Annotated in this window: 52 protein-coding genes; 23 read left to right on the top strand and 29 right to left on the bottom strand. The window is 66.2% G+C overall.

Going from position 1 to position 51707, the window contains the following annotated elements:
• From JWN03_RS45180 to JWN03_RS45145, 8 genes are all read left to right on the top strand, one after another.
• Nucleotides 1–2564, top strand: a 2564-nt coding sequence (locus tag JWN03_RS45180; protein ID WP_297628989.1) for a KR domain-containing protein, incomplete at its 5' end; no start/stop codon positions are given.
• On the top strand, nt 2561–4690 hold the full coding sequence (locus JWN03_RS45175) for a beta-ketoacyl synthase (protein ID WP_297628988.1): 2130 nt from the start codon (nt 2561–2563) through the stop codon (nt 4688–4690). The genes JWN03_RS45180 and JWN03_RS45175, both read left to right, overlap by 4 nt.
• Entirely contained in the window at nt 4687–6258 is a 1572-nt protein-coding gene (locus tag JWN03_RS45170; RefSeq protein WP_297628987.1) for a PfaD family polyunsaturated fatty acid/polyketide biosynthesis protein, read from the top strand. Before JWN03_RS45175 ends, JWN03_RS45170 begins: the two co-directional genes overlap by 4 nt.
• Nucleotides 6258–7940 (top strand): acetyl-CoA carboxylase, carboxyltransferase subunit beta, encoded by a 1683-nt coding sequence (gene accD / locus JWN03_RS45165; protein ID WP_297628986.1) that lies wholly within the window; start codon nt 6258–6260, stop codon nt 7938–7940. The genes JWN03_RS45170 and accD overlap by 1 nt, the downstream gene beginning before the upstream one ends.
• Nucleotides 7937–8515 (top strand): acetyl-CoA carboxylase biotin carboxyl carrier protein, encoded by a 579-nt coding sequence (locus tag JWN03_RS45160; protein WP_297628985.1) that lies wholly within the window; start codon nt 7937–7939, stop codon nt 8513–8515. Before accD ends, JWN03_RS45160 begins: the two co-directional genes overlap by 4 nt.
• Nucleotides 8512–9882, top strand: coding sequence for an acetyl-CoA carboxylase biotin carboxylase subunit (locus JWN03_RS45155; RefSeq protein ID WP_297628984.1), 1371 nt, complete (start codon nt 8512–8514; stop codon nt 9880–9882). The genes JWN03_RS45160 and JWN03_RS45155 overlap by 4 nt, the downstream gene beginning before the upstream one ends.
• Nucleotides 9883–10007: 125 nt before the next feature.
• The gene (locus JWN03_RS45150; RefSeq protein ID WP_297628983.1) at nt 10008–10862 is read left to right on the top strand and encodes an MBL fold metallo-hydrolase; all 855 of its coding nucleotides are present in this window, start codon (nt 10008–10010) and stop codon (nt 10860–10862) included.
• Between the two features lie 231 nt (nt 10863–11093).
• On the top strand, nt 11094–12314 hold the full coding sequence (locus JWN03_RS45145) for an FAD-dependent monooxygenase (protein WP_297628982.1): 1221 nt from the start codon (nt 11094–11096) through the stop codon (nt 12312–12314).
• Between the two features lie 33 nt (nt 12315–12347).
• Here the strand turns inward: JWN03_RS45145 and JWN03_RS45730 are convergent, their stop codons facing one another.
• From JWN03_RS45730 to JWN03_RS45125, 5 genes are all read right to left on the bottom strand, one after another.
• The gene (locus JWN03_RS45730; protein ID WP_366914572.1) at nt 12348–12686 is read right to left on the bottom strand and encodes a GNAT family N-acetyltransferase; all 339 of its coding nucleotides are present in this window, start codon (nt 12684–12686) and stop codon (nt 12348–12350) included.
• Between the two features lie 166 nt (nt 12687–12852).
• Entirely contained in the window at nt 12853–13335 is a 483-nt protein-coding gene (locus tag JWN03_RS45140) for a hypothetical protein (RefSeq protein ID WP_297628981.1), read from the bottom strand.
• Nucleotides 13336–13580: 245 nt separating this feature from the next.
• On the bottom strand, nt 13581–14021 hold the full coding sequence (locus JWN03_RS45135; protein WP_297628980.1) for a hypothetical protein: 441 nt from the start codon (nt 14019–14021) through the stop codon (nt 13581–13583).
• Nucleotides 14022–14489: 468 nt separating this feature from the next.
• Entirely contained in the window at nt 14490–14726 is a 237-nt protein-coding gene (locus JWN03_RS45130) for a hypothetical protein (RefSeq protein ID WP_297628979.1), read from the bottom strand.
• Between the two features lie 596 nt (nt 14727–15322).
• Nucleotides 15323–15883, bottom strand: coding sequence for a TetR/AcrR family transcriptional regulator (locus tag JWN03_RS45125; protein ID WP_297628978.1), 561 nt, complete (start codon nt 15881–15883; stop codon nt 15323–15325).
• 38 nt (nt 15884–15921) lie between these two features.
• On the opposite strand from JWN03_RS45125, the gene JWN03_RS45120 reads away from it, so the two are divergent.
• Entirely contained in the window at nt 15922–16962 is a 1041-nt protein-coding gene (locus JWN03_RS45120; RefSeq protein ID WP_297628977.1) for an epoxide hydrolase family protein, read from the top strand.
• Between the two features lie 236 nt (nt 16963–17198).
• Here JWN03_RS45120 and JWN03_RS45115 read toward each other — a convergent pair whose 3' ends face one another.
• Nucleotides 17199–17678 (bottom strand): iron chaperone, encoded by a 480-nt coding sequence (locus JWN03_RS45115; RefSeq protein ID WP_297628976.1) that lies wholly within the window; start codon nt 17676–17678, stop codon nt 17199–17201.
• A 129-nt stretch (nt 17679–17807) separates the two neighbouring features.
• Here JWN03_RS45115 and JWN03_RS45110 point away from each other — a divergent pair, with 129 nt between their 5' ends.
• Nucleotides 17808–18620 (top strand): amidohydrolase family protein, encoded by an 813-nt coding sequence (locus tag JWN03_RS45110; protein ID WP_297628975.1) that lies wholly within the window; start codon nt 17808–17810, stop codon nt 18618–18620.
• Nucleotides 18621–18623: 3 nt separating this feature from the next.
• Here JWN03_RS45110 and JWN03_RS45105 read toward each other — a convergent pair whose 3' ends face one another.
• From JWN03_RS45105 to JWN03_RS45070, 8 genes are read right to left on the bottom strand one after another with little or no spacing between them, the layout of a single operon-like run.
• On the bottom strand, nt 18624–19472 hold the full coding sequence (locus tag JWN03_RS45105) for a carbohydrate ABC transporter permease (protein WP_297628974.1): 849 nt from the start codon (nt 19470–19472) through the stop codon (nt 18624–18626).
• Nucleotides 19465–20418: a carbohydrate ABC transporter permease gene (locus tag JWN03_RS45100; protein ID WP_297628973.1), complete on the bottom strand. Its 954-nt coding sequence runs from the start codon at nt 20416–20418 to the stop codon at nt 19465–19467. Before JWN03_RS45100 ends, JWN03_RS45105 begins: the two co-directional genes overlap by 8 nt.
• Nucleotides 20419–20422: 4 nt before the next feature.
• Nucleotides 20423–21280, bottom strand: coding sequence for a metallophosphoesterase (locus tag JWN03_RS45095; protein ID WP_297628972.1), 858 nt, complete (start codon nt 21278–21280; stop codon nt 20423–20425).
• Complete coding sequence (locus JWN03_RS45090; RefSeq protein ID WP_297628971.1) at nt 21277–22647, bottom strand: ABC transporter substrate-binding protein; 1371 nt, start codon at nt 22645–22647, stop codon at nt 21277–21279. The genes JWN03_RS45095 and JWN03_RS45090 overlap by 4 nt, the downstream gene beginning before the upstream one ends.
• Nucleotides 22648–22696: 49 nt before the next feature.
• The gene (locus JWN03_RS45085; protein WP_297628970.1) at nt 22697–23830 is read right to left on the bottom strand and encodes an ABC transporter ATP-binding protein; all 1134 of its coding nucleotides are present in this window, start codon (nt 23828–23830) and stop codon (nt 22697–22699) included.
• Between the two features lie 9 nt (nt 23831–23839).
• Nucleotides 23840–24733, bottom strand: a complete 894-nt coding sequence (locus tag JWN03_RS45080; RefSeq protein WP_297628969.1) for an alpha/beta hydrolase family protein — start codon at nt 24731–24733, stop codon at nt 23840–23842.
• A complete protein-coding gene (locus JWN03_RS45075; RefSeq protein ID WP_297628968.1) occupies nt 24730–25257 on the bottom strand; it encodes a YiiD C-terminal domain-containing protein in 528 nt (175 codons plus the stop codon). The genes JWN03_RS45080 and JWN03_RS45075 overlap by 4 nt, the downstream gene beginning before the upstream one ends.
• Before the next feature lie 11 nt (nt 25258–25268).
• On the bottom strand, nt 25269–26429 hold the full coding sequence (locus JWN03_RS45070) for an acyl-CoA dehydrogenase family protein (RefSeq protein ID WP_297628967.1): 1161 nt from the start codon (nt 26427–26429) through the stop codon (nt 25269–25271).
• Between the two features lie 143 nt (nt 26430–26572).
• On the opposite strand from JWN03_RS45070, the gene JWN03_RS45065 reads away from it, so the two are divergent.
• Both JWN03_RS45065 and JWN03_RS45060 read left to right on the top strand, forming a co-directional pair.
• On the top strand, nt 26573–27499 hold the full coding sequence (locus tag JWN03_RS45065) for a PDR/VanB family oxidoreductase (protein ID WP_297628966.1): 927 nt from the start codon (nt 26573–26575) through the stop codon (nt 27497–27499).
• 106 nt (nt 27500–27605) lie between these two features.
• Nucleotides 27606–28298 (top strand): hypothetical protein, encoded by a 693-nt coding sequence (locus JWN03_RS45060; protein ID WP_297628965.1) that lies wholly within the window; start codon nt 27606–27608, stop codon nt 28296–28298.
• Nucleotides 28299–28385: 87 nt separating this feature from the next.
• On the opposite strand, the gene JWN03_RS45055 is transcribed toward JWN03_RS45060, so the two are convergent.
• Genes JWN03_RS45055 through JWN03_RS45045 form a run of 3 tightly spaced genes read right to left on the bottom strand, consistent with a single transcriptional unit; the run spans nt 28386 to nt 29987 of the window.
• Complete coding sequence (locus tag JWN03_RS45055) at nt 28386–29219, bottom strand: helix-turn-helix domain-containing protein (protein ID WP_297628964.1); 834 nt, start codon at nt 29217–29219, stop codon at nt 28386–28388.
• Complete coding sequence (locus JWN03_RS45050; RefSeq protein WP_366914571.1) at nt 29216–29761, bottom strand: DUF6879 family protein; 546 nt, start codon at nt 29759–29761, stop codon at nt 29216–29218. Before JWN03_RS45050 ends, JWN03_RS45055 begins: the two co-directional genes overlap by 4 nt.
• Complete coding sequence (locus JWN03_RS45045; RefSeq protein ID WP_297628962.1) at nt 29742–29987, bottom strand: hypothetical protein; 246 nt, start codon at nt 29985–29987, stop codon at nt 29742–29744. Before JWN03_RS45045 ends, JWN03_RS45050 begins: the two co-directional genes overlap by 20 nt.
• A 234-nt stretch (nt 29988–30221) precedes the next feature.
• On the opposite strand from JWN03_RS45045, the gene JWN03_RS45040 reads away from it, so the two are divergent.
• Together JWN03_RS45040 and JWN03_RS45035 are read left to right on the top strand one after the other, a co-directional pair.
• Complete coding sequence (locus JWN03_RS45040) at nt 30222–30581, top strand: hypothetical protein (protein ID WP_297628961.1); 360 nt, start codon at nt 30222–30224, stop codon at nt 30579–30581.
• Nucleotides 30578–30808 (top strand): hypothetical protein, encoded by a 231-nt coding sequence (locus JWN03_RS45035; protein WP_297628960.1) that lies wholly within the window; start codon nt 30578–30580, stop codon nt 30806–30808. Before JWN03_RS45040 ends, JWN03_RS45035 begins: the two co-directional genes overlap by 4 nt.
• 231 nt (nt 30809–31039) lie before the next feature.
• Here the strand turns inward: JWN03_RS45035 and JWN03_RS45030 are convergent, their stop codons facing one another.
• Entirely contained in the window at nt 31040–31588 is a 549-nt protein-coding gene (locus tag JWN03_RS45030; protein ID WP_297628959.1) for a TetR/AcrR family transcriptional regulator, read from the bottom strand.
• Nucleotides 31589–31718: 130 nt separating this feature from the next.
• On the opposite strand from JWN03_RS45030, the gene JWN03_RS45025 reads away from it, so the two are divergent.
• A complete protein-coding gene (locus JWN03_RS45025; RefSeq protein WP_297628958.1) occupies nt 31719–33005 on the top strand; it encodes a phthiocerol/phthiodiolone dimycocerosyl transferase family protein in 1287 nt (428 codons plus the stop codon).
• A 108-nt stretch (nt 33006–33113) separates the two neighbouring features.
• On the opposite strand, the gene JWN03_RS45020 is transcribed toward JWN03_RS45025, so the two are convergent.
• Nucleotides 33114–33767, bottom strand: a complete 654-nt coding sequence (locus JWN03_RS45020; protein WP_297628957.1) for a class I SAM-dependent methyltransferase — start codon at nt 33765–33767, stop codon at nt 33114–33116.
• 26 nt (nt 33768–33793) lie between these two features.
• Complete coding sequence (locus JWN03_RS45015) at nt 33794–34174, bottom strand: pyridoxamine 5'-phosphate oxidase family protein (RefSeq protein WP_441343183.1); 381 nt, start codon at nt 34172–34174, stop codon at nt 33794–33796.
• Nucleotides 34175–34264: 90 nt separating this feature from the next.
• Here JWN03_RS45015 and JWN03_RS45010 point away from each other — a divergent pair, with 90 nt between their 5' ends.
• Complete coding sequence (locus JWN03_RS45010) at nt 34265–34732, top strand: winged helix-turn-helix transcriptional regulator (RefSeq protein WP_297628956.1); 468 nt, start codon at nt 34265–34267, stop codon at nt 34730–34732.
• Nucleotides 34733–34825: 93 nt separating this feature from the next.
• Entirely contained in the window at nt 34826–35800 is a 975-nt protein-coding gene (locus JWN03_RS45005) for a hypothetical protein (RefSeq protein ID WP_297628955.1), read from the top strand.
• A gap of 222 nt (nt 35801–36022) precedes the next feature.
• On the opposite strand, the gene JWN03_RS45000 is transcribed toward JWN03_RS45005, so the two are convergent.
• The gene (locus JWN03_RS45000) at nt 36023–37243 is read right to left on the bottom strand and encodes a cytochrome P450 family protein (protein WP_297628954.1); all 1221 of its coding nucleotides are present in this window, start codon (nt 37241–37243) and stop codon (nt 36023–36025) included.
• A gap of 153 nt (nt 37244–37396) precedes the next feature.
• Here JWN03_RS45000 and JWN03_RS44995 point away from each other — a divergent pair, with 153 nt between their 5' ends.
• Nucleotides 37397–37861, top strand: a complete 465-nt coding sequence (locus JWN03_RS44995; RefSeq protein WP_297628953.1) for a PaaI family thioesterase — start codon at nt 37397–37399, stop codon at nt 37859–37861.
• An 89-nt stretch (nt 37862–37950) separates the two neighbouring features.
• Here the strand turns inward: JWN03_RS44995 and JWN03_RS44990 are convergent, their stop codons facing one another.
• Genes JWN03_RS44990 through JWN03_RS44965 form a run of 6 tightly spaced genes read right to left on the bottom strand, consistent with a single transcriptional unit; the run spans nt 37951 to nt 42942 of the window.
• A complete protein-coding gene (locus tag JWN03_RS44990) occupies nt 37951–38793 on the bottom strand; it encodes an acyl-ACP desaturase (RefSeq protein WP_297628952.1) in 843 nt (280 codons plus the stop codon).
• 15 nt (nt 38794–38808) lie between these two features.
• Entirely contained in the window at nt 38809–39657 is an 849-nt protein-coding gene (locus JWN03_RS44985) for an SAM-dependent methyltransferase (protein ID WP_297628951.1), read from the bottom strand.
• Complete coding sequence (locus JWN03_RS44980) at nt 39657–39908, bottom strand: acyl carrier protein (RefSeq protein WP_297628950.1); 252 nt, start codon at nt 39906–39908, stop codon at nt 39657–39659. Before JWN03_RS44980 ends, JWN03_RS44985 begins: the two co-directional genes overlap by 1 nt.
• On the bottom strand, nt 39905–40456 hold the full coding sequence (locus JWN03_RS44975) for a PaaI family thioesterase (RefSeq protein WP_297628949.1): 552 nt from the start codon (nt 40454–40456) through the stop codon (nt 39905–39907). The genes JWN03_RS44980 and JWN03_RS44975 overlap by 4 nt, the downstream gene beginning before the upstream one ends.
• 2 nt (nt 40457–40458) lie before the next feature.
• Nucleotides 40459–41247, bottom strand: a complete 789-nt coding sequence (locus JWN03_RS44970) for a ferritin-like domain-containing protein (protein ID WP_297628948.1) — start codon at nt 41245–41247, stop codon at nt 40459–40461.
• Nucleotides 41248–41286: 39 nt separating this feature from the next.
• Nucleotides 41287–42942: an AMP-binding protein gene (locus tag JWN03_RS44965; protein WP_297628947.1), complete on the bottom strand. Its 1656-nt coding sequence runs from the start codon at nt 42940–42942 to the stop codon at nt 41287–41289.
• Nucleotides 42943–43168: 226 nt separating this feature from the next.
• Between JWN03_RS44965 and JWN03_RS44960 the strand changes: the two genes are divergently transcribed.
• From JWN03_RS44960 to JWN03_RS44940, 5 genes are all read left to right on the top strand, one after another.
• Nucleotides 43169–44422, top strand: coding sequence for a cytochrome P450 (locus JWN03_RS44960; protein WP_297628946.1), 1254 nt, complete (start codon nt 43169–43171; stop codon nt 44420–44422).
• Nucleotides 44419–45633 (top strand): cytochrome P450, encoded by a 1215-nt coding sequence (locus tag JWN03_RS44955; RefSeq protein ID WP_297628945.1) that lies wholly within the window; start codon nt 44419–44421, stop codon nt 45631–45633. The genes JWN03_RS44960 and JWN03_RS44955 overlap by 4 nt, the downstream gene beginning before the upstream one ends.
• Entirely contained in the window at nt 45630–46958 is a 1329-nt protein-coding gene (locus JWN03_RS44950; protein WP_297628944.1) for an FAD-dependent oxidoreductase, read from the top strand. The genes JWN03_RS44955 and JWN03_RS44950 overlap by 4 nt, the downstream gene beginning before the upstream one ends.
• A gap of 72 nt (nt 46959–47030) precedes the next feature.
• Complete coding sequence (locus JWN03_RS44945) at nt 47031–48299, top strand: cytochrome P450 (RefSeq protein WP_297628943.1); 1269 nt, start codon at nt 47031–47033, stop codon at nt 48297–48299.
• Between the two features lie 318 nt (nt 48300–48617).
• Nucleotides 48618–48749 (top strand): hypothetical protein, encoded by a 132-nt coding sequence (locus JWN03_RS44940; RefSeq protein WP_297628942.1) that lies wholly within the window; start codon nt 48618–48620, stop codon nt 48747–48749.
• A gap of 239 nt (nt 48750–48988) precedes the next feature.
• On the opposite strand, the gene JWN03_RS44935 is transcribed toward JWN03_RS44940, so the two are convergent.
• The gene (locus tag JWN03_RS44935) at nt 48989–49585 is read right to left on the bottom strand and encodes a hypothetical protein (RefSeq protein ID WP_297628941.1); all 597 of its coding nucleotides are present in this window, start codon (nt 49583–49585) and stop codon (nt 48989–48991) included.
• A gap of 128 nt (nt 49586–49713) precedes the next feature.
• Nucleotides 49714–51707 (bottom strand): malate synthase G (locus tag JWN03_RS44930; RefSeq protein ID WP_297628940.1); only part of this gene is annotated, 1994 nt, incomplete at its 5' end.

Here is a 51707-nt window from a genome sequence, read left to right as displayed (position 1 = left end):
TGCGTGAGGTGGTCGCGGACAAGACCGGTTATCCGGTGGAGATGGTCGATCCGACCATGGATCTGGAGGCGGATCTGGGTGTGGATTCGATCAAGCGGGTTCAGGTGATCGGCGCACTGCAGGAACGCTTTCCGCACCTGCCGGTGCTGGGGCCGGAGAAACTCGGCACGCTACGCACACTCGATCAAATCGTGGGCGAGCTGGCCGGGGGTGATGTCCACCCAAAAGCTGAGGCCGCGGCCGAAACGCCGCGGCATGTAGTCGAACTCGTCGAGCTGCCCGCGGTGGATCTCGCCGTGGATCCCTATCGCCCGGCCGGCACCGCACTGCTGGTCTGCCTGGATGATTCCGCGGAAACCGATTGCGAGGCAATCGAAGAGGAGCTCCGGGCGCGCAGCTGGACCGTTATCCGGGCCCAAGGGCTCGGCGCGGTGGCCGGGACCGGAACGGTCGACGCCTGCGTGGTGGTGGCTGGTGTGGCCGCCGAATGGGAACAGGCGCAACGCATTCTGTCCGATGCCATTCTGGTGGCCGGACAGGTTCTGCCCCGCCTGCGGGGCGCGACCGGGCGAGCCGGTTTCACGACCGTCACCCGGCTGGACGGTCACCTCGGTCTGCGCGGTGACGCGGAGCCGGTGGCCGCGCTGCTCGGCGGGCTCGGGGGTGTGATCAAGAGCCTTGCGGCAGAACAGCCTGCGCTGTTCTGCCGGGCGCTGGACATCGATCCGGCGGTACTGCCGCAGCGGCTCGCCGAGCATGTGCTCGAAGAGCTGTGTGATGCGGCGTGGGACACCCCGGAGATCGGCATCGACAACACTGGTGTGCGACGTACACCGGTACCCGGTCGGCACGCTCCGGCTCGGATCACCGAGATCGTGCGTGCAGGAACCGAATTCGGCCCGGTCCTGCTGACCGAATCCGATGTACTGCTGGTCACCGGCGGCGCACGTGGCGTCACCGCCACCTGTGTGCTGGAGCTGGCACGAGTGGCCGACTGCCGCTTCCTGCTGCTGGGCCGGACCGTCCTGGTTCCGGAGCCGGAGTGGGCGCAGGGGACCGCCGATGCCGGGCTGAAGCCGGCGGCGGTTCGTGCGCTGGCCGGAACCGGTGTCACCCCGAGGGATATCGACCGGGCTTGCGCGGAGGTGCGCGCGGTGCGCGAAATCCGCGCGACGCTGGCCGAACTGGGTGATCGGGCGCAGTACCTCGCCGTGGACGCCACCGATGCGGCGGCGCTCACCGAGGCGCTGGCGCCGTGGCGCGACACCATTACCGGTGTTGTGCACGGCGCGGGCGTGCTGGCTGATTCGCTCATCCCGGACAAGACCGCCGCCTCCATCGAACGGGTACTGCGGCCCAAGCTCGCCGGGCTCGGCGCGGTACTGGCTGCGGCGGGAGAACCGCACCACCTGGTGCTGTTCACCTCGGTTGCCGGATTGTTCGGCAATGCCGGACAGGCCGACTACGCGGCGGCCAATGAGGCGCTGTGCCGCTTCGCGGTGAGCTGGGGCCACCGCAACCCCGACCGCTACGTCACCGCCCTGGACTGGGGTGCGTGGGACGGCGGCATGGTGACTCCCGCACTGCGCGAGCACTTCAGCGCTCGTGGCATCCCGCTGCTGGCACCGGCCGCCGGTGCAGCCGCCTTCACCGCGCAGTTCACGAAATCGCGCCGGGAAGAGCCGGTACTGCTGGTCGGCGCGGCGACCGCACTGTCGACGGGTGCGGCGGTGACCGCACCGCTGCGGGCTCGCCGCGGCATTCTCGGGCTCACCGACGAGCCCGTGATCGCGGCACACCGCGTCGGGGAGCACATCGTGCTGCCCGCCACCTTCGGACTGGGCACCATGATCCACCTCGCCGAGCGCACCCAGCCCGGGCGAATCGTGGTGGGTGCGCGGGATTTCCAGGTGCTGCGCGGGGTGGTCTTCGACCATCCGGTGGCGACTCTGGATATTGAGCTGACTCCGGTCGAGTCGGTGGATGGCCGGACGGCTGTCCGCGTGACGGTCTTCGGTGATGGTGCGGCCCGCTTCCGGACGACGCTGCTCCTGGCCGACGGACCGGATTCCGCTCCGCGTCAACAAGTTCCGGCAGGCCCCGGCGTCAGTGCCGAACGGATCTACCACGAGGCGATCCAATTCCACGGTCCCGCACTGCAGGGGCTGCGGTCGGTGCGCGCCGAGAGCGACGACGCTCTGGTGCTGGAATGCGCACTGCCCGCGGACCCGGTGGCGAACGGCGCGTACGCGGGCCGTCTGCACAATCCGGTGCTCGCCGACCTGATCTTGCAGGTTCCCCCGGTGCTGGGGCATCGGCTGCTGGGCACGGCGTGCTTGCCGCTCGGTGTGGGGAAGATCGACTTTTTCGCCCCGCTGCCCGCAGGTGATCCCTTCCTGGTGGTAGTGGACAACCCCCGCGCGGCACGCATGGAAGCGGTCATCGATGCGACGGCGCTGTCGCTCGACGGCACAGTGCTGCAACGGTTCTCGGATGTCACCGTGCTCACGACACCCGATCTGACGGACAAGTTCCGAATCTCTGTGAAGGGGTGGCAGGCATGACAGTGCTCGAATTCGACGGCATTCCCTTCGACCCCATGGGCGCACCGCAGGCCCGGCAACCAGTGGATCCCGCTGCCACGGCGGCGAGTTCACCTCATGCGGACCCCGCTCCGGTGTCGGGCACCGCCCCGACGGCGGCCCCGGTCTCACCGGTGGGTATCGATCCGATCCCGCAGTCGTCCTCGGCCGCGGGTGTTGCGCCTGCGTCCGATCCGGCTTCAGTGGGCGGCGCGGACCCGGCCGTTGCCATTCCGGTGGACCGCGCTCCTGTGGCGGCTGACTCGGTCCTGGAGGTGATCGCAGTCCATCGAATCGATCCAATCGCGGAGATTCGGGCGGGTGTGGTTGCGGCGCATCGTTCCGCGCTGTCCGCGCAGATCGCATTGCAGCGGGGGATTTGGCGGCAGGCTCTGCTGCGGCAGGGCGCGGGTGATCCCGTGGTGTCGGACGCCGCCTCGGTGGCGCTGGTCCCTGCGGCCGGTGTCGCGCCGGAGGGCGCGTTCAAGGCGCTGGCTCGGACCGATCGGGTGTGGCTGGATAGGGCGGCGCTCGAGCAGTTGGTCCATGGTGAGATCGCCGCCGTGTTCGGTGCCGGGCATCACCGGGCAGGCGTCGAGGCGGCGGCTCGGCTCGCGGCCACCACCGCTCTGGTGCTGACCGAGGTGAGCCGGATCGATTTGTACGGCGGCAGTGGAAACGGTTTTGTCGCAGCGCGGTTCGAGGGTGACCCGCGTTCGGCCGCTCTCCAGGCGGCAGAGGTCTTCGCGCTCTACACCGGGATGCCGCTGTGCCTCTCGGGTAGCGCTCTCACCGGCGGTGTTTCGGAATCTGTCGCCGGAAGTACCACCGGCACGGTCGAACTCGTGATCGAGAGCCTCGACCTGGTGCCGCGGCCGCACCTGGTGGCGACGGCGTCGTTCGGGCAGGGGACCGATCCGGTCGGTGTGACGGTCACGGTCGTCGAACCGCAGGGCATCGACGTCGGCCCCGGCGGTGCGGCGGGTGCCCTGCTGCTCAACGAGTTCCATATGGCGCACCTGGCGCGTGGCGATCAGGCCATTGCCATGGGTCAGGAGTTCGCCGAGTACACCGGCATTCGGGCGACCCGGCTCCCCACCGGTGGGCTCCTGCTGGTGGACCGGGTACGCGACTTCGACGGCGCGCGCGGCAATCTCGACAGTGCCACGTATGTCACCGAATACGACTCACCTGCCGACTCCTGGTACTACGCCGATACGGCGAACGACTCGATGCCGCACTTCGTCTACATGGAGACCTCGCTGCAGGCCGCGCTGCTCATGGGCTACTACGTCGGGCCGACGCGCACGCAGCCCGGTGTGACCCTGAGCCTGCGGAATCTGGGCGGTACCGCGACGGTGCTGCGCCAGGTGGATCTGCGTAATGCCACCATCGAGCAGACCTCTCGATTGCTGTCCACGACGATCCTGCCCGGATCGTCGCTGCAGACCTTCGATTACACGCTGAGCGTGGACGGTGAGCCGTTCTACCGGGGCGAAACCATGTTCGGCTACTTCAGCGACGAGGCCCTGGGCAATCAGACCGGCCTCGACGCCGGGCGTTTCGTGCCGACCTGGCTGGCCGGTCAGCCGGGTGTGCAGCCACGAGTCATCGATGTGGCTGCGCGCCGGGCGGATTCGGCGGCGATGGCGTGCTCGCACGACAAGCTGGCCCTGATCGACCGGGTCGAGGTGGTGGACGGCGGCGGCAATTACGGTGCGGGCTACCTGCGTTCGCTGCGCGCGATCGACGACTCCGACTGGTTCTTCACACGGCACTTCTATCTGGACCCGGTGATTCCGGGCTCCCTCGGCGTCGAGTCGGTCATTCACGCCGTACAGGAGTGGATGCTGGACGCCGGATTCGCCGACGGCATGGTCGATCCGGTGTTCCGGATTCCGCCGGACCTCGCGTTCAGCTGGCGCTATCGCGGTCAGTTCCTGCCCTCCGACGGCAGCGTGGAACTCGAGGCGCACATCAAATCGGTGCGGCGCGGACCGCACGGGGTGACCGTCGTTGTGGACGGCTCGCTGTGGAAGCCCGGACTGCGCATCTACGAACTCGTGGATCTGGCAGTCGAACTCGCCGATCGAAAGGCGCGCCCATGACCACCTTCGGCAGTCCGGCCCTCGCCGAGACGCCCGCGGATATCACCGCACGGCTGCTCGAGCTGGACCGCCCGTGCTGGATTGTCCGGACCGACAGCGGCCGGGTCGCCGCCACCACCGACGACTGGGCCGCCGGCGCGCGCGGGCAGGTGCTCGCGGCGGTGCCGCCGCTGCCCGCACAGCGACTGGGGGACAGTGCGTTCCGGGCCGCACACGGTGTGCGTGCGGCCTATGCGGCGGGTGCGATGGCCAATGGCATCGCCTCGCCCGCACTGGTGATCGCCATGGCCGAGGCCGGGTACCTGGCCAGTTATGGTGCGGCGGGCGTGGCCCCGCAGGCGGTCGACGCCGCGCTGGCCGAGATCGCCGGGCGTCTGGGTGATAAGCCCTTCGCCTGCAACCTGATTCACAGCCCGTCCGAGCCCGCGCTGGAGCGGGCGATCGTAGATGCCTGCCTGCGATACGGCGTGCGCTGCCTGGAGGCCTCGGCCTTCATGGATCTCACGGCGGAGGTGGTGCGCTACCGGGCCTCCGGGCTGGTGGCGGATCGGCAGGGCGGCATCGAATGCCGGAATCGGCTGATCGCCAAGGTTTCCCGGGTCGAGGTTGCCGAACTGTTCCTGCGCCCGGCACCGGCTCGATTGCTGCGTCAGCTCGTCGAGAGCGGGCAGATCACCGCTGAGCAGGCCGAGCTGGCCGAGCGGGTGCCGATGGCCGATGACATTACGGCGGAGTCGGATTCGGGCGGCCACACCGATCGCAGGCCCCTGCTGGTGCTGCTGCCCGAGCTGGTAGCGGCGCGGGACCGGATCGCGCTTACCGTGCCCGGAGCGGCTGCGGTTCGCATCGGCGCGGCAGGCGGCATCGGTACCCCCGATGCGGCGGCGTCCGCCTTCGCCCTGGGCGCGGCCTATATCGTCACCGGTTCGGTCAATCAGGCTGCCCGCGAGGCGAATCAGTCCGTGGCCACCAAGAAGTTGCTCGCCACCGCGCAGTTCGCGGACTGCACCATGGCACCGTCTTCGGACATGTTCGAACTCGGCGTGCAGGTCCAGGTACTGCGGCGCGGCACCATGTTCGCCGCCCGCGCGCACCGGCTCTACGACCTGTACCGAGCCTACGACGGTATGGAAGCGCTGCCGGAGCAGGTGCGAAAGGAACTGGAGGAGAAGCTCTTCCGGCGTCCGCTCGCGGAAATCTGGCAGGAGTGCATCAGCTACTTCACCGAACGTGATCCGGCTCAGCTGACCGCCGCCGAGGGTGATCCCAAGGCCCGCATGGCGCTGGTGTTCCGCTGGTACCTGGGCCTGTCCTCGGGCTGGAGCATTCGCGGCGAAGCCGATCGCCTCGCCGACTACCAGATCTGGTGCGGACCGGCCATGGGCGGCTTCAACAGCTGGGCGGCGGGCACCTACCTCACCGCGCCGGAGAACCGGTCCGTGGCCGATATCGCGGACCAGCTGATGACGGGCGCGGCCTACCTCACCCGGGTCGCGCAATTGCGTGCCGCCGGTGTGCGGCTGCCGGCCGAGTGCGCCCGGTACGCGCCCCGTCCGACGGAGGAATGATGACCATTCTCGAAACTGCCACGGCCGCAGGCACATCCTGGATGCTGTGCCCGGGGTGTGCGGCGATGATCTACGTCAAACGCTATGAACGCGCCGACCGGGTTTGCCCGGAGTGCGACAACCACGGCATGCTGACCGCCGATCAGCGCATCGAACTGCTGCTGGATGCGTGCTCCGCGGAGCCGGTCGAGTATGCCGAAACCCTCTCGGATCCACTGGGGTTCACCGATTCCCGCCCCTATCCGGAACGGCTCGAACAGGCGCGCGACCGGACCGGGATGCCCGATGCTGTGCGCTGCGTGCGCGGCACTCTGGGTGAGACGCCGGTGGTACTGGCAGTCATGGACTTCCGCTTCCTGGGCGGCAGTCTGGGCAGCGCTGTCGGTGAGGCCATTGCGGCGGCCGCCGAAGCCGCACTGGCAGAACGCCGTCCGCTCATTCTGGTGACGGCGTCCGGTGGGGCGCGCATGCAGGAGGGCATTATCGCGCTCATGCAGATGGCCAAGACCAGTCGCGCGCTACAGCGTCTGGACGAGGCCGGGGTACTCACGATCTCGGTGATCTCCGACCCCACCTATGGCGGCGTGGCGGCCTCGTTCGCCACCTCCACCGATGTGATCGTCGCGGAACCCGGTGCGCGCCTGGGCTTCGCGGGTCCGCGTGTGATCCGGCAGACCATCGGGCAGACACTGCCGCCCGGCTTCCAGACCGCTGAATTCCTGCTCGAGCACGGCATCGTCGATATGATCTGCCATCGGTCCGCATTGCGCGACAGGCTGATTCGACTGGTGGCCATGACGGTGCGCTCCGCCCGGCCCTATACGAACGATGCCGACGCGGTCATCACCGATTCGGCCGCGGTGCCCGTGGTCGATTCCTGGGAGCGGGTCCGCGCGGCTCGGCGACTGGGCCGCCCCACCACCCTGGACCACTTGGCCGGTGCCTTCGAGGAATTCGTCGAGCTGCACGGTGATCGTATGAGCGCGGACTGCCCGGCCATGGTGGCCGGACTCGCCCGCCTCGACGGCGTGCCGGTCGTAGTGCTCGGCACCCAGAAGGGCCATACGGCCGCTGAGCTGTTGCACCGTAACTACGGCATGCCGACTCCTGCGGGTTATCGCAAGGCCGCGCGAGTGCTGCGGCTGGCAGCCAAGCTCGGCTTGCCGGTGGTCACCCTCGTCGACACCGCCGGCGCGTATCCGGGTATCACCGCCGAGGAGCAGGGCCAGGCGGTGGCCATCGCCGAGAATCTGAAACTGCTTGCCGGACTGCCGGTTCCGGTCGTCGCGGTGATCACCGGTGAGGGCGGCAGCGGGGGAGCGCTGGCACTTGCGGTCGCCGACCGCGTGCTGGTGTGCGAGAACGCCGTCTACTCGGTGATCAGTGCCGAGGGCTGCGCCTCCATCCTCTGGCAGGACGCGGCCGCCGCACCTCGGGCGGCACGCGCACTGCGCGTGGATTCGGCCGCCCTGCTGGAGCTGGGCATTGCCGATGCGGTGATCCCCGAGCCAGAGGGCGGCGCGGATCAGCAACCCGCCGCCGCCACCGCACTGCTGCGCCGCGCCTTGCGCCAGGCCGTCCACGAACTGCGCGCCTGGTCCGCAACCGATCTCATAGCGCACCGGCACGCCAGATTCCGAGCCTTCGGCGTGGCCCGAAACGATCTCCAGGAGAACCGATGACCGACTCCGTCACCACCGAAACCTTCCCGGACACCGCACCCACCACGACCGGTGGTCGAGCCGTGAGCGCCGCCGAGGCCGATCACAGTCTCACCGTGCTCACTCGGCATGCGCTCACCGTCCGGGCGGACGCCGCCCCGACCTCGGTGACCGTGGCCAACGGTCCGGTCGTGCTGCGGGTCAGCTGGGAGGGCGGCTCGCACGGCCTGGCGCTCGCTCCCGTGGTGGATTCGAACCGGTCTGCCGTGCCGTCCGCCGAGAAGGGTGTGCCGCAGGACAGCGGCTTGTCGCGTGACAATGGCGGAAATGGTGGAAGTGCCTCGCAGACGGCGACTTTCGCGCTGACAGCGGAGACCGTCGGTGTGTTCTATCGCTCTCCCGAGCCGGGCGCCGCCCCCTTCATCACCGAGGGTGATCCGGTGCGCGCCGGTCAGCAGGTCGCGATTGTCGAGGCCATGAAGCTGATGATTCCGATCACTGCGGCCCGCGAGGGTGTGGTCGCGGAGTTCCTGGTCGAGGACGGCGCGGCCATCGAGCACGGTCAGCCGCTCATCGAGTTCGAGGCGCTGCGGTGACGCGGCCCATTCGCAAGGTGCTGGTGGCCAATCGCGGCGAGATCGCGGTCCGGATTCTGCGCACCTGCGCGGAGCTCGGAATCGCCACTGTCGCCGTGCATTCCGCGGCGGATCGGGATTCCCTCGCGGTGCGCATGGCCGACGAGTCGGTCCAGATCGGCCCGGGCCCGGCCAAACGCAGTTACCTCTACATTCCGGCGATTATCGAGGCGGCCCGGGCCACCGGCGCGGATGCGATCCATCCCGGATACGGATTCCTGTCGGAGAACCCGGATTTCGCGGAGGTGTGCGAGGCGGAGGGCTTCATCTTCGTCGGCGCTCCGGCCGAGGTCATGGCCCGGCTCGGCGACAAGTCGACCGCGCGGGCCCTGATGTCCGATGCGGGCCTGCCGCTGCTGCCCGGCAGCCGCGACCCCATCGACAGTGTGGACGAGGCGCGAGAGCTGGCCGCGGACATCGGCTATCCGGTGATCATGAAGGCCGTCGCGGGCGGCGGCGGGCGCGGTATGCGGGTGGTGCGCGAGCCCGGCGACTTCGCCGCGGCCTGGCAGCAGACCCGCGCCAGTGCCACCGCGATCTTCGGTGACGGCCGACTGTACGTGGAACGCTATCTGGAGCCCGCCCGGCACGTGGAGGTGCAGATTCTGGCCGATACCCACGGCAGCGTCGTGCATTTGGGCCTGCGCGACTGCTCGCTCCAGCGGCGGCACCAGAAGCTGGTGGAGGAGGCGCCGGCACCCGGGCTCTCCGCCGAGCTCGTCGAACAGATCGGCGCGGCCGCGGTGCGCGGGGCGTCCGCCGCCGGCTATGTGGGTGCTGGCACGGTGGAATTTCTGCTCGACGCGGACGGCCAGTTCTACTTCATGGAGGTGAATTGCCGTCTGCAGGTGGAGCATCCGGTCACCGAGATGGTCACCGGCATCGACCTGGTGGCCGAGCAATTGCGTATCGCCTCGGGCCTGCCGCTGTCGAGTGAACTGAGCGCACGCCCGCAGGGTGTATCCATCGAATGCCGGATCAATGCCGAGGATCCCGAACGCGAATTCGCCCCGGCCCCCGGCACACTCACCGAATGCCTGCTGCCCGGCGGCCAGTTCGTTCGCGTCGACACCCACATCCACACCGGCTATGCCATTCCGCCGCACTATGATTCGCTGCTGGCCAAGATCGTGGTCTGGGCCCCGGACCGCCCCGCCGCGATCGCCCGCATGCGCCGAGCCCTCGCAGAAACCAGCATTCGCGGCGAAGGCGTGGCCACCACCACGGAGTTCCTGCACGACGTCCTGGACCATCCCCGCTTCCGCGCCGTCACCCACGACACCGCCCTGATCGGCTCCCTCACCGAAGCGGCAGTTGCGTCGGTATAACGGAAGGGCGGTGGGCTGAGGGCCGTGATGGTCGGTCCTCAGCCCACCGCCCTCCGCTAGGATTGGCGCTTGCGACTTTCTGCCCGCAGATCTTGGATGTGCCACCGGCGAAAGGAACGTGCGAGATGTCCGAAATCGCGTCGTCACCGTTGCAATTCGACACACTGTGCAATCGGCGGCCCGGCCTGACCCGCGATCTTCCGCCCGGCAAAGAAGACCTGCAATGGGTGGTCAATACCGCCACCCTGATATACGACGATACCGACGCGGTGCTGGTCGATACCTTCACCACAGTCGAGCAGAACCAGCAGCTCGTCGATTGGGTCAAGGCCCACAATCGCACCCTGGCCTACGTCTACATCACCCACGGCCACGGCGATCATTTCTTCGGTGTCAAGCAACTGACGGAGGCATTCCCCGGTGTCCGGGCGATCGCTGCCGCCGCCGCTGCCCAGGAGAGCGCTTATCAAGGCAGCCGGGCGTATATCGACAGCTTCTGGGGCAAGCTTTTTCCAGGCCAGATCCCGGAACCACAGATATTTCCCGAGGCTCTCGACAGTGACCGTTTCGAGGTCAACGGTCACATTTTCGAGGTGATCGAAACCGGTTTCACCGACACCCCCGGCTCGACGGCGCTGTGGGTGCCAGACCTGCGGTTGGTCGTTGCGGGCGATGGTGCCTACAACGGAATCCACCAGTACATGGCCGAGACCACCACCGAGTCCCGCGCAGAGTGGATGCGCGCTACCGACACCCTCGCGGCCCTCGACCCGAGCTACGTCATCGCCGGTCACAAGATGCCCGACAACCCCGACGACCCGAAGATTCTGGCCGAGACAAAACAGTATTTAGCCGATTTCAACCGACTCGACAGCACCACCGGCACAGTCGCCGAACTCTACGACGCAATGCTGAAGCTGTATCCCGACCGCGCCAATCCCGGATCACTCTGGGGTGGGGCGAAAAAAGCGAAATCCTGACCGTTCAGCTCGCCTCGACACTCGTATCCTGTTCTCCCGCAAGTGAAATAAGGAGGATTCGATCTGACTCCGCTGGATCGTACGAACCACCACACGTGCAAGGATCGGATTTCCCCGGTGCACCGATGAATTTTGTGTGGATGCGTCGTCGATACCTCTAGATACGCCGACAGCGGTGGTCAGAGTACGAGAAAACGATCTGGACAGTGTTCCGGGCGGGCAGGAGGCGCAGTGAGCGGTACCAGGATTTTGGTGGCGGGGGCGAGTATCGCGGGGCCCGCGGTGGCCCATTGGCTGCACCGGCGAGGTGCCGAAGTGACCGTGGTGGAGCGGGCTCCCGCATTGCGTCCGGGTGGGCAGGCGGTGGATGCGCGTGGGGTGACCAAGGAGGTCATCCGGCGCATGGGGCTGGACGCGGCGGTGCGCGCGGCGTGCACCGAGACCGCCGGCGCGTACACCGTGGACGTAGACGGGAACGTGCTCGAGACCTTTCGCGCGCAGGACAACGACGGCGACGGGTACATCTCGGATATCGAGATCCTGCGCGGGGACCTGTCCCGGGTGCTGCACGAGGACACCCGCGACGGTGTCGAGTACCTCTTCGGCGACCGGATCGCCGAGCTCACCCAGGACGCGGACGGGGTCGACGTGGTCTTCGCGGGCGGCGACCGGCGGCGCTTCGACCTCGTGATCGGGGCGGACGGGCTGCACTCGGCGCTGCGAGAGATGGTCTTCGGACCGCGCGAGCGCTTCGTCCGCCATCTAGGGCTCGTACTGGCCTTCTACAGTGTGCCAAACGAATTCGGGCTCGAGCGCTGGCTGATCGACTACCAGGAGTCCGGGCGTTCCGCTGGCCTGCGACCCGTCCCGGACGACACCCAGTCGATGGCCATGTTCTCCTTCCCCGCAGCCGAGCTCGACGTCGACTACCGCGACGTCGAGGCCCAGAAGCGCCTGCTGCGCGAGCGAATGGCCGGCATGGGTTGGTTGACCCCGCGTATCCTCGCGCACCTCGACGACACCCCGGACTTCTACCTCGACCAAGTCGCCCAGGTGGTCATGGACCGCTGGTCGAATGGACGAGTGGTGCTGCTCGGCGACGCGGCGTTCAGCTCGTCCCCAATGTCCGGGCAGGGCACCGGGCTGGCCCTGGTCGGCGCCTACCTGCTCGCCGGAGAACTAGCCGCCGCCGACTGGGACCCGGAGACCGGGTTCGCCGCCTACGAAAAGCGCATGCGCTCATTCGTCGAGGCCAACCAGGAGATCGGCCGACTACACGTACGCAGCCTCGCAGTCCCCGGGGCGGACGCCGACCCGAACATCGATTTCGCCAGTGAATGGTTCGCCGACCTGGTCGACCGCGCGATCAACGGCGCCGAACTGCCCGACTACGCAGGGGTGCCGGACTCCAGAGCCCCTGCCGCCCCACCGATCACCTCGACGGCATCGTGAAAGATATGCCCTCCTCCGATCCGGACGTCACCTTCACTGGTGACGAATTAGGGACAGCAAAACCAAAGGTTCCCAACGCATCCCGCCGGCGCCTTGCCCGCGGGCGTGCGGGCTCACCCATACTGACCGCAGTTCGACGACAGTCTTCTCGGCCGGGACACCGCTGGCCATCCCTACCGGTTGGTCATCGATGACAATGGCAATGTTGTAGGTGGCCGGGTCGTCGAAACGTAAGTGCCATCGGTGTTCTGCGTCGACCTGCCACTCTGCGAGTGTCGACTTGAAGGCGTGTGGCGCCTCCGCCAGCGCGGTTAGTCGTAGCTGCCGCCACAGTGGCCAGTCCGCTCCTGTCAGCACCCGAATAGTAAGCATCACCAACCAGTCTGCCGTAGGTGATGCAGAACAGCCGGCCTTGATCGCAACGCACGCTCTTGCCGCTTACCGCGCTGACCGAACTGGCCAGCGTGACCCGGCACCAGCGTTCGAAGCCAGCATGCCGACGATGGTCACCAGCCACAGATCAGACCAACCCGCGTGATCACCCTGTCTTCAGTGCGAGGTTGTGCCCGGCGTCGCTCGCGACGTCCTGTAGGTCGGTGGAGACCATGCCGGCGGTGCCGGGTATCGGTCCCGGGATCGTGGTGGAGGGACCGGTGGGCAGCCACATCAAGACATCGGCATAGATGTGATCATCGTTCGCCGGAAACGCACCGGGGAAAGTGATGCCGAAGGGGTGCTCGACACCATCGCAGGTGACCGCGATGTCGTCCTTGTCGCCGCGCGGGCCGTTGGCCTTGCCGCCGTAGCTCAATGAGGCGTTCATCTTGCCGCCGGGCCGCTCCGAGGACGGGCACCGGTAGGTCGCATGCACGGTGGCCGTGGTCGATCCGTCGGTCGTGCCGTCAAGGATGACCACGTGCCGGTCCTCGGTGCCGCTGCCCGCCTTCGGCGAGTACCACGCGCGCGGGCTGTCGTCCTTGCTACATCCGGCCGCAGCCAGACACCCGATCACAACCATCATCACACCGAGCCTGCCTACCGAGATCATGCGCTGAACCTAGATCAATCGACCACACTGGCGCACCTCGGTACCGCCCGGCATACAGCGCTCAGGGCGGCTCAGTGGCGCCCTGGCTCGGGATGAAATGGTGGACAACGAAATTCGCGCTGCCCGTCTACGACGCGCGGATACCATCGATCGACCGCGGCACGATGCCCTAGCGTGAGGACGCCGCCACCTCGGCAGGGTGAATAGCGTTGTCGCACCTAGTTTTCCCGCGCCTGGCGAGCGTCGATGTACCACCACAGCGCGCCTGCGATCATCAGCCCGCACGAGAGGACCGGAACCAGGGCGCCGTACCGGAAGCCGGCTTCGACGAAATAGTGTGTGCGCGCATCGGAGTCGATGAGGTCGGGCGAGGCGGTCCATATCAGGGTGAACGCGACCGCGTAGACGAACAAACACCCGACCGACTCAACGCACGCCAGCACCAGGACCGCCCCGAGCTTCGCGGGGGTCTGGACTTTTTCGAACAGCAAACACGCTGCCACCAGCACCAGGACCGCCCCAGCGATCAGCAGATAGACACCCGGAGTGCCGAGCTCCTGCGAGGACGACATCAACGAGTAGTCAGAATTGAGGCCGGGATAATGCACCAACGGCAGATAGAGCCCGAAAAGTACTCCCAGGCTGCCCAATCCCAGCACGATCCGTCCTGCCCGGCGTCCTACCGCCGCGCCGCCGGAACGGGGGGACACAGGTGGTGCGACCGCGGACTCATCAGCTTGGGACACAGACACCGAGTCTGCCAGGTGACCTACGAACCGAACCGTGGTGCTCGAGATTTCGGCACCGCAACGATGCCTACCGCCGTTCACTCATCGGGCGCGGGGTATGTCGTGTCGGCCAGCGTTCGCAGAGCCAGATCCGACGCTTCTGCTGAACCCCGATAGTGGTGGGTGGCTGTGCTGGTGAAATCCGCCGTCGATCATCGGTCAACTATGGCGTCGTGCGGCCCGGTCGAGATCCGTGGCATCGGCGCAAATTGACGTCACCGGTCGGCGTTTCCAGCGGCTTGGGCGTATCTGCCGAACGCACTGTTCTGCCGATGAGCGTGCGTTCGGCCGTTATGTCCATTCGGGGGTGAACTGGCCCGCTGTTGTTGAGTCGATCCGTTAGTCGACAGGCCCTCGGGCCGTCAGGACGGCCCTGAGCACATGCTCAACCGCAGATTCGAACAATGCTCCCCGTAGCTCATTTCGTGCAGCGAGATTGCGGGTGGCGAGGTCGAGCATCTGATCGGGGGTTAGGCGGCGCACTACCAGGGCGGCAACGTCTTCCAGGTCGAGGTCGCTGTTCGCGTTATCCAGTCTGGTCAGGGCGAACGAGATGATGATCTCCTCGTCGGTCATACTTCGCCTCCGCCCTCCGATTGTTCGGCCACGCCGTGGTGGCCGGGCCCAATACTACGGCCGTCGGTCGATCGGTTCACCCTTCCGATGGATGGTAGAACCGGGTCGGAACTGCACTCAACGGCTGGTCCGGCGAACCGCTGTACGTGCACTCGCTTGTCGATACCAGTACACGCTATTGCCGAGTTCCGTGCATCGATCCGAGGTGAACTTTTCGTGCAATCCATCGCCCTCGCCGACGGGATGTCGACAAGTTCACGCGCTGGTTGCACGAGAAGTCCACTTCTGCAGGAGAATTCAGGGCCGCCCCCGGCCGGCCGGACACACCCTGCCTGCGGCAAAACAACATCGCGCGTAGCGACCAGCGCCATCCGATCATGTCGCTGGTCGCGCTGACCCAACCGGACAGCGCACCGCGGCGAAAGATCAACTGGCCGTTGCGATCCGACGCCTGCGGAACGCGCCATCATGCCGATGCGCACGCACCGCATCTCCGCTGCCGCCGGGTTCACTGCGGAATACCGATCGAGCCAGAGCGTCGCGCGGTATGTGCCGATCGGCTTCAGTGCGATGACCGGGTGTCGGAACCTCTCGGATCACCCGTCGGTGAGGCGTTGGATGGTGGCGCTCAGCCATGCCTGGAGTCCAGCGGGGTCACCGAGTTCTGAACGCAGAACCCGTCGACGAGTCGATACGCCCAGCACGAAGGCGTCGATCGCCGCGGCGCGCGCGCGGGAGTCGACGTCGTCCAGGCCGCTGTCGCGCAGGTAGCGGTACAGCGGCTCCAGCGAGTTGGTGTCGAGGAACACGGCAAGCGCCTCCGCCGCTTCCGGGCGTTCGCCGGACGCGCGTTGCAGCACGAGCAGCGGATCCTCTTCGGGCGCACCGAACCAGCGCTCGACGATGCTCGCCGCGAGGCGCGAACCCAGCTCGGAACGGTCGCCGTCGAAGGAATTCGAGACCGGGATCTCCACCCGCGTCGCCGCCAAGAAGACGCCCTCCTTGCCGCCGAAGTAGCGGGTGATGAGATTGGGCGACACACCGGCCGCATCGGCAACCCCCTTGACCGTGGTCGCCGCGTATCCGTTCTGCGCGAACTGGCGTTGCGCATGCTCCAGGATGCGCGCTTTGGTGGCGGCCGCGTTACGCAAAGTCATGTGTACAAGCATACACATTCATGTGTACGCTGATACACATGATCGATGACCTACGGGAACGACTCCAGCGGACGCGACGAGTCACGACGCCGTGGAGTGCCGACGAGACGCGGGGCATCACCGGAACTCGCCTCGACGAACTGCTCGAACGCTGGGTAAACGGATACGACTGGAGCGTGCACGAGCGCCGCATCGCTGAGTTGCCTTGGGTAACAGTGCAAGCGGGCGATACCGAGCTCCGGGTGATCCACCGGCGGGCCGTGTCACCCGGCGCCCCGGTCGTCGTACTACTGCACGGCTGGCCCGACTCGGTGCTGCGGTTCGAGCGCGTCCTGCCGTTGCTCGCGGACATGAACGTGGTGGTTCCCGCGCTGCCAGGCTTCCCGTTCGCGGTCCCGCTCGAAGGTTCAGGCATGTCGGTCGACCGGATCGCCGAGATCGTCGCGGACGCACTGGCTGAGCTCGGTTACGCACGCTACACGGTGTCCGGCGGCGACGTAGGTGGCACCGTCGCGGAAATCCTTGCGGCACAACACCCGGACCGGGTTGCCGCCCTGCACCTCACGAACATCGCCCCACTTCGTGCGCTCACGGCGGATCGCGCGATGCTCGCTCCCGACGCGGTGGCCTACCTCGACCGGGGGGCGCACTGGTTCCGACAGGAGGGTGGATATATTGCCGAACAGTCGACGCGGCCGAACACTCTCGCCGTCGCGCTCGGCGACTCGCCCGCGGGCCTCGCGGCCTGGATCGTCGAGAAACTGGAGTCCTGGTCCGACGATTCGGCTTTCACCGAGGATGAACTGCTCACCTGGGTCACAGCCTACTGGGTCACCGGCACGATCGGCACCTCGTTCGCCAACTACGTCGAACCGGCCACTCTCCCCGGCCGGATCGACACGCCGACAGTGCTTTCTGTCTTCCCGCGCGACATCAAACCGGAGCCCCGAAGCTACGCCGAGGCGTTCCTGAACATCTGTGATTACGTGGAACACCCTGCGGGCGGCCACTTCGCAGCGTGGGAACAGCCCGAGGCGTACGCGGCCGACCTACGCCGAGCGGTCCAGCTGGGCGAGTGAAACTCCGCCGAAACCCATTGGTGCCGAACGATCGTTCACGGCTGATGCGTGATCGATTACCACGGCACCGCACGGGTACCGAGCACGAACAGCGGTGATCCGCTCGGCACGGCGAAACCCCTGCTCGACACAGGCAATCGTCTACCCAGAGTCAAACTCGCCATCTGCGTCGTCCCAACTGACCGGCCCCATCCAAAGCTGGCTCTTGGTGATCTGAGAATGGAGCCGTTACGCCGTCAGCCCACCGCTTGCTGCACGAGTGTGGCGATCCGGGCTTCGTCCGTGGTGGTCAATTCCTTTGTCAGCGCGAAATTGGTTGGCCACATGGTGCCTTCGTCCAGGTTCGCGGAGTCGTTGAAGCCGAAGGTGGCGTAGCGGGCCTTGAACTTCTCGGCGCTCTGGAAGAAGCAGACGACCTTGCCGTCCTTGGCGTATGCGGGCATGCCGTACCAGAGTTTCGGGGTCAGGGACGGGGCGCTGGCCTTGATGACTGCGTGGACTCGTTCGGCCAGGGCGCGATCGGATTCCTGCATCTCGGCGATTTTCGCGAGGACGTCGGCTTCGCCGTCCGACTTGGCTGACTTCGGGCCGCGGCGGGCTGCGGTCTTCAGTTCCTGGGCGTGCTCTTTCATGGCGCTGCGTTCTTCGTCCGAGAAGCCCTCGAAGCTCTTGGCCTTCGTAGCGGTTGCCTTGGCGGACTGCTGTGCTTCGGTCATGTCGAGCTCCTCGTTGGCGATTGCTTCTGCTGTTGCTTTCGAGGTTATTGAGCTGCCGCGGGAGAAGCTTCTTCAAAACTGATCGATGTCCGTACATGATGGAGTCCAGCTCGAAAGGAGCACCTGCGCATGACGATCGACGCCTGGGCGCAACATCCCACCGCCCGCATGCTCGCGCACGATATGTTCGACTCACTGCGTCGCTGGGCGGGTGATGCCATACCCACGGGTGAGATTCCGTTGTCGACCACCCTGGCGGTCATGGATGCCGCCGGTATAGACCGGGCGCTGATCTCGGCCTGGAGTGCGCCGGAGGGCGTGCTGATCAGCAATGAGGAGGTCGCCAAGTGGGTGGCTGAAGCACCTGATCGGTTCTCCGGGATCGCCTCGGTGGATTTGCGCAAGCCCATGCAGTCCGTGCGGGAGCTGCGCCGGTGTGTCACCGAGCAGGGCTTCATCGGGCTGCGGGTGCTGCCGTGGCTGTGGGAGGTGCCGCCCACGGATGCGCGGTTCTATCCGCTCTATGCCGCGTGCGTGGACCTGGGCATTCCGTTCTGCACGCAGGTCGGGCACACCGGCCCGCTGCGCTCGTCGGAACCGGGGCGGCCCATCCCGTATATCGATCGTGTCGCCCTGGATTTCCCGGAGCTGACCATCGTCTGCGGCCATATCGGCTACCCGTGGACCGAGGAGATGATCGCCGTCGCCCGCAAGCACGAGAACGTGGTCATCGACACCTCGGCGTATACGACGAAACGCCTTCCGCCCGAGCTTGTCTCGTACCTGAAGACCGGCAGCGGGCGCCGAAAGGTGTTGTTCGGCACCAACTATCCGATGATCTTCCCGCAGCACGCCCTCGCCGGCCTGGACGATCTCGGCCTCGATGACGAGACGCGCGCGCTGTATCTGGAAGGCAACGCGCGCCGCGTCTTCGGGCTGTAGGGCCTATTTCAGGCCGGAGCGGACGAAGGCATTGACGATGTGCCGCTGCAACAACAGGTAGAGCGCCAGCACCGGCAGGCACGCCAGACCCGCGACGGCCATCATCGGCCCCCACTGCGTGCCCTCGGTGCCCATGAAGCTGCGCAGGCCCAATTGCAGAACCCCATTGGACTTGCGCAGCACCACCGCCGGCCAGAAGTAGTCGTTCCAGGCATTGATGAACAGCAGAATGCCCAGGGCCGCCAGCGCGGAACGCAGATTCGGCACCACGACCGTCCAGAGGATGGACCAGGACGAGCGTCCGTCCATCTTCGCCGCGGCCACCAGCTCCTTCGGAAACGCCGCCATATGCTGTTTCATCATCAGCACCCCGAGCGCCGAGCAGAGCGTGGGCAGGACGATGCCGATCAGGGAGTCGATCAAGCCCAGCCGCGTGAGCAGAATGAAGTTCGGCAGCATGGTCACCTGGAACGGCACCAGCCAGATGCCGACGAACGCCAGATACAGCAGCTTCTGCAGCGGGAAGGTGTACATGGCGAAGGCGTATGCGGCCAGCAGTGCGACCAGCAGTTGCCCGGTGGCCGAGAGTATCGCCACGAAAAAGGTATTCGCGATCAGGCCGGTGATGTCGACCTCGTGTGCGGCGGTGGAGAAGCTGCTGAACGACAGCGGCCACGGCAGCGGTGACTGCGAGTTGACATCCTCGGGCCGGCGCAGAGCCGTGGCGAAGAGCCAGTAGATGGGGAACACGCACAGGAGTGCGATGACCGCCAGCAGCAGGTGACTGCTCGCGGTCCGCACGCGTGCACCGATCGAGGTGTCGATGATCGTGGAAGGCAATGTGTCAGTCATCGTTGAAGGCAACCTTTTCCGAGATCCAGACGAGTATCCCGGCAACCATGCCGAAGCCGAGGAAAAGCAGAACGCCTGCGGCGGCACTCAATCCGGCGTCGAAGCTGTGGAATGCATAGTCCCACAGCAGGTAGTAGATATTCGTGGTGGCCTGTGCGGGCCCGCCCTGGGTCATGGTGTCGATGAGCGGGAAAGTCAGTGTGGGACTGAGCAATACGGTGGTCAGCACCAGGAACATGAGGGTGGGCGAGAGCATCGGCAGGGTGATCCAGCGCAGGATCTGGCCCGGGCTGGCGCCGTCCACCTGGGCTGCCTCGTTGTAATCGCCGCTGATACCGGCCAACCCGGCCCACACCACCAGCACCGCGAAGCCCAGCAGCTGCCAGCCGGTGATCGCGATGATCACCCCGTGCGCCGTCGAGACGTCGTACACCCAGTTCCGCTTGCTGCCGAGCAGCTGATCGACAAAACCGCTGCCGGGATGCAGGAGCCAGCGCCACACCGCCGCCGCGGCGACCGGAGCGACGAGGAACGGCGCGAAAATGAAGGCGTGGTACAGCGTCTGGGCGCGGCCCCGCACCCGCTGGCTGGCCAGTGCGATCACCAGCGGCAGCGCCACCGTGAACGGCAGCAGGCCCGCGATCATCTCCCCGGTCCGCCGCAGCGACGCCCAGAAGGACGGAAGTTCCAGCAGCCGAGTGTAATTCGCGGTACCCACCGGCTTCATCGGTGAGGACGGGAGCAGATTCCATGAGTAGGTGGACAATTCGAACGCCTGCAGCAGAGGCCGGTACGTCCACACCACAACCAGGAACAGCGCCGGCGCCAGATAGAGATACGGCGAGACAATGCGCAGCACCCGGCGAGCCAGGATGCGGCGCGGCCGCGCCGCCGGTGCCGTAACGGTCACCAGCGGCGCGGCCTGCGGAGCGTCTACGACGAACACCGCATCACCCGGAGTGTGCGACCACGGTCGCCAGTCGTTCGAGCACGGCGGCCTCGTCATTGTTGTAGATCTCGGTCGCCGGGGTCGTCTCCACGGCGGTGGCGATCACCGCCGAGGGGAGGACATCGATTCGGCTGTAACCGGATCCGGTGATACTGCGCTGCCGCCCCACCGGCGACATGGCATCGAGGCGGTAGGCCAGGGCCGGACCGACCCACACCGGAATACCGGCCAGTGCGGAGGCGGCCGTCATGTGGTTGTGCCCGCACAGGATCATGCGCACATCGGTGCCCGCGACCACCGCCGCCAACTCTTCGGCGTGCTGCAGTTTCAGTACCTGGGCAGCCGCGATGGCGGAGGGCAGTGGCGGGTGGTGCAGTACCAGCAGCGTGCCCCGGGGTGCCGGGGTGCGCAGTTCGTCGGCGAGCCAGGCCAGCTGCTCGGGTTCCAGCCTGCCGTCGGCGAGTCCCGGAATGGTGCTGTCCAGCGCGATAATCCGCAGTCCGGACACCTCGGTGACTCGATCGTGCGGGACTCCCGGATCGACCGTGCCCGGCTCCCGGCCGAGCAGTTCGACGCCGAATGCGGTGCGCTCGTCATGATTTCCCATGACGTAGACCAGTTCGGCCCCGAGCTTCTCGGCCACCGGCTCGACAGCCTCGCGCAGGAGGCGGTAGCCCTCGACCGAGCCGTTGTCGGTGAGGTCACCGGTCAACAGCAGCGCGTCGATGTGCCGTCCACTCGAAAGCAGTTGTTGCAGTGCGCGATCGAGCGCGGCATAGGTGTCCACCGAATCGAGCACCTGCTCACCGCTGGCGCGAATATGGGTGTCGGTCAGCTGAATCAGCGTCAGTTCGTTCATGATGCCGGCAGCAGTTTGGCGCCCTCGTTACGAGCGGCGGCGAGTGTGGACTGCGGATCTTTGCCCTGGAACACGATCGACTCGACGGCGTCCATCATGCCGTCGCGGACCTGCAGATAGTTATTGCCCGGCATGGAAACCCACGGCTCCATAGTGGCCAGCTGCGCGACATTCGGTGTGACCAGCGGATTCTTCGCGGCCCAGTCGTGCAGCACGCCCGGCGCGGTCAGCATATCGCTGCGCAGCGGCAGGTAGCCGATATTGGTCGTGATCTTGGTGTAGGAATCCTCACTGGTGAGGAACTTGATCAGCTCCCAGGCCGCGCGCTGCTTGGCCGGGTCCTTGGACAGGATGTGCAGGCCCGCACCGGAATTGGTGGGGACGGTGGCTTTGGTTCCGAAACTGGGCATGGCCGCGGCGCGCAGGTCCCACTTGTCCTTGGCGCCCGCCGTGAAGGTGCCCTGAATGGAGCTGGTCTCCAGGATCATGCCGATATCGCCGCGAGCGAACGCCTCGTAGCCCTGCTTCTGCGCCAGCTTCGGCATTTCGCCGGCAGTCACCAGATCCTGGGCCATCTTGGTGACCTGCACGGACGGATCGTCCGCGAAGTCGAGGGTGTGCCGGTCCTCGGAAATGACCCGCCCACCATTGGAACGCACCATCGACTGAAAGCACCAGTCCTTGGCGGCCTTGGTCAGGCAGTCGATGTAGACGCCGTCCTTACCGGTCTTGGTATTGATCGCCTTGGACGCGTCCGCGACCTCCTGCCAGGTGGCGGGCGGCTTGTTCGGATCGAGCCCGGCCTGGCCGAAAAGGCTTGCGTTGTAATACAGCACCGGCGTGGAGAAGACGAACGGGACGCCGTAGGTCTGCCCGTCCCAATCGTCGAGGGTGCGGGCCTTCGGGGCGAACGGGAAGGTGGCACCGTCGAAATTCGCCTGCACCGCCTGCTTGCCGAACAGCGTGTCGAGCGATTTGGCCTGCAGCTGGTGGATGGTGAAATCCAGGTCGCTGAAGCCCAATTGGGCCACATCCGGCGGCGTACCGGCGACCATCTGGTTCTGAATGCTGGAGATGGTGTCGGTGGCCGGGTTCGGGCTGTTGCCCTGCGGCTTCTGCGCGGTGACCTTGATATTCGGGAACTTCTTGCCGAAATCGGAGATCAGCGAGTTGAAGGTGTCGGTCCACGCGCCGGCCAGGCCGTAGTTGTAGGACTCGAACACGATGGACACCTGCTGGTCCGGCTTCAGTTCGGGGACCTGGCCGGTGGCGGTGGTGTCGGTGGAGGTGGTGCCGCCGAGCCCGCAGCTGGTGAGCGCGAGCGCGGCGGCGAACACCAAGCCCGCAAGGGGCAGGGTGCGTTTCACGGTATTTCTCCTCATCACAGCGTCTGATTAAGTGATTGGCGTACGGAAGTCAGGCGACGGACACGGCCGTCGCTTCGGGGACGGGCATCTCGAGCTGTTGCGGCTGCTGCCACGACAAGCGGAGCCCGGAGTCGGCTTCGAAAAGGTGAATATCCCTGGGGTCCACGCTGAGACCGATGTCCTCGCCCGCGCGCACTCCGGCGGGCCGCGCGGCGCGCACACACAATTCGACCGAACCCGCAGTGACATGGACGAGCTCCTCGCTGCCGAGGTTCTCCACCATGGTCACCTGCCCGCGTACGGCAGTGGCGGCATCGTCGATGCGCAGGCGTTCGGGGCGGATTCCGGCGATGACGGAGGTATCGTTGTCATCCTCGGGAGCGGTGATGTCCAGCGCCGCTTCCACCCCGTCGGCCCGCACCCACAGTTCGCCCTCGCGCCGGATCACCTGCGCCGGAAAGAGATTCATCGGCGGCGAGCCGAGGAATCCGGCCACGAAGGTCGTCCGCGGTTGGTCGTAGAGCTCCTCGGGGGTACCGACCTGTTCGATCCGGCCCCCATTGAGCAGCGCGATGCGGGTGGCCATGGTCATGGCCTCCACCTGGTCGTGGGTCACGTACAGGAAGGTGGCGCCCAGGCGGCGGTGCAGGGCGATGAGCTCGGCCCGGGTCGCACTGCGCAGCTTCGCATCCAGGTTGGACAGCGGCTCGTCCATGAGGAAGGCGCCGGGATCGCGAACCATGGCGCGTGCCAGGGCAACTCGCTGCCGCTGGCCGCCGGAGAGGGCGGCGGGGCGGCGGTCGAGCAGCTCGGAGAGCTCCAGGGTGGCCGCGACCTCCGAGACCCGCGCGGCGATGGTCGCGCGGGGGCGGCGGCGGGCGCGCAGCGGGAACCCGATGTTCTTGGCCACCGTAAGATGCGGGTACAGCGCATAGCTCTGGAACACCATCGCCAGATCCCGCCGCTGCGGGGCCTCCTGCGTAATGTCATTGCCGTCCAGCAGGATTCGGCCGGACGACGGCTGCTCCAGCCCCGCGATCATGCGCAGCAGCGTGGACTTGCCGCAGCCGCTGGGGCCGAGCAGGACCAGGAATTCACCATCGGCGATGTCGAGGCTCACCTCGCGCACCGCGTAGTCGGCGCCGAATTGTTTCGACACCTTGTCGATCTGCAGGCGTGCCACGTTTCTCCTTCAGACCGGCTGTGCGCCGGTCGTGATCCATCCCGCCACGCCCGCCGCTACGGCCGGTGCGTCCTTCACCCAGAGGAAGTGATCGCGATGCTGGATCGGCGAGTGCTCATCGATATGCCACTGGGTCACCCGGGCGGCGGGCATGCGCGAAACCAGGAAGTCCACATTGGATTTCGGGCCGAGCACGTCCTGGTCCAGCGAGATGACCAGCACCGGCAGCTTCAGGGCGGCGAGCAGGGTGTTGTACTTGCGGCTGGTGCCGCGCGGGCGGTAGTAGCTGGTCAGCGAGTGGATCGACCAGTCGATCACGACGCCGCCGGGCATCGGGGCCGGAATCAGCACACCGCCGGGCCAGTGGCCCGAGATCCGTGACTTGAGGCCGATCCACTGGATCTGGCTCAGCGCCTCGAACCAGCGGCGCGGGCCGAACGCCCACCAGAACACCGTGCCGGTGCCGATGACGGTGATGCCGGCGATCCGGCCGGGTTCGGCGGCGGCGAACAGCAGGGCGAGTTGACCGCCCAGACTGTGGCCGAACAGGTGCACCGGAGCGTCCGGGAAGCGCTCCTCGACCGCCGAGACAATGGCGGGCAGATCGATCTCGATCATCTCGCGGTAGCCGAAGTCGGCGTGGTCGCCCAGCGCGGGCCGGGCCTCACCGTGTGCGCGCAGGTCAACCGTCGCCACCGAAAGTCCCTGGGCCTGCAGACCTTTGGCGAGTGCCAGGTAATTGCGTGCCTTCATCGCCATGGCGGGCAGGATCAGTACGACCGGCGCGTCGGCACGCTCGGCGGGCAGCCAGCGGACGGTGAACTCTATACCGTCGGCGGGGGAGACCCGGGTGGATTCGAGGGTGCTGAATTCCGACGGCGGTTTGGGGGTGGCGGTGGTCACGACGGTTCCGTTCCGGCGACGGTCACCATGCACACGTAGTCGAAGGTGAACTTGGCGACCGCCACCTCGTCGTCGTCGAGAAGTACTGCCTTGCCGGACAATTCGAAGCGCGAGGAGGTGGTCGCGGTGAGAATGTCGGCGAGTTCGCGCAGATCCACGGTGGCGACGGCACGAATACGGCCCTGCGCCGGTTTGCGGTACGAGGCGGTGCCGCCGCGCAGCACCAGCGCCTCCACGGTGTGCAGGCGAGCAGCGGCCGCGCCGACAAAGGCTGCCGCACCGGCGATATCGGCGGCGGTGAACAGCGCCCCGGCGTGCACGGTGCCCATGTGATTGCTGACGGTATCGCCCGGCGGAATCTCCACGACCGAGCGGTCAGGACTGATTTCGCTGATGACGGTGCCGACGTGGCGGCCGAAGGGGACCAGAGCCTGCGACACCGCCCGCAGGTATTCGTAATCGATGGCGGCAGGATCGAGGTCGGGGTAGGCGGCGCCGAATCCGGGGAGGGTTCTGGTAGTCATGATCGTTCCTTTCAGCGCGGTCCGCGCAGCACGCGCCGGGCGATAGACCAGCGCAGTACCTCGGACGGACCCTCGTAGATGCGGAATGCCCTGGCCTCGACCAGGAATCGGGCGACCAGGTGGTCTTCGGTGACGCCCAGCGCGCCGTGCAGCTGTACCGCGCGATCGAGCACCCGCCAGACCGCCTCGGAGACGAAGGTTTTCGCGATCGAGGTTTCGTGGCGGGCCTGCGGGGAGGTCGGTCCATGGATATCGATGGTCTCGGCGGTCGCGCGGACCAGGCTGCGGGCGGCGGCGATATCGATCTCGCTGTCGGCGATGAGGCCCTGTGCCAGACCGTGTTCGGCAATGGGAACACCGAACGAAGTACGGCTGGTGATGTGGTCGATGGTCAACTGCTGCGCCCGTACCGCGAGGCCCAGCCAGTTCATGCAGAAGGTCAGGCGCGAGGGGGCCAGCCGGACCTGAGCGAGTTCCAGGCCGCGGCCGACCTGGCCGAGCACCGCGGCGTCGGATACCTCGCAGTCGACGAAATTGACTTCACAGTGCCCGCCGGGGGCGCTGGTGTGATCCAGGGTCCGCATGCGGCGTCCCACGTGCAGACCCGGATTGTCCTGATCGACCAGGAACATGGTGGGGCCGTCGGTGGTCATGGCGACGCAGATGATGAAGGCCGCGCCGTTCGCGCCGGTGGTGAAGTGCTTGGCGCCATTGATGACCCAGCCGCTGTCGGTCTCCTGCGCGGTGGTCTGCAGCATGCGCGGATCCGAGCCGGCGCCGGGTGCGGGCTCGGTCAGGGCGATGGCCGAGCGGACGTCACCGGAGGCCAGCGGCGCCAGATAGCGTTCCTGCTGTTCGGGGTTGGCGACGTGCGCCAGCAGGTGGATATTGCCGTCGTCGGGGGCCCAGGCGTTCACGGCCAGGGGGCCGAGCAGGCTGGCGCCCGCGGCCTCCAGGACCTGTGCCTGGCCGCGGGTGTCCAGGCCGAGACCGCCGTAGCGCGGGTCCGACAGGGGACCGAAGACGCCCGCGGCCTTCGCCTTCTTCTGCAGGTCCAGTCGCATCGCGTCATCGGTGACACGACCGTCGACCACCACCTCCCGTTCGACCGGTATGACGTGATCAATAACGAACTGTCTGGTCTGCTCGACCAGCTCCGTCACAGCGCTCATGGGGTCAGTGTCGGTCCGCCGCAGCGTGTCAGGTCCGGGCGATAGGCAGAGCCGATCGTACGAATCGACTCCCGCTACCGGCGCGCGATCATGGGAACCCTCGGCCAGGGTGATCTCGACGCTGATTCCACCGAGGGGATGCGATGACCGACCTGACGGTTCGGGTGACCGATCGACGTGATGTGGCCGAGGGCGTGTTCGCTCTCGAGCTGGCGGACGTCGGCGGCGGGCCGCTGCCGCACTGGACGCCGGGCGCGCACATCGATGTGAGCGCCGGTGCGGCCGGTGTGCGGCAGTACTCGCTCTGCGGCGATCCCGCCGATGCGCAGCGCTGGCGCATCGCCATCCTGCACGAACCGGCCGGGCGCGGCGGTTCCGATCATCTGCACCGCACCGCTGAGCCCGGGACACAGCTCCGGGTTTCGCTGCCGCGCAACAACTTCGAACTGGTGCCCAGTGACGCGTACCTGTTCGTAGCGGGCGGGATCGGCATTACGCCGATCCTGCCCATGTTGGCGGCGGCGCAGCGGGCCGGAGCCGGCTGGTCGCTGTATTACGGGGCGCGAACGCGGGCACACCTGTCCTTCGCGAGCGAATTGCGGCACCATCGGGCGCATCTCAGGCCACAGGACGAGACCGGGCTGCTGCCGATCGCGGCGATCCTCGCCGAGCATGCGGGCAGCACGGTGTACTGCTGTGGACCCGAGCCGCTGCTGAACGTCGTCGAAACCGAAGGCGCGCTGGCCGGACTCGATGTGCACACCGAACGCTTCGTGCCGAAACAGGTTGATACGACGGGCGATCGAGCGTTCGAACTGCGGCTCGCTCGCAGTGGGCGCACGCTGCGGGTCGCGGCCGACCGGTCCATTGTGGAGGTGCTGGAGAGCGCGGGTATCGAGGTGATCACCTCGTGCCGGGAAGGCACCTGCGGCAGTTGTGAGACGCCGGTGCTGGAAGGCGAGATCGAACACCGCGACACGGTGCTGACGGCGTCCGAGCAGGCGGCCGGTGCGACCCTCATGCCCTGCGTCTCCCGGGCGCGCTCGGATCTGCTGGTCCTGGATCTGTGAGGGCGAAATGCCCTGTCCCCGATGGAATCACGCGCGACAGACAAGCACGTAAATCCACGTGCCTAGTTCCCGATTCGGGGAATGACAGAGAGAAGAAGAAACCAAGATGAGGAAGACTGCTGCGGCGTCCGCGCTGCTCGTCGCCGCGCTGGGCTTTGCCGCCGGGGCCACCGGAGCGGCCCAGGCTGATCAGAACCAGGCCGTGAACTTCACGGCCACCAATACCGAGAAGTCGACGATCATCAAGACCGATGCCGGCTCGCTGACCGCGGACAACGGCGTCTTCAAGATCACGGCTGCCAATGGCACCGTGCTCGGCGGCACCGAACTGTCCTTCCGGGTGGACGATTTCGTCTTCCCGATCGCCGCTGACATCAGCGACCACTCCGCCACCCTGACCCCGCAGCTCGACATCGACAAGGCCGTCTACAAGCCGGTCGCGCTGCCCTACGAGAACGTTGCCCCCTGGAAGACCGACTACGACCGCGAACAGGCCGCCTGGGGTCGCATGCGTGACACCATCTCGGTCGGCGCCGTCATCGGCACCCTTGTCGGCGGCGTCGGTGGCGCGGCCGTGGGTTGCGTCATCGGTGGCGCGGTTTCCGCCACTCTGACCGGCGCCCTGACCGCGATGTTCGGCGCCCTGCCGGCCGGTGTGGTCGGTTGCATCGCCGGTATGGCCGCCGTCGGCTTCCTCGGCACCCTGGCCGGCCAGCTGCTCGTGACCGCCCCGGTCGCCATCCTGGCCGCGGCCCAGTACTTCACCACCATCAACCAGCCCTCCCTGGCTGGCAAGTAGGCGGGAAGACCCGGCGAACCTCGCCCGGGGGACACTGACCCCGCCCGGACCCTACATTCCGGGCGGGGTCTTTCACGTCCGGAGCCGCTACCGACGTTTGTCCAGCGCTGCGTGGATCAGCTCCCTGGCTGCTGCGCCGGTTAGCGACTGGCTGGCAAGAATATCGAAAGCCCGGCCATAGATTGCGATCTCGCGAGGTTGGGTGATCGTCAGCTCTGCTGTGGCACCCTCTACCTTGACCATTCGGTTGTCGAATATGACGAAGTTCTCCACGGTGGCCAGAGCCTCTGTCATGACAGGAACGATGCCGAGCGTGACTCGGGGCATCCCGATGATTGTGAACAGCCGATCCAGTTGGGCCACCATGACATCGCGGTTGCCCACGGTGGTGTACAGCGACTGTTCGGCGATCAGGAAATGAAACAGGTGGTCGCTGCGGTAGATGATCCGTTGGCGATCCATACGTTTCGATACGCCCGCCGCCACATCGTCTGGGATGCGGTAGAACTCGACGCCGTAGCGGAGGATCGCCTCCGCGTAGTCGGCGGTTTGCAACAGCCCCGGTATGACCTGCGGCTGCCAGTTCCGAATCTGCTTCGCTTCCGCCTCGAGCTTCACCGACTGCTGTTGCCGATGCCGGGTTCCGGGGGCGAGTATCCGCCGCCATTCCAGGTAGGCCGCATCCAGATTGCGAAGAGTGGCAAGCAGATCGGGCAAATGGTCGTCGACACCGGTATGCGTGCAATAGGCCCTCAGATCCGCGTCTGACGGCGTGATCTTTCCGAATTCGATCTTCGAGACCTTGGATTCGTGCCACCCTTCGCGGCGGGCGAGCTCCCGGCCGGTGATCCCGGCGGCGCGTCGTATCTCACGCAACCGCTGCCCGAGAGCTTCCCGCTGCTGTTGGGCTGAACTGGTCACCGCGGATCGGTTGCGGCAGAGTCGAAGTACTCGTCGAACGGTGTCGCCATTGCCCAGAGGTGTTGCTTCACTTGCCAGCAATAGGCGGCGATGCTCGGGTCTGTGGTGACAGCGGCCCCGGCGGGTTTGCCCGCCTGATCAACAAGATTGAAGGCGACGGTTGAATCATCGAACAACCAGAAGTCGTCTGCCGGTACCTGCCCGGCACTGACCAGGTGCCGGGAAAGGTATCGAATAGCTTCTCCCACATCGATATTTTCCTGGGTCTCGGTGGACAACCAGCGTTGGTAGTCGCTGAGCGGAACCGTGACAACGCGAATTCGGCTGACGACAACTCCCCGTCCGGTGGCATCGCCCACCAGCGAACTCCACACCTTCCAGGACTTGTCTGGAGTGTCCGAACGTGGTTCGCCGTCGAGGAATCGGCGAAGTGGTTCCGATTCGCTCGGCACCGCGTAGGTGTCTCTGACCTCCAAATGGAACGCAGACTTTCGCGCTTCACGAAAGAGGCCCGGCCAGGGGTTAGTCTTCCTCAGTTCCACCGTAGAACGCCCTCCGATTCTTCGGCACTTCGATGGCGGTCTCGTAGCTCTCCATCGTGAGCTGATCCAGTGTGTCCGGCTCGGTGATCGGCCGGCCGGTGAGGGTGAAGGTTCCCCGACCGGTATCGGTCATAGCGGCCCCGATGAACGTATCGGGTTCAGCGAACCCGAGCAGCAGGTGCGGGATCTCGATGGTTTCCGGCGTGGGTGTCTTCCAACCCAACACGAGGTAAGTGTCCCGGTCGGTCGCGAACAGAGTTGGGCAGTCTCCGACTTTGGATCCGTTCTTGCCGAGAAAACGTAAGCGCATGGTCTTGCCTCCGTCCGGTGGTGTGCATCGGCTTGCACGCCCAGAACTATGGTCCCTCGCGCGTGGTGGATTGTGTAGTGGTTCGACCAGGCTCATGCAAGCTCGTGCAAGGTGATGGCACAGGCGTTTCTGGGCTTCTAGCGTCAGACGATGCGACTTCGACCGACTGCACTCGGGTACCTCCGAACGGATGTGTCTGGTGTAGAGCAACTTTGGGATGAAGCGCAGATCCGTCGGCTCGCCGGCCGGCTGGGCTACGACTTCTCGGGAATGATCGTCTACGACCCGAGAACCGAGCGGCCACCGCTTGCCCGTCTCAAGGCACAAGCGACACGTCTCGACGCTGAAGCTGTAATCACTCCTGGCCCAGCGCATTTCGAGTGTGGGAAGGTGCCCGAATCGCTGATCGAACATCTCGATGTAATCACCGTCAGCCCGGAAGCAACCTATGCCCGGTGGTCCACCGGTTCGTTGGCGCCGTCCCCGCCGTGGCCGATGGACCTTCCATGAATCTGTCGGAGGGTGGGAAAGCCGACAACCGCAAGCCGATCGTGTTGCGCTCCTTCGTAAGCACTATCCGCCCGCTCGTCATGGGAGCCGGATGTACCGGGCCCTTCCATCCGCACCACCCGCCGCACTCCGCGATGTCCTGGCTCTCGACCCTGCCGTCACCGAACCTTGCGGTGATGTGCCAGGCGCGGGACGGGTGGTTGCAGACCGGGCATTTCCCGAAGTAGTTCAGGATCTCCTGCACCTCTGACGCAACGACATTCAGCTCAACCATTGTGCGCACCTCCTGCTCCGAGAGTATTCGGGAGCTGCGTGGGCCCGGAATTCACCTCGACGATGTGGCTGGCGGCAATGCGTCGATTGGAAGTGATGCTCGATGAGGGGATCCGGATAGTCGACGAGGCCGCGGGCGTGCGGTTCGGCTGGGCCGGGGCGCGGTTGCGGTCCGGTGATGCGGATCAGGTGAGTGCGTTCAGCGCCTTCAGGCCGGCGGTGATATCGGAGGCGGTAGGGGCATTCTCTGGGTCGACCAGCCATTGGATCAGCAAGCCGCCGATCAGGGTTTGTAGGAGCGCGCCGACTTTGCTGTCCGGTTGCCCCGGCGCGAACTCCTGCCCGAGGCCGGTGCGCGCGTCGCCCTGGGCGGCGCCGAGTTCGGCCCGGAGTGCGGGGGAGTGCAGCGCTTGCCCGAGGGCCTCGGCATTGGCCGTCCAGAGGGCCGGATCGTTCGTGAACGAGGCGATCAACTGCTCGAGGAAGGACTGCAGGCGGGCGGCGGGGGCGCCTGCGCTGTTATCCGGAAGCGAGTCGAGGATGCGCTGGATCGCCGCGGTGCTGGATTCCAGCATTGCCTGGTTGAGCAGCTTGTCGCGGGTTCCGAAATGGTAGTTGATGGCCGCCAGGTTCGAGTTCGAGGCGGCGACGATATCGCGCACCGTGGTGCGTGCATAACCGCGTTCGGCCAGGCATTGTTTGGCCGCCGCGAGCAGATCTTCCCGAGTTCCCACGTTCGCACGATAGCAGTACGGCAAACGCATGTTTGTGACGTTCGTTTCAAACACATGTCTGTGACAAGCGTTTGAAACCTCTGTACGTTGGGCGCTATCCCGATCCAGCCCACGGAAGCGTGAGACGACGATGGCCGACCAGCGCCCGATATCCCCCTTCGAGACCAAGTTCTTCGACACCGACACCAAGTTCGGCAGTGTGCCCACCGGTGCGATGCCCCTGTTCATCGGTTCCACCGTGCACGGGACGCTCGATGCCGGACTCCTGCGACGCGTGCTCGGCGACCTGGCCGCCGCGCATCCCTCGCTGCGCAGCCGGGTGGCGACCGATGCCGAGGGCACGTCGTACCTTCGACCCGACGATGGATTCCGGCCGGCCCTCGACGAAATGGTTGGAGGTGAGGCCGAGTATCTGAAACTGGTGAACGGTCCACGAGAGTGGCGGGGCGGTCTTTTCCGGGCGTACCTGCTGCGCGATACCGATCGCGATCAGCTGGTCGTGGTCATTCATCACGGCATCTGCGACGGCAGATCGGCTTTCGCGCTGCTCGATGAGCTCTGGCGTAGGTACACCGCTGCGATTGCGGGAAGCCCACTGCGGCAAACGAATTCCGTACAGCAGCTGCCCGAAGCCATCGATACCCAACTGGCATCCGTCGTCACCGATGCCGAGGTCACCGCATGGCTCGACGAGATCCGGGCGGCGGTGGCGACCATGGGGCCGGAATCAGCACCGCGCAGGTTGCCCGAGGACGGCGTCGGCGACGATCCGCTCGGTAGGTTTGCGCTACAGCGCATCGAACTCGATGCCAAGGAAACGGCGGTATTTGTCAATGCTGCACGCAAATACGAACTTTCGGTCAACAGCCTGCTGACCGGTGCTGCCCTTATCGCCGTCCGCTCCCAGCTCGAACCCGGAAGCGGACCGCTGCCGCTGCTCTGCGGATACGCGGTCGATCTGCGCAGCCAGCTGAACCCGCAACTGCCCGTGGACCTGATGCTGAACTGCGCGTCCGGCGCAGGCACGCTCGCAGTCGTCGCTGTGGACGCCAACCCGGCCGATGTGGGTCGCCTCGTGGCGGCGGCTATGCGAGCCGTGCTGGACCAGGGTGAACCGGCCAAGGTCCTACTGGCCTCGAATCGTGTCTTGGACGATGTGATGGCCGCCGTCCTGTCCGGTCAACCCACCATCGCCATGTCGAATGTCGGTCGGCTGCCGGCACATTCGATGCCGGAGGGCATCCGCTTGATTCGTGACGATGTCTACGCGATGGGGCCGGGTATGCCGCCGAAGTTCACCGTTTTCACGGTCGGCGACCGCATGACGATCCAGGTGGAATACGACACAGCACACCACAGTCGCGCGCAAATGGGCAAAGTCGGGCTGGCACTGATCGAGCAGATCCGGCGTACGTGAAGCCTTCACCTACCGTGGGCACATGGTGCACCGTGGGGGAACCGGTCGACATGACCGATGCAACGCCGCGATCCCGCCCCTCCGGCATCACACGCCAAGCTACCGGAATTAGGGTCGGTCGTAGTGTGAGGCGACACTGTCTTGTCCGGTGTAGTTCGGTCCGGCATGTGCATCCGCGCCGAGATAGCGGAATTCCCAGTGCGGCAGCGCCCGTCCGGTGCGAGTGAGCCGACGGCGTCTGGCATCGTACCGGAATCCGTTGTTACGCACCGCGGTAGTGAATGGGCTGCCGATCGGCGAACCGTCGGACCATCGCACCGCGGAGGCATCGAAGTTGGCGGCGAACTGTCCGTCAGTGCTGAGCCAGGACGCCATCCGGGTCAGGGCGGCGAGCTTGTCGCCGACGTAATGCAGGGCATGGACGGCGGTGATGAGATCGACCTGAGTGTCCGGGGTCCAGGTCAGCACCGACCCGGTGACCAAATCGACTCCGGCGCTGGGAGATCCGGCGAAGTAGTCGACGAGATCCAGTCCGATTATCTCGATCTGTCCGGGCATGGACTGGGACGCCTCGAAAAGCGCCCGCCCGCTGCCGCATCCGACATCCAGCCACCGCTGCGGTATCGGCCGCGCCGCCAGCCATGCCACCGGATCGAAGCCGAGTTCACGACGGTAGGCGGGCAGTCGGCGCTCGCGATTCATCTCGGAGTTCGCTACCACCGCGCTCTGCTCCAAGCGGGTGTCATCCAGAAACTCGGTCACATCGATATCCTGCCGCACGGCCGTATTCAGCCGATGCGCTGCTGGTCCGCCTCGATGAGGGCGAGGGCACGAGCTTCGGTGCGCGGGTAGGGAATGTCGGTGTATTTCAGGGCGATTCGGTCGATGATGGCCCAGGCGGCGTCGCCCTCGAGCCACTCGACGACCCTGCCTCGAATGGTGATCGGCTGAAAGAAGCTGTCCGCCGCAGTGATCGAGAGGGCCAAGCGCGGATCTCGCCGCAGGTTGCGGGCCTTGCGGGAGTCCGGTCCGGTGAAAATGACGATGTGGTCGCCGTCGGTGCCGGCATAAACCGGAACCGCATGGGGAGAACCGTCGGGGAGAATGCTGGCGAGGTGGGCATGCGGTGCGCCGTCGAGCACGCGCCGGACGTCGGGGTCGATGATCATCGCCGCGATCCTTTCTAAGTTCCTTCAGGAGACTCTAAAACCGTAGCAGATGAAGTTCCTTGAGGGAACCCCAATTGCTAGACTGCTGGTATGCAACGCACGAACTTCGGTGAGATGGCCTGCTCGATCGCGCGCGCCCTCGATGTCATCGGCGAGCCGTGGTCGCCGTTGATCCTGCGTGACGTGTGGGTCGGGTTCTCTCGGTTCGAGCAGATCCAGGCCGACCTCGGCATCTCCCGCAAGGTGCTGACCGAGCGGCTGAACCACCTCGTCGACCACGGTGTGCTGGACCGAAAGGCCTACGACCAGCGGCCGCGTTACGAGTACGTCTTGACGGAGAAGGGCGTGGAGCTGATCGACCTGCTCATGGTCATGAAGGGCTGGGGTGACAAGTGGTGCGCCGGGGAGGCGGGCCCACCTGTGCTCTACCGCCACCACGCCTGCGGTGAGATCACTGATGTGGACCTGCGCTGCGCCCAGTGCGGTCAGCCTATGCACGCGAACGACATCGAGGTATTGCCAGGCCCGGGTGCGGCAGTTCGAGTCTCCGGTCAGTAGTGCGGGATGCCCGGAGCCGCAGTGGGTCTCACGGGCTCGAACGCGGCGCTCACGTACTGTGAATTGGTGGTGCACTGCGGGGGACCTGTCGATATGTCCGTCGCGACGCGGCGGTTTCGCCACGGCCGGGTCTCCACCGCGCTGGCTCTGCTGAGCGATCAGCGCCTGAACACGCTGCTGAATTCGGCTGTGCAACTGGGCACGGGCATCGGAGGGACGACTTGGCTGCTAGAGATCGACAGCCATCCCGTGTTCGTGAAACGAGTCGCGGTAGCGGATTTGGAGCTGAAGCCGGAGAATCTGCGCTCGACAGCCGACCTTTTCGGGTTACCGACCTGGACGCACTATGGTCTCGGCTCCGCCGCCGGCAGTGCCTGGCGTGAGCTGGCGTGTCACATTATGACCAGCGATTGGGTGCTCGCCGGGCAGTCCGAGAACTTCCTCCTGATGCATCACTGGCGCGTACTCGCCAGCGACACAACACAACCCATGACACCCGACCGTGCCGCCGAACTGGAGCAAGACGTAGCCTTCTGGCACGGCGACGCCGCAGTTCGCCACAGACTCGAGGCAGTGGCGGATTCCTCGACCGACCTCGTGCTGTTCCTCGAATATGTTCCGCAGACCCTGCACGAATGGCTGGAGGCGCAAGCCGATGTGGGCATCGATCAAGCCGACCGGGCCTGCGAGTTCGTCGAGCCCGCGCTGCGCACCGTGGCCGAATTCATTGCCGCACAAGGACTACGTCATTTCGACACCCACTTCCGCAATATCCTCACCGACGGTCGGTCTCTGTACCTGACCGACGTCGGCCTTGCCGCATCCTCACGATTCGAACTGTCCGATGCCGAGGCGCAGTTCCTTCATGACCACGCCTCACACGACGGCTGCTCCATGATCAGCAGTCGAGGAGCTGACCGCGATTGCCGCGCACTGCGGCCTCACGCTCCGCTCCGCGGCGCCGGTGTCAGACGGGCGGACCGCGCTGGAATTCCGGCCGGCGTGCGCGAGCCGATAATCCGAACCCGCAGGCAGCAGCAAATGTTCGCGTGCGAACCGCTGATGTGAAGCATCGCCGACCAGGAACTGTGGGCGGGTTGCTCTCGACGTTTGCCGCCGTCAGTTCCTGGTCGGCGGGGGAGTTGGCTGGATGCTGCGGGTGTTGATGATGCTGTGGTCGACATTTCGGGGGTGACACGCGTTGAGGTGGCGGGGGAAGTGCGGCGTGTCGTCGGGTGGCGGTAGGGCTGGGCGTCGGCGGCCGCCATGCGGCTCGCTGGAAGTTCCTGGTCAGCGCAGGCGGACCGGCAATTCGAGGAGTCCGCGGATGAGGGTGCTGGACTGCCAGTTGATGGTGGTGGCGGTGGGGGAGAGGTGAAGGTTCGGGAAGCGTTGCAGGAGGGTGGAGAAGGCGATGTGGGCTTCCATGCGGGCGAGTGGTGCGCCTAGGCAGAAGTGGATGCCGTGGCCGAAGGCCAGGTGGCCGGAGGTGTCGCGGGTGTGGTCGAGGTTATCGGGGGCGGGGTAGCGGGCGGGGTCGCGGTTGGCGGCTTCGAGGGCGATGTAGACGAGTTCGCCTGCGGGGATGTGGATGTCGGCGATGTGGACCGGGTCGGTGGTGTAGCGCACGGTGGAGAGATTGACGGGGCCGTCGTAGCGGAGGAATTCTTCGACTGCGTCGGGGATGGCGTCGGGGTCGGCGCGCAGGGCGTGTAGCCGGTCGGGGTGCCGGAGCAGCGCGTGTGTGCCGTTGGCGATGAGATTGACGGTGGTCTCGTAACCGGCCACCAGGAGCAGGAAGGACATTGCTACGAGTTCGGCTTCGGTGAGGGCGTCGCCGTCCTCGCCGACCTGGACCAGTCCGGAGAGTAGATCGTCTGCGGGGTCAGCCTGTTTCGTGCGCACCAGCCGGGTCAGGTACGCGATCATGGCGAGCGAGGCGCGGGTGCGTTCTTCTTCCAGGCCGACGACGCCGACCAGATCTCCGGTCCACTGCTGGAAGTCGTCGCGCTCGGCGGGCGGCACGCCCAGGAGTTCGCAGATCACCGTAATCGGCAGCGGCACAGCGAATTCCCGGAGCAGATCGACCTCGTCGTGGTCATCCATCCTGTCCAGCAGCGCGCCGGTGATCTGCTCGATGCGGGGACGCAGCTCGGCCACGCGGTGCGCCGTGAATGCCTTGCTGACCAGCTTGCGCAGGCGCGAGTGGTCGGGCGGATCGATATTGAGCATATGCGTCACGAGGGCGAGCTGCCGCGGATCCATGGGCGGCGTCTCACGTTTCGCGCTCACCAGCGCGTCGACGTGCGCGATGTTCTTGCGCAGCCGCGGATCCGCGAGCGCCGCGCGACCCTCGGCGTGGCCGAGGATCACCCACCGGATCACGCCGTCGGGGAAGCGAACCCGCCGCACCGGACCGTGCTCGCGCCAGCGGCGATAGTGCTGGTGCGGATCGGCGAAGAAGTCCTCGTCGATGGTCTCGATCCGGTCCGGTGTTTCGATATCGACCATGGCGCGACGTTATCGACCGGTCGGCGCGGTGGCGGCGGGGTACGCCGGTCTCGATCAGCCGATCGGATATTGAAATGGAATGGGTTGCCGGCAGACGGAATTCACCACCGGCTGCTCGAATGAAGGGAATCGTTCGGCAGGAAGGAAGAATTCATGACCAGCATCGACAATCACGTCGAGGACAAGGTCGCCAAGCGGGTCGGTGAACTCACCGAGGTATTCCAGCGCGGGCTCGACGAGAAGCTCGGCGTCGGCGCCTCGCTGGGCATTCGGCTGGAAAGCGCCGGCGACGGCTGCACGCGCTACTACCTGGACCCGAATGTGGCGACCATCAATGCCATGTTCACCGTGCACGGCGGTGTGATCGCGACCCTCATGGATACCGCCATGGGCAGCGCCGTATTCACGAAACTCGATGACGGCGTTGCCTATACGACGCTGGAACTCAAGGTGAACTTCATTCGGGGCGTGACCCTGGACGGTTCCCGGCTCACCTGCGATGCCACCGCGGTGCATGTCGGCCGCCGCACCGCCACCGCGGAAGGCCGGATTACCGACGCCGCGGGCAAGCTGATCGCGCACGGCTCCACCACGATTCTGATCCTGCGGGCCGACTAGTAGCCGACGAGAAAGGCCCTGTTCCCGGGGAAGTCGGGGGCAGGGCCTCTCTTCTGTGATCGCATCACTCAGTGCAGGGAATCACGCTGTCAGCCCAGCGTGCGGCACTGCGCGACGAAGTCGGCCAGTTCGTCTACCCGATCGGTGCGCGCATCCACCGCCCGGTCGATCACCTTGATCAGATGGTCGTACGCCGCGGTGTGGTCGTAGTCCGCGACATCGGCGATACGCAGTGCCCACCGCCAGTAGCCGCGCAGCGTATCCGCAAGGGGCATACGGAATCCCGCGATGACCTCCCGGATCGGCTCCACGGCGTCATCACCCTGAACCCGCAGATACCGGCTCACCACATCGGCCATGAAACTGAAGTGCCGCGCCTCGTCCCGCGACAGCCGGGTGAGCACCGCCCCGAGCACCGGATCATCCACCACATCCCGCAGCTGGTGGTAGTACATCTGAGTTGCCTTCTCCTGCACCAGCGCATAGGCGAAGTACTGCACCGGATGGGTGTACGGCAGCTCGAACGACTTCTGCCCCTCCACCGCCAGCTCACCGCGCAGGGCGCCGCGGTCGGCCATGCCGGAGGCTTCCTGATACCGCGCCAGCGCCCGCGAATGCGTGTCCTCCTCGAGCGCCCAGCGCACGGTGAAGTGGTGCAGCTCCCGATTGTGAATGAAGGTGGGCAGGTCCACGGTGTCGTCCACCGGGAAACTGCGCTGGTACACATCGAAATACCCGGGCAGATGATCCTCGATGAGGGTCACGAACTGCACCGCCGACCGCTGTCCCTCGGACAGCCGGCCGGCATCGGCGGCGGCCCAGTCGAACGCCGTCTCCACATCCCAGGAGCGGGCGGCGGGGGAGGCGGCCAGGAAACTGTCGACGGCGGCCACCAGATCCTCGACGGGCAGCAGTGCGGATTCGATCGTCATGACTGCTCCTGACAGCTATCGGGTCTTACGGCAGACCAGGGCGTAATGCTTTGTGGTGTAACCCCATCCGGCATTGGCGACCTCCAGGTAGTACCGCAGCTTCGCGGCCAGACCCGGCTGATGGGCATCGATGCGCTCGGCGGCGATGTCCACATTGTCGATCCAGTGGTCGATGGTGCGGCGGTAGTCATTGGTGAGATCGTCGACCGAGGCGATGGAGAATCCGGCATCCTCGGCGGCCGTGATCAGATCCGACAGCGGCCGCAGATCGCCCCAGCCGAAGATGTCGGACCGCACGAACTCGGTCCCCTCCCGCTCGTCGAAAGCCTTGCGAGCGGCCGCATTCCGGAAGCAGCTCTCCGACACATAGAGGCTGCCGCCGCGCCGCAGCACCGCGCGCGCCCGCCGGAACACCTCGTCCAGATCGGGCATGTGCACGATGGATCCGAGCATGGTGACCGCGTCCACACTGGCATCGGGCAGGGTGAGCTGCTCGAAATGGCCTACGCGAGTGCGCACCTGATTGGTGACGCCCCGCGCAGCCGCCTGCTCGGCAATGTATTCGTGCTGGCGCGGAGCCGGGCTGATGCCCAGGGTGTCGCAGCCGTACTCCTGCGCCATGAACAGAATCAGTGAACCCCAGCCGCAGCCGATATCCAGCAGTTCCTCGCCGCCATTGAGGCCCAGGCGCCTGGCGACGAAGCGCAGCTTATTGCGCTGCGCCAATTCCAGTGAGTCACTGTCGGATTCGTACAGCGCCGAGCTGTACTTGCGCAGCGGGTCCAGGAACTGGCCGAAGATATCGGGATCCAGATCGTAATGCTGATTGGTATCGGCGGTCACGGTCACCTCGGGCGCGGACATCAGGCGGCCGTCCGCACAAGCTTGTCCACCACAGCCGTCACCTCGGACAGCGTGGAGGTGCCGAACACGTCCTTGTCCTCGAGCTCGATATCGTAGGTGCGCTCGATGCGCGCGATCATGCGCAGCACCCGCACCGAATCCACGCCCGCCATGGCCCGCAGATCGGAGTCGGGCAGCAGCACGGTCTCGGGCAGACCGGTTTCGGCCGCGGCGATCTCGGTGACGGTACGCAGGATGTCGTCGGTGGTCATGGCTGAACTCCATTCGATGGCACGGCATCGGCCGTGGTCAGGGCGTGCGAGAGCAGTGCGACTTCGTCGTCGTCGAGGGAGAGCTGATGGCGGACGTCCGCCAGCACGAACGGCTGATAGGTCGCGCTGGAGGAGGCGCAGAGGTCGCCGTCGGCGTCCAGGATGTCGGCGGACGCCCGGATCGGCGCCTCGGCGCTGTCATCGGAGAGCGTTGCGACACACCGGTATTCGCGGTTGATCAGCAGCGGGGTCAGGAATCGGGTGCGCTGCGAGATGGTGAAGGCGGGCAGGTGCCGGGCCAGCACGATGAGATTGCCCATCACCTCATCGCAGATCACGCCGGTGAGCCCGCCGTGCACCACCCCGGGATAGGACTCGAAGGACCGGCTCAAGCGGAACCGGGCCTGCAATCCGTCCGGATGCGGGGTGAAGGTCAGGCGCAACCCGGACAGATTGTGCGGGGAGCAGCCGAAGCAGTGATAGTCCGGAATCACCGACCAGGGCACCGCGACGGCGGGCGGATCGGCGGGATGCGCGCAGTGCTCCACCGCTAGGCGATCGCGTCGGCCAGCGCGCGGCGCACCTTGGCATTGCTTGACACATCGAGCCCGGTCAGCGTCGCGAAGGTGCGGCGCACCTTGTCGTGCAATACCTCCAGCTCGCCCTCGGCCGCCACCTGCTCCAGGAACAGATCGAAACCTGTATCGATGGTCTCGTGATCGCCGAGCTCGGTCAGGCCGGCCTTGAAGGTGCTGACCGGATGCTTGATCTTGGCCTCGGAGCTGTACACGTACAGCGTCTCGAGCACCGAGGGCAGCTCCTCCGGACGCCGCCGCAGCCGCTCGGTGGCGTAGTGGATGAACTCGCGCGCGTGCCCGGCCTCATCGCGACTGGCATTGAGCAGCAATGCCTTCAGGATCGGCTCCTCCACCCATGCCGACACCGCGCGGTAGATGTGATTCACCGTGAGCTCGGAAATGATATTGGTGGCCAGCGTCGCCGACGGCGTGCTGCCGGGCGCGTACGGCTCGCGCATCGCATCCACGGCCTTGTCCTGCACGTCCTCGCCGATCGCGCGCAGCCAGGTGCGGAAAGCGTAGTGGTGCTGGACTTCCTGATATCCCCACACCACAGCGAAGGTGGAGAAGTCGTAGTCGTCCACGAACTCCGCGAGGAATCCGTGCACCGCCGCAATGACATTGGATTCGCCCATGGCCGAACTCTTGGCCAGGGTGATGTACTCCGGTCGCACCAGGGCCGGGTCGACGGCGTCGAAGTTGAGGTCGGTCAACTTCCAGTGCAGGCGCTCGTAGTGGCGGAATACGTCATAACTGTGCACGGGAGACTCCAGTTCGTGAGAGGCGAAAACTACTGGGCTTCAGCGTTGCTGGGCGATGAGCTCGCGGGCGGCGAGCCGTTGCAGCTTGCCGCTGCTGGTCCGGGGAATGCTGCGGGGCGGCACGAGGTACACCGCGACGGCAGCCAGGCCGAGTTCGGCCGCGACCCGGGCTCGAATGGCGCGGTCCAGGGCCTCGGCCTCGGGGCCGGTGAGTTCGGATTCGGCAATGAGGGCGATGACGTCCGCGCCGTCCGGATCGATGGCGGCGGTGCAGCGGCCCTTGTAGATTCCGTCGAGGTCGCAGACCGCGGCCTCCACGTCCTGGGCGTAGTGATTGACGCCGCGCACGGTGATCATGTCCTTGCAGCGGCCGGTCACGAAAAGCTCACCGTCGCAGAGGTATCCGAGATCGCCGGTGCGCAGCCAGCCGTCGGTGAACCGATCCGCGACCGCCGCCGGATCGACCGCCAGATAGCCGTCGGTGACCGAAGCGCCCTGGATCAGGATCTCGCCCACGTGCCGGTCCGGCAGTTCTGCATCGGTCTCGGTATCGACAATGCGCAGGGACAGGCCGTCGACCGCCGCGCCCACTCCGGCGACTGCACGCGCACCGGGCCGAGTGGCTGATACCGGTTGCGCCAGACAGTTATCCGCAAGCGTCGCGCGATCGACCCATTCGAAGACTGTCTCGCGCCCCAGTGGCGGGAAGGCGACCGCCAGGGTGGCCTCCGCCATCCCGTACACCCCGAACATGGTGCTCGGCTCGAACCCCGCGGGCTCGAACCGCTCGCAGAACCGCGTCACCACATCGTGCGAAATCGGTTCCGCCCCATTGAAAGCGATGCGCCAGTTCGACAGGTCGTATTCGGCCACCCGCTCCGGGGGCACCGCGGCCAGCAGCGCCTCGTAGCCGAAGTTCGGCATGGCGGTGATAGTTGTTCCACTGGCGGCGAATTCGCGCAACCAGCGCGCCGGATCCTTGACGAAGGCCAGCGGCGACCAGACGTGTGCCGGAATACCGCGCAGAATCGCCGACAGCGTGCCGAACAAGCCCATATCGTGGAACAGCGGCAGCCAGAAGCCGCCCTGGTCATCGAGATCGAGGGCGATGCCCCGGCGAATCGCGGCCAGCCCGCTGGTCACCTGGCGGTGGGTGAGCTTGACGCCCTTCGGGGCGGCGGTGCTGCCGGAGGTGAACTGCACGACGGCGAGATCGTCGGGTTCGGGGGTGGGCAAGGCCGGGGCGGAACCCTCATCGGGTCCGGAAAGCGTTGCAGTGTCGACGAATTCGACATTCACTCCGGCCAGCAGTGGCACCAGCTCGGCGAAGGCCGGCGATACCAGCACCGTGCGCATACCCGCCGCCGCCGTGATGGCGGCCAGCTGCTCCGGATATCCAGCAGCCCGTCGAATCCCCGCGGGTAGCGGCAGCGGTGTCGCCGCACCGCCGGCGGCGGCGATAGCGAAGAAGCTCACGATGAACTCCGGGGCATTCGGGCAGAGGATGCCCACCGGCTCACCGCGCCGCAGCCCGCGCTCGACGAGAATCGCCGCCGCACTGCCGGCCGCCCGGTGCAGTTCGGCGTACTCGATGCTCTCGGCTGTCGACCAGAAGGTTGCCGCTACCCGGGGATGCGCGGCCGCAATACCGGCCAGCATCCCCGGCAAGGTGCCGGAAGAATCCGAGGAATTCATGCGGCAACCACAACAGCGAATTGTGTCCAGCCGCTGAACGCATTGTGAAACCCGCGCTGTGATAAGCAGGCTCGATCAACCAATTACGTTGCACGATAAAGGGACACGGTGATCGAGCGATAGCTTCCGGCGATCGCCGTGCGACCGCACCGGGCCGGGCGGCGAATATGAACGGCGGAATTGTTCGAGTATCCGATTTCGCAGTGATTTCTTTCAGGAGTTGCCGGTGAGTTCCGACCACGCCACCGCCCCGGCAGTGGCAATTCCACACGTCACCCCGGTACAGCTGGCGGTGATCGAGAGCGTCGCACCACACCTACGGCACAACCCCTACGACAGCTACGAGACCCTGCGCGCCGCCGGGCCGTTCGTCCCCGGACCGCACGACACCCACCTGGTGCCCGGGCACGCCGAAGCACAGGCCATCCTGCTGGATCCGCGCTGGAGCCACGCCGAGGAACCCGAACTGCTGCACGGCGACAGCGAGGTCGAACTGCCCGGCTCGTTTCTGTGGATGGAACCGCCGGACCACACCCGGTTGCGCGGACTGGTCGGCAAGGCGTTCACCGCCCGCACCATCACCGGACTGCAGGCGCGCGCCGAACAGTTGGTCGACGAACTCCTGACCCGCATGCTCGCCGCCGGTGAGGTGGATCTGCTGGAGGCGCTGGCCTATCCGGTGCCGCTCACCCTCATCTGTGAATTGCTCGGCGTACCCGTCGAAGCCCACGAGCAGGTGCGATTCATGTCGGCCGGAATTGCGCGCGGCCTGGACCCCGATGTGCTGCTGTCTCCGGAAGAACTGGCAGCGCGCACCGCGGCCGTGCACGAATTCACCGAATTCTTCGGCGATCTGGTGGAGCAGCGGCGCCGTACGCCGCGCCCGGACCTCATCACCGCTCTGGTTCAGGCCGAGGAAGCCGGGGTGCGGCTGACCCACACCGAGCTGATCGGCACCCTGCTCATCCTGGTGGTCGCGGGACACGAGACCTCGGTCAACCTGATCGGCAACGGCGCGCTCGCGCTCATTCGTCATCCCGGCGAATTCCAGCGGCTGCGAAACGATCCGGACCTGGCCGCGCCCGCGGTCGACGAGGTGCTGCGCTACGACGCGCCCGTCCACCTCACCACCCGCACCGCGCGCGCCGAGATCATGGTCGCCGGAAGGACATTCGCGCCCGGCGATGCCGTCATCGTGCTGCTCGGCTCCGCCAACCGCGATCCGGCGGCCTTCCCGGAACCCGGCCGCTTCGATATCCGCCGCTACCGGCCGGGTCGTCGCGCCGAACGGCACCTGTCCTTCGGTCTCGGCCTGCACTACTGCCTGGGCGCACCGCTGGCCCGGCTGGAAATGCGAGAGGTATTGCACGCCCTCGCCCTTCGCGTGGAGAGCCTGACCCTGCTCGAGGAACCGCCGTACCGGCCGAATGTGGTCGTGCGCGGCATGTCCGAACTTCTTGTCCGTGTGGAGGGCCGATGAGCACTGCCGAAATCACCTTCGACGCTTTCGAATCGAGCGAGCGCGCCGATCCCTATCCCGCCTACCGCCGCGCGCGTGATGCGGCCGCCCTGTTCCCGTATGCCTTCGGGGATGTGCCGGTCACCCTGGTGACCCGCTACGAGGAATGCTCGGCCGTGCTCACCGGCGCGGACTGGGGTCACGGATATGCCGCCGGCATCAGCCCTTTCCGCGACACCACCGCCGCCATTCCCGGCTCCTTCGTCCGCATGGACCCGCCCGAGCACGCCCGCTACCGCAAACTCGTGGCCAAGGCGTTCACCCCGCGCATGGTCGGTGAGCTCGCGCCGGTCGCCGGACGGGTGGTGAACGACCTCGTGGATGCCGTGGTGGAGCGCGGCGAACTCGACATCCTGGCGGATCTGGCCGTCCCGCTCGCGGTGGCCATGATTCCGGTGCGGCTGCTCGGCGCCGATCCCGCCGACGGTGCGCGATTCCGGGAGTGGCAGTTGGCGATTGCCCGCGGCAGCGATCCGGACACCCTCCTGGGCGAGGCCGACGTGACCGCGCGCGGCGCTGCGGCCATGTCCTGCATGGGTTATTTCGCCGAACTGATCGCCCGCAAGAAGCACAGCCCGACACCGGATCTGCTCAGTGAACTGGTGGCCGCCAGCGTGGACGGTGACATGCTCACCGAACCCGAGGTGATCGGCATGTCGCTGCTGTTGCTCGTGGCGGGCATGGAGACCTCCATCAACCTCATCGGTAATGGCATGCTCGCGCTGCTGCGGCATCCCGAACAGCTTCAGCTGCTGCGCGAACGTCCCGAGTTGATCGGGTCCGCGCTGGACGAGATGCTGCGCTATGACGCGCCCACCCAGTTCACCATCCGGGTTGCCCTCGCGGACACCGTGGTCGGAGACCGCCAATTCAAGCGCGGCGACGGTGTGGTCGTACTGACTGCCTCCGCGAGCCGGGACGACCGGGTCTTCCCGGATGCCGATACCTTCGACATCACCCGCTATGCCGGAACCCGGCCCGCCCGTAAGCATCTCGGATTCAGCCTCGGGATCCACTACTGCGTGGGCGCGCCGCTGGCCCGGATCGAGGCCGAGGCCGCCGTGCTCACACTGCTCGATCGGGCCCCGGAGCTGCGGCTGGCCCCCGACACCATCGAATACCGCCCCAGCCTCATTCACCGGGGCGTCGCGGCATTGCCGGTGACGCTGTGACCGCCGGACGGCACGCGGTCGTCCTCGGTGCGGGGATCGCCGGTCTGCTGGCGGCGCGGGTGCTGTCGGAAGAGTTTGCGCGCGTGACGATTCTGGAGCGCGACCGGTGCGAGGGCGTGCAGGTGCGCCGGGGTGTACAGCAGGGCAGGCATCTGCACGGGCTGCTGGACAGCGGCCGCGCCGTCTTCGAAGAGCTGTATCCGGGATGTACGGCGGAACTGGTCCGGCGCGGTGCGACCGCCGCCGAGGTGCTGGTCCACACGCGCTGGTACGTCGGTGGCGCCCGGTTGGTGCCGACTCCGACCGGATTGACCTCCGTCATCGCGAGCCGCCCGCTGCTGGAGGCCGTACTACGCCAGCGCACCTGCCAGATACCGAATGTGCGTATGCGCGAGGGCATTACGGTGCGGGGCCTGCTCGGCGATGCCGAGACGGTGACCGGGGTCGCGACTGTCGCCGACGGCCGTGCCGAGAACATCACCGCCGATCTGGTCGTGGATGCGACCGGTCGCGGATCCCGAATCGACGAGTGGCTCACCGATATCGGCGCCGCGGTGCCCGATGCCGAACGGCTCGATGTGGATCTCGGCTATTCCTCCCGGTTGTACCGGCACCGGCCCGGGCAACTGGGCGGGCACTCCTCGGTCATCGTGTCGACCGGAACGAACGGCCGCGGCGGCGGGGCGGTGCATATCGAAGGAGACCGGTGGCTGGTCACCCTCGCCGGAATGCTCGGTGACCATCCACCGGCCGACCCCGACGAATTCCCGCGCTACGCCGCCACACTCGCGGCGCCAGACATCCATGAAATCGTCATGGACTCCGAACCGCTCGACGATCCGGTGCCGTATCGGTTCCGGGCGTCGGTGCGCCGGCATTTCGATCGTATGACCGCCGTGCCCGCGGGCCTGCTGGTGGTCGGCGACGCGCAGTGCGCCTTCAATCCGCTGTACGCGCAGGGCATGACGGTCGCCGCGCTGCAGGCCGCCGCCCTGCGCGCTTGTTTGGACGGCGCACCCGCGACCCTGGCCGCGCGGTTCTATGCCGCCTCCTCCGACCCGGTGGCCGCCGCCTGGCGACTGGCCGCCTCCTCCGACCTGAGCCATCCGGGTGTGATCGGTCCACGCTCGCTTCGGACCCGGCTCACCAATGTCTATGTGGCGCAGGTGCAACGGGCCGCCCATCACGATCCGGTGGTGTCGCGGACCTTCATGCGTGTCGCCCATCTGGTCGAACCGCCTGCCGCGCTCACGCATCCGGTCACCGCCGGACGGATCATGCTGCACGGCAGCGGATTTGCGTACACCAGGTCCACACCGAGCTGAACCACCTATGTCCAGTCGAACGTCATCGCCGCCGTCGACCGTCATCGCGCTGTCGAATTCAGGAGGATACGCATGGCCGCACCAGACGTGAACACCGTTGCCGCCGACCAAGATCCCGCCATTCTCACGGCAATGGCACAGCTTTTCGGCCCCGATGGCCGGGCCGATCCCTACACCCCGGCGCGCGTGCTGCGCGAGGCCGGACCCATCCATATGACCCCGATCGGCCACCACGTCCTCACCCGGTACGAGGACTGCGCGGCGGTGCTGTCCACCACCGCGTGGAGCCATGCCGAAGAGGCCGGGATGATGCACCCGACCGTCTCACCGGAGAATGCCGCCGACGAACTGCCCACCTCCTTCCTGTGGATGGAGCCGCCGGACCACACCCGCCTGCGCAATCTGGTCACCAAGGGCTTCACCCCGCGCATGGTCACGCGGCTGCGCCCGCGCATCGAGGAACTCACCGAACAGCTCGTCGACAAGGCCCTGGAGGCCGGGGAATTCGATCTGATCGAGTTCATCGCCTATCCGCTGCCGCTGATCATCGCCTGTGAGCTCATCGACGTCCCGCCTGAGGCGTACGCGCAGGTGCACCAGTGGTCGCAGGACCTGGCGCGCGGCTTCGACCACGACTACACGCTGCCGGAGGAATCCCTGAAGGCGCGCAGCGCGGCGTCCCGTGGATTCATGAACTACTTCCGCGAACTGCTGAACGAGCGCCGGGTCAATCCGACCGACGATCTGCTCAGCGTGCTGTCCCAGGTCGAGGACCGCGGTGATGTGCTGACCGAGCAGGAACTGCTGGCCACCTGCATCACCACCTTCGTCGCCGGGCACGAGACCACCGCGAATCTGGTCGGCACCGGCATGCTGCGCCTGCTGCGGGAACCCGGTCAGGTCGAACTGCTGCGCGCGCGGCCCGAGCTGGTGGCCGTCGCTCCCGACGAGCTGCTGCGGCTGGAGCCATCGGTGCAGATCACCACCCGTGCCGCGACCCGGCCCATCACCGTGGCGGGCCACGATTTCGACAAGGGCGAAGGCGTTGTGGTGCTGATCAATTCGGCCAACCACGATGATGCCGCCTTCACGAACCCGGACCGCACCGATGTGACCCGCTACTCGGATCCGATGAATCCGGCCAAGAAGCATCTCGGCTTCAGCCTCGGCATCCACTACTGCCTCGGCGCGCCGCTGGCGCTGCTCGAGATGGAGGTGCTGCTGGAGGTGCTGCTGCGCAAAGTCGGTGCCATGGAACTGCTTTCGGACAACCCGCCGTTCAAGCCGAACGTCGTCATCCGGGGGCTGGAATCGCTGCAGGTCGGATTCAAACCGGCCTGACACGAATCTGTTTCGGCCGCAGGTGAACTGAACAGCCCTTTTATGGGTTGCACAGCGTGTACAAAGGCTGTGCGATTCGGAGAAGGGCTGTTCGGTTCGAACCAGGTCGGTGTTGGGGCCCGAGGGCACGTCGGCATCCGCCGAGGGAGCGCGACACCGGAGATGCCGGCTGTGAGCTTTCTGGGAATCTGGCAGTGAATCAGCTACGAATTCGCTGACTTGCCGCAGATGACAACGTGTCGCAGCCGGACGCCTGCTTCTCTGTATTTCGACGCGGCCTCGCACGGCCGTCTTCGAAATAACCGATAGGAGATGGACATGCAGAACTTCGCAACCAATCTCGGAACGATCGGGTATGACGTGCTGTCGATCGGACAGGGGATGGTGTCACTGTTCGGCGATGTCGTCGGCATGGGTGGCACCGGCGCAGGACAGTACCCGCTCAGCTGATCCATCACCCGTGCGGACTGCCGCCCCGATTTCCCCAGAAGCCGGGTGCGAATGCTCCTTGTTTGCAGTGCATTTCGTAGCTTCGGCGCAGGCCGGCGAGCCGTCGGGGCCGACAGTTCCGCACACGACGAACCCCTCCACCGCGGGCGTAGTGGAGGGGTTCGTTTCGGCAGGTTCCTGCGGCGGGCTGGGACTGGCCGACCATCGACTGATCGCAACAGCGCCCGACCTCGCCGCGCTCAGGCGGCGGGGTCGATGAAATGGTCGAAGGTGAACCACGGTCCGCCGAGTGCGGTGTAGTGGTCGCCGACCAGTGCCTTCGCGGGCACTTCGGGTGCGGCGCCGCTCGGGATGTAGGCGAAACCGTCGGGGCCCAGGCCGGAGCCCGCGAGGCTGAAGGTGCAGCCCTCGGGTGTTTTGCGAATGTAGTCGAAGGTGTAGAGCCCGATCCTGGTGTCGGAGCGGCTGTCGGTGCATTCGGCGGCCGCGCGTTCCAGTGCTGGTTTCGACATTCGCCAGCCGAGGTCCTGCGGAATCTGCAGGAGCAGTAGTCCCGCCGTCAGTGCTATCAGCACGGGTGCTAGCGCGCTGAGTAGGTATGTGCGATAAGCGATTCCGCCGACCAATGCGAGCATCAGCCAGACCACGCCGAGTACGAGCAGGCCGCCGCCTGCGTAGAGCAGCGCGGTGAGGGTGTCGCCGCGGGAGGCGAAGGCCCACAGGATCCCGAGGCAGCACACCCCGATCAGGACCAGAGTCGCCACCATCGCGAATACCCAGCCGAGCGGTGTGTGCTGGATCGGCTGCGGGTATCCGGGTGGCGGGTAGGTGGTCACGAATGTCCATCTTGCCCGATTGGTCGGGTTTCTCGAGAACCGCGTGAATCGCAGTCGGTCACGCCTGAATACACGCATCCCCCGTTCGACTGTTGCCGATCGGGGGATGCGCTACTACTCAGCTGCGGTTATCCGCAGAACTTCGCCGCCTGCTCCTTCGCCTCACGGCGACGGCGGTGCAGGATGGGCTCGGTGTAGCCATTGGGCTGCTTCGTGCCCTCGAGCACCAGCTCCTTGGCCGCCTGGAAGGCGATCGAACCCGCGAAATCGGGGGCCATGGCGCGGTAGTTCGAGTCACCGGCGTTCTGGTGGTCGACAACCGGAGCCATGCGCTGCAGGCTCTCGAGCACCTGCTCCTGCGTCACGATGCCGTGCCGCAACCAGTTGGCCACCTGCTGGCTGGAGATACGCAGGGTCGCGCGGTCCTCCATGAGGCCGACGTCCTTGATATCCGGCACCTTCGAGCAGCCGACACCCTGATCGATCCAGCGCACCACATAGCCGAGGATGCCCTGCGAATTATTGTCCAGCTCCTGCTGCTTCTCCTCGGCGGACCAGTTGGTGTCCTGCGCCAGGGGGATTTCCAGGATCTGATCGACGGTGGCGCGCGGGCCGCCCTTGGCGATCTCGGCCTGCCGCTTGAACACATCCACCAGGTGGTAGTGGGTGGCGTGCAGCGTGGCGGCGGTCGGCGAGGGCACCCATGCGGTGTTCGCGCCGGCCTTGGGGTGGCCGATCTTCTGGACCAGCATGTCGGCCATCAGATCGGGCATGGCCCACATGCCCTTGCCGATCTGCGCCTTACCGGGCAGACCGGCGGCGATGCCGGTGTCGACATTCCAGTCCTCGTAGGACTTGATCCACTGCTGCGACTTCATATCGGCCTTGCGGACCATCGGCCCGGCCTCCATGGAGGTGTGGATCTCGTCGCCGGTGCGGTCCAGGAAGCCGGTGTTGATGAAGACCACGCGGTCCTTGGCGGCATGGATGGACGCCTTGAGGTTGACCGTGGTGCGGCGCTCCTCGTCCATGATGCCGACCTTGAGGGTGTTCGCGGGCAGGCCCACCACACCTTCGACGCGGGCGAACAGCTCGTTGGTGAAGGCGACCTCGTCGGGGCCGTGCATCTTCGGCTTGACGATGTAGATGGAGCCGGTGCGGGTGTTCTTCAGCTTGGTGTCGCCGTTGAGGGCGTGCTTGGCGGCCAGCACGGTGATGAGGGCGTCCATGATGCCCTCGGGGACCTCGTTGCCATCTTTGTCGATGATGGCGTCGGAGGTCATGAGGTGACCCACATTGCGCACGAACAGCAGCGAACGGCCGTGCAGCACAAGGTCGGAACCGTCGAGCGCGGTGTACACCCGGTCCGGGTTCATGGTGCGGGTGAAGGACTTGCCGCCCTTCGAAACCTCTTCCGCCAGATCGCCCTTCATCAGGCCGAGCCAGTTGTGGTAGCACAGGACCTTGTCCGCGGCGTCCACGGCGGCGACCGAAGCCTCGAAGTCCATGATCGTGGTGACCGCGGACTCCAGCACGACGTCCTTGATGCCGGCGTCGTCGGTCGAGCCGACCGGAGACGCGGGATCGAACTGGATCTCGATGTGCAGGCCGTTGTGCTTGAACAGCAGCGAGGTCGGGGCCTCCGGGGTGCCCAGGTAGCCGACCAGTGCGTCACCGTCGGCGAGGCCGATGTCGGTGCCGTCCTCGAGGGTGACCTCGAGTTCGCCGTCCACGATGGCGTACTTGCTGGTGCCCAGGTGCGAGCCGGTGATCAGCGGCAGCGCGTCATCGAGGAAATTGCGGGCCCATTCGATGACCTTGTCACCGCGAACCTTGTTGTAGCCCTTGCCCTTCTCCGCGCCATTGGCCTCGGAGATGGCGTCGGTGCCGTACAGGGCGTCGTAGAGCGAGCCCCAGCGCGCGTTCGCCGCGTTGATGGCGAAGCGGGCGTTCATCACCGGCACGACCAGCTGCGGGCCGGCCTGGGTGGCGATTTCGGCGTCCACGTTCTCGGTCCCGATCTGCCAGTGCTCGCCACTAGCGTCGGCCGGTTCGGGACGCAAGTAGCCGATCTCGGTGAGGAACTGCTTGTAGGCAGCCTTGTCGTAGCCGGCGCCGGGGT

Origin of the sequence: Nocardia sp. (assembly GCF_025465275.1) — a bacterium.
In the GTDB taxonomy this organism is placed as follows: Bacteria; Actinomycetota; Actinomycetes; order Mycobacteriales; family Mycobacteriaceae; genus Nocardia.
This window is presented reverse-complemented; position numbering and strand designations above follow the sequence as displayed.

Bases quoted from the DNA above. Each gene is read 5' to 3' on its own strand.
- JWN03_RS45175 (WP_297628988.1), top strand. From the start codon at position 2,561: ATGACAGTGCTCGAATTCGACGGCATTCCCTTCGACCCCATGGGCGCA.
- JWN03_RS45140 (WP_297628981.1), bottom strand. From the start codon at position 13,335: ATGATGGTTGTGATCGGGTGTCTGGCTGCGGCCGGATGTAGCAAGGAC.
- JWN03_RS45070 (WP_297628967.1), bottom strand. From the start codon at position 26,429: ATGAGCGCTGTGACGGAGCTGGTCGAGCAGACCAGACAGTTCGTTATT.
- JWN03_RS44955 (WP_297628945.1), top strand. From the start codon at position 44,419: ATGAGCACTGCCGAAATCACCTTCGACGCTTTCGAATCGAGCGAGCGC.
- JWN03_RS45075 (WP_297628968.1), bottom strand. From the start codon at position 25,257: ATGACTACCAGAACCCTCCCCGGATTCGGCGCCGCCTACCCCGACCTC.
- JWN03_RS45160 (WP_297628985.1), top strand. From the start codon at position 7,937: ATGACCGACTCCGTCACCACCGAAACCTTCCCGGACACCGCACCCACC.
- JWN03_RS45005 (WP_297628955.1), top strand. From the start codon at position 34,826: ATGTCCGTCGCGACGCGGCGGTTTCGCCACGGCCGGGTCTCCACCGCG.
- JWN03_RS45095 (WP_297628972.1), bottom strand. From the start codon at position 21,280: ATGAACGAACTGACGCTGATTCAGCTGACCGACACCCATATTCGCGCC.
- JWN03_RS45000 (WP_297628954.1), bottom strand. From the start codon at position 37,243: ATGGTCGATATCGAAACACCGGACCGGATCGAGACCATCGACGAGGAC.
- accD (WP_297628986.1), top strand. From the start codon at position 6,258: ATGACCATTCTCGAAACTGCCACGGCCGCAGGCACATCCTGGATGCTG.
- JWN03_RS44965 (WP_297628947.1), bottom strand. From the start codon at position 42,942: ATGAATTCCTCGGATTCTTCCGGCACCTTGCCGGGGATGCTGGCCGGT.
- JWN03_RS45115 (WP_297628976.1), bottom strand. From the start codon at position 17,678: ATGACCGAAGCACAGCAGTCCGCCAAGGCAACCGCTACGAAGGCCAAG.
- JWN03_RS44990 (WP_297628952.1), bottom strand. From the start codon at position 38,793: ATGACGATCGAATCCGCACTGCTGCCCGTCGAGGATCTGGTGGCCGCC.
- JWN03_RS44995 (WP_297628953.1), top strand. From the start codon at position 37,397: ATGACCAGCATCGACAATCACGTCGAGGACAAGGTCGCCAAGCGGGTC.
- JWN03_RS45040 (WP_297628961.1), top strand. From the start codon at position 30,222: ATGCGACTTCGACCGACTGCACTCGGGTACCTCCGAACGGATGTGTCT.
- JWN03_RS45010 (WP_297628956.1), top strand. From the start codon at position 34,265: ATGCAACGCACGAACTTCGGTGAGATGGCCTGCTCGATCGCGCGCGCC.
- JWN03_RS45025 (WP_297628958.1), top strand. From the start codon at position 31,719: ATGGCCGACCAGCGCCCGATATCCCCCTTCGAGACCAAGTTCTTCGAC.
- JWN03_RS45035 (WP_297628960.1), top strand. From the start codon at position 30,578: ATGAATCTGTCGGAGGGTGGGAAAGCCGACAACCGCAAGCCGATCGTG.
- JWN03_RS44945 (WP_297628943.1), top strand. From the start codon at position 47,031: ATGGCCGCACCAGACGTGAACACCGTTGCCGCCGACCAAGATCCCGCC.
- JWN03_RS45110 (WP_297628975.1), top strand. From the start codon at position 17,808: ATGACGATCGACGCCTGGGCGCAACATCCCACCGCCCGCATGCTCGCG.
- JWN03_RS45120 (WP_297628977.1), top strand. From the start codon at position 15,922: ATGATCGATGACCTACGGGAACGACTCCAGCGGACGCGACGAGTCACG.
- JWN03_RS45105 (WP_297628974.1), bottom strand. From the start codon at position 19,472: ATGACTGACACATTGCCTTCCACGATCATCGACACCTCGATCGGTGCA.
- JWN03_RS44940 (WP_297628942.1), top strand. From the start codon at position 48,618: ATGCAGAACTTCGCAACCAATCTCGGAACGATCGGGTATGACGTGCTG.
- JWN03_RS45065 (WP_297628966.1), top strand. From the start codon at position 26,573: ATGACCGACCTGACGGTTCGGGTGACCGATCGACGTGATGTGGCCGAG.
- JWN03_RS44985 (WP_297628951.1), bottom strand. From the start codon at position 39,657: ATGTCCGCGCCCGAGGTGACCGTGACCGCCGATACCAATCAGCATTAC.
- JWN03_RS45125 (WP_297628978.1), bottom strand. From the start codon at position 15,883: ATGACTTTGCGTAACGCGGCCGCCACCAAAGCGCGCATCCTGGAGCAT.
- JWN03_RS45015 (WP_441343183.1), bottom strand. From the start codon at position 34,174: ATGATCATCGACCCCGACGTCCGGCGCGTGCTCGACGGCGCACCGCAT.
- JWN03_RS45730 (WP_366914572.1), bottom strand. From the start codon at position 12,686: ATGCTTACTATTCGGGTGCTGACAGGAGCGGACTGGCCACTGTGGCGG.
- JWN03_RS45170 (WP_297628987.1), top strand. From the start codon at position 4,687: ATGACCACCTTCGGCAGTCCGGCCCTCGCCGAGACGCCCGCGGATATC.
- JWN03_RS45150 (WP_297628983.1), top strand. From the start codon at position 10,008: ATGTCCGAAATCGCGTCGTCACCGTTGCAATTCGACACACTGTGCAAT.
- JWN03_RS45130 (WP_297628979.1), bottom strand. From the start codon at position 14,726: ATGACCGACGAGGAGATCATCATCTCGTTCGCCCTGACCAGACTGGAT.
- JWN03_RS45060 (WP_297628965.1), top strand. From the start codon at position 27,606: ATGAGGAAGACTGCTGCGGCGTCCGCGCTGCTCGTCGCCGCGCTGGGC.
- JWN03_RS44980 (WP_297628950.1), bottom strand. From the start codon at position 39,908: ATGACCACCGACGACATCCTGCGTACCGTCACCGAGATCGCCGCGGCC.